Genomic DNA, 57,671 nt, shown 5'->3' with positions numbered 1-57,671 from the left:
GGTCCATGCCTTTTACATGTTCGATCAGCGCCCGGCCATCGCCTTCGGGCAGGGTGGTGTGGGGCGAGTACGGGACCTTGCGCAGCAACGCCAGGTACAGGTCGAGCACCCGGGCCATGGCGCGGTCGTCCAGGGCCAGGCGGCTGGTGGACAGCAGCGCCAGGGCGACGAGGTTGACCGGGTTGATCGCCGCGGCTTCGTTCAGGTGCCGGGCCACGCGCTCGCCCAAGCGGTGGGTGGTCGCGTTGAGCCAGGCCGGTTTGAATTGCGGGCCCAGTTCCTGTTGGCGCCAATCCGGCTGTTCGGCGTCGAGGAATTCCGTCAGCTTGATCGGTTCGCCGAAGTTCACCGCCACCTGGCCGAAGCGTTGCTTGAGGGCGCCGATGACCTTGAAGATGTCGAAGATCGATTCTTTTTTCTTACTGGCCCCGCGCAGTTCGCCCAGGTAGGTGCGGCCTTCCAGTACGCGCTCATAACCGATGTAGACCGGCACGAACACGATGGGCATGCGCGAGGAACGCAGGAAGCTGCGCAGGGTGATGGCGAGCATGCCGGTCTTGGGTTGCAGCATGCGCCCGGTGCGCGAACGCCCGCCCTCGACGAAGTACTCCACCGGAAAGCCTTTGGTGAACAGCGTGTGCAGGTATTCGTTGAACACGGCGGTGTAGAGCGGGTTGCCCTTGAAGGTGCGGCGCATGAAGAACGCCCCGCCACGGCGCAGCAGGCCGCCGATCACTGGCATGTTGAGGTTGATGCCGGCGGCGATGTGCGGCGGCGTCAGGCCGTTGCGAAACAGCAGGTACGACAGCAGCAGGTAGTCGATATGGCTGCGGTGGCACGGCACGTAGATGACTTCGTGGCCTTGGGCGACCTTCTGCACGCCTTCGATGTGGTTGACCTTGATGCCGTCGTAGATCTTGTTCCAGAACCAGCTCAGCACCACTTCCAGGAAACGGATCGCGGTGTAGGTATAGTCCGAGGCGATCTCGTTGCCGTAGCGCAGGGCCTGGGCCTTGGCTTTTTCGGCGGAGATCTTTTCCCGCTCGGCTTGCTCGGCAATCGCCTGCTTGACCAGCGGCTGGTTCAACAGGCCCTTGACCAGGTTGCGTCGGTGGGAGATGTCGGGGCCGATGACCGCTGCTTTCAGATTGCGGAAGTGCACCCGCAGGATCCGCTGGGCCATGCGCACGGTACGCTCGTGGCCCTTGTCGTGTTCGATCAGCTCGCGCAGGTGGATCGGCGCGGAGAACTGCACGCGGGTCTTGCGCCCCAGGATCATGATGCTCAACAGGCGACGCAGGCGCCCGGTGACGGCCCAACTGTCGGCGAACAACAGTTTCCAGGGGCTGGATTCGCTGTCGGGCGACTGCCCCCAGAACACGCTGACCGGGATGATCTGGGCGTCTTCGGCGGCATTGTGGGTCAGGGCGTTGACCAGCCGCGTCAGGGTAGGCGGCGCACCGCGCTTGTCCTGGCGGCCGATCCAGTCCGGCGCTGGCGTCAGGTAGAAAAACGCCGCCGGCTCCAGCAGGTTGCCCACCGAGACCGGCAGCACCGGACGGGGCAGGCCGGCCTTGGTGCATTCGGTGTCGAGCACCGCCAGGTCAGTGAGCGAAGGATCTTGCAGGACGTAGAACACCGGACGACTGCGGTCGAGGTTGAGGGTGAAGGACGACTGGTTGATCGTCTCGGAGCGAACCCAGAGATACAACAGTCGGCGCAGGGTGCCAAACACAAGACGGCGGAACGGGGAGCGGGTCATACGGCTTCTGCATGAGTGAATGGGATGGGGCGGGCGCCAGTGTGCCGGATTCGCCGAAAATCGGCAAAAAAGCACCGAAGTAAAGTCAGTTGAGAGTTTTTGTGTCTGTCATATACTCGGCCAGTGACTGCCATGGCCTCCCTTATGGACGGCTGGACGGCAGCTAACGTTCGTACGGCTTTCCCTCGAAAAGCCGACTTAAAAATAAGAAGTGGGAGTGAGCATCATGGCAGCACGGGAAACCGGCAGTGTGAAGTGGTTCAACGACGCGAAGGGCTACGGCTTCATCCAGCGTGAAGGCGGGGCGGATGTGTTCGTGCATTACCGCGCCATCCGCGGTGAAGGCCACCGTTCACTGAGCGAAGGCCAGCAGGTCGAGTACGCGGTGGTGGAAGGGCAGAAAGGCTTGCAGGCTGAGGATGTGGTGGGGTTGTAACCCCACTCTTGAAGCCATAGTAGATGCCCTGTGGGAGCAAAGCTTGCTCGCGATAGCGCCCGGTCGGCTTGCACCAATGTTGAATGTACTTCAGCCATCGCGAGCAAGCTTTGCTCCCACAGTGCTCCCACCTTTGGAGCTAGGCTGCACCTGAGACTGGCGTCACGCCGTCTTCCAGGTAATCTCTTCTTCCCCATCGGCGCTGATGCGAATCCAGCGATCCGCCGATTCCTCGCCTTCTTCCTCGACCCATGACCCAGGCGCGCAGCGCACTTCGACGTTCAGTGCGGCGAAGGCGGCGCGGGCGCAGGCGATGTCGTCTTCCCACGGGGTCTGGTCACTTTCCAGGTACAGGCTGTTCCATTTGCCCACGGCCTTGGGCAGCCAGGTCACTGGGATATTGCCGGCCTTGCACTTGTAGGTCTGGCCTTTCTGCACCCAGTCGCTGCACGGGCCCAGGGCCTGGCCGAGCCAGGTGGCGATAGCCTTGTGGTCGACGTCGGCGTCTTTGAGGTAAATCTCGATATCGGGTTGGCGCATGGATGTCCTCGCTGCGGTCTTGAAAAATCCATTCGCGGATTTAACGGGGCCCGAGCGGTTGCCCGGGACCGGAATCAAAAGGTTATTGAAGAACGAAATAATCGTAGCGCATCGACACCGTGACCTGGAACGGCTCGGCCTGCTCGATCACGCTGGCCCGGCGTTCGGCACTGGCGCGCCAGCCGTGGGGCGTCATGGCCAGCAGGTTGGCGCGGTCCTGGCCACTGTCGAGGGTCAGCTTGAATTCGAGGGTTTCGCTGTGATCCAGCACCATGCCCGGCGGCACCAGGGCCAGGTGCTTGTCGTCGGTGTATTCGCGCACTTCGTCGTACAGGCGCTCGCGCAATTCCATCAGGTGGCCGGCGGTGGGGCCGACTTTCATCAGGCCGCCGCCGGGGCTGAGCAAGCGCTTGGCCTCCTGCCAGTCCAGCGGACTGAACACGCTGGCCAGGAACTGGCAGCAGCCGTCCGCCAGCGGCACCCGGGCCATGCTGGCGATCAACCAGGTCAGCTGCGGGTTGCGTTTGCAGGCGCGCTTGACCGCCTCGCGGGAAATGTCCAAGGCATAGCCATCGGCCTGGGGCAACGCCTCGGCGATCTGCGCGGTGTAGTAGCCCTCGCCACAGCCAATGTCCAGCCAACGCCCAGGCGCGCGTTCGGCGGCCAGTTCGGCCAGGCGCCGGGCGACCGGGGCATAGTGCCCGGCGTTGAGGAAGTCGCGGCGGGCTTCGACCATCGCCTGGTTGTCGCCGGGGTCGCGGCTGTTCTTGTGCTGCACCGGCAGCAGGTTCAGGTAACCCTGCCGCGCGCGGTCGAAGCGGTGGCCGGCCGGGCACACGACACCGTTGTCCACCGCGTTCAGCGGTTCACTGCAGATCGGGCAGGCGAGCATCAGGCGAGCAACTTGATCAGCGTCTTGTAGTAGATCTCGGTCAGCACATCGAGATCGGCGGCCAGCACGCGTTCGTTGACCTGGTGGATGGTCGCGTTGACCGGCCCCAGTTCCACCACTTGCGTGCCCATGGTGGCGATGAAGCGACCGTCGGACGTGCCGCCGCTGGTGGACGCCTGGGTCTCGCGCCCGGTGACGTCCTTGATGCTCGACGATACGGCGTCGAGCAGCGCACCGGGTTCGGTGAGGAACGGCAGGCCGGACAGCGCCCAGTCGATGTGCCAATCCAGCTGATGCTTGTCGAGGATATCGGCAACGCGCTGTTGCAGGCCTTCGACGGTGGATTCAGTGGAAAAGCGGAAGTTGAACACCGCCACCAGGTCACCGGGGATCACGTTGGTCGCGCCGGTGCCGGAATTGAGGTTGGAGATCTGGAAACTGGTCGGCGGGAAGAAGTCGTTGCCATGGTCCCAATGCTCGTCGGCCAGTTCGGCCAAGGCGGGCGCGGCCAGGTGGATCGGGTTCTTCGCCAGGTGTGGATAAGCCACGTGGCCTTGCTTGCCGCGCACGGTCAACTTCGCGCCGAGGGACCCGCGTCGGCCATTCTTGACCACATCGCCCACCAGCGTGGTGCTCGACGGCTCGCCGACGATGCACCAGTCCAGTCGCTCCTGGCGGGCCTTGAGGCGCTCGATCACAGCTTTGGTGCCGTGGTGGGCCGGGCCTTCTTCGTCGCTGGTGATCAGGAAGGTCAGCGAACCCTTGTGGTCCGGGTAGTCGGCGACGAACCGTTCGGCCGCCACGACCATCGCCGCCAGGCTGCCTTTCATGTCCGCCGCGCCACGGCCGCAGAGCATGCCCTGTTCGTCGATGACCGCATCGAACGGGTCGAGCTGCCAGGCCTGCACCGGACCGGTCGGCACCACGTCGGTGTGCCCGGCGAAGCACAGCACCGGACCGTCATGCTTGCCATGGCTGGCCCAGAAGTTATCCACATCCTCGATGCGCATCGGCTCGAGCGTAAAGCCCGCGTTGCCCAGGCGCTGCATCATCAGTTTCTGGCAATCGGCATCCACCGGCGTCACGGACGGACGGCGGATCAGGTCGCAGGCGAGTTGCAGGGTCGGCGAGAGGTCGGCGTGGGCCGTCATGGAAAACTCCGGAAAGCTGGAAAGGAGATCACAGTCCATGTGGGAGCGGGCTTGCTCGCGAAGGCGTCATCACTGACGCTAAAAGCTTCGCGAGCAAGCCCGCTCCCACAGGTCCTGAGTTCGACCGTTGGATTGTATTCGGTCGAGGCTTACAAAATGGCGGTTATCTTATAGCAAAACGACCACCATGGGCCCCTGGCGCGGGACCGGTGGAACACAAAAACTGTGGGAGATTCTATGTTGCAGGGCAACCCTGCAACATAGGCTTTGGCTGGTACTCGCTCTGATTTTTCATCAAGGCAAATGCCACCCGGCAGAGCTTGCGAGCAAGCACCACCAATGCCTGGGTTTTTGAGAAGCCTCTGACCAGGTACGACTCATAAAACGGTTTCCATCTAGGCGAGCGACATGCCGTCATTGCAGCGATATGAGCTAAGCGGCGTATTTCTGGATCCCCCTTTTTGCTCAGGTACCGGGGACCATTCTTTTTTCCAGAATCATCGACCCGCAGGTCCATCCCTAAAAACGCGATAAATGCATCGCTGTCCGCAAAATCACCTCGCATAAAACTCGTCGCCAACCCAGTTGCGACCAGCTCACCAACGCCTTCGATGGCTTTGCAGCGGTCGATATTCGCCTCAATCCCCGACTCTTTGCTGACTTTTTGTAGCAACTTCTGGATGGCCTGAATCGCCTCTTTGAACGCTTTTTGCTGAGCAATCAGCGCTTTTTTTAACAAGGGTTCGTCGGCCCAGCTCAACATAAGACCAGCGTGATTCTTGACCAGCGTCGCGCGCCGATGAAGCAGGCTTTTTAATGTCGTGTAGGCCTTCGGTGGCGGGTTCCAGAGCCGCAGCTCGTGCTGTTCATTGGTCAAATACCGCGCCAGCAGACGGGCATCACAAGGATCGTTCTTAGCTCTTTGGCCGATGCCGCGACGATAGTTGCTCACCCGGTAAGCATCCACGACATAGACCTGATGACCCATCGCGTGAGCCAGCTCGACGGTATCCAGGTGATAGATATTGGTGGCTTCAACGGCAAGAGCGCTTTGGGCGGGCAACGTTTTTAGCCAGCGCTTGAGGGCTGTTCGATCATTCTTGATAGTGTCGATGGTTTGCAGATCAGAGCGATAAACAACAATTTCGGCCTTGGCTATATCGATACCAACAACCGTCTGCGAGGTAAGGATTGTCATGACGAATCCTCGGAGCTAGGGTTTAGGTGCTTGTTGGGGTCTACCTTTGCGCTGGCTTGTCTCTATCGTCGGTTTACCGATGAATTCCTTATTGGCGCTTTGGGTAGAAAGGGCGGGACGAGAAGTCTCCCACGGTCCGTACTGGCTAGAGTCGGAATCGAGCTTTTAGTCCCGCCCACCCCTTCAAGTCTAAACATACAAGCGAGCCTGCTCGCGATAGCGGTGGATCAGCCGGCATTTATATTGACTGAACTGACGCTATCGCGAGCAGGCTCGCTCCCACAGAGGTTTTGCTTAAATTGCCGAGACAAAGCCCTATAATGCGCGCCGGTTTTTGGGGTAATGGTCATGAGTACAGAAGATCCACGGTTTGCCGGTATCGCCCGCTTGTATGGCATCGAAGGCTTGGAGCGCCTGCGGGCGGCCCATGTAGCGATTGTCGGCGTCGGCGGTGTTGGTTCCTGGGCGGCGGAAGCCATCGCCCGTTGCGGCGTGGGCGAGATCTCGCTGTTCGACCTGGACGATGTCTGCGTGAGCAACGCCAACCGCCAGTTGCACGCCCTGGACAGTACCGTCGGCAAGCCCAAGGTCGAGGTCATGGCCGAGCGGCTGCGTGGGATCAACCCCGACTGCACCGTGCACGCGGTGGCCGACTTTGTCACCCGCGACACCATGGCCGAGTACATCACGCCGAACATCGACTGTGTGATCGACTGCATCGACAGCGTCAACGCCAAGGCTGCGCTGATTGCCTGGTGCAAGCGCCGCAAGATCCAGATCATCACCACCGGCGGCGCGGGCGGGCAGATCGACCCGACGCTGATCCAGGTCTGCGACTTGAACCGTACGTTCAACGATCCGCTGGCCTCCAAGGTGCGCTCCACCTTGCGCCGCGACTACGGTTTCTCCCGCACCGTGACCCGCCACTACAGCGTGCCTTGCGTGTTCTCCACCGAACAACTGCGCTACCCGAAACCGGACGGCAGCATTTGCTTGCAGAAGAGTTTTGTCGGCGACGGTGTCAAGCTCGACTGCGCCGGTGGGTTCGGCGCGGTGATGATGGTCACGGCGACGTTCGGCATGGTCGCGGCGACCAAGGCTGTGGATAAGATCGTGGCGGGCGTGCGGCGGCCGGCGGACAGGGTCAAGCCCGAACAGTGACCGCTCTTGTGGCGAGGGGATTTATCCCCGCTGGGCTGCGAAGCGGCCCCCAAACCAGGCAACTCAGTATGCCAAGAGGATTGAGGTCACAGCTTTAGAGGGGCTGCTTCGCAGCCCAACGGGGATAAATCCCCTCGCCACAATTATTGCGTCAATTCGCGCATCCGCTGTAGCACCGCATTCAAGCCATTGCTACGCGACGGCGACAACTGCCGCGACAATCCCAACTGATTGAACCAGTCCGGCAAGTCCACCTGTTGTAGTTCAGCGGCGGACAAACCGTTGACCCGCGCCAGCAGCAACGCCACCAACCCACGGATCAACCGCGCATCACTGCTGGCACAAAACTGCCAGTGCCCGTCGTGCAACTGACCCACTAACCACACCTGACTTTCACAGCCGTGGACGAGGTTGGCCTCGCACTTGTCCTCGTCGCTCAGAGGCGGCAGGCGCTCGCCCCATTGCATCAGCAGCCGGGCGCGTTGTTCCCAGCCCGAGGCTTCCTGGAAAATCTGCAGCGCTGTGGCGGCCTCGGCGGGCAGGTTCATCGGAGCATCTCCAGGGCCTGGTCCAGGGCCTCGAAGAAACGTTCGAGATCGGCGGAGTCGTTGTACAGCGCCAGCGACACCCGAATCGCCCCGGACAGCTTCAAATGTTTGAATAGCGGCATCGCGCAGTGATGCCCGGCGCGCACGGCGATGCCTTGCTCGGTCAGCAGGTGCGCCAGGTCGGCGTTGTGGATGCCGTCGACCACGAAGCTGACCAGGGCCAGGCGCGGGTTGCCCACCAGGCGAACGCCGTTGCGGGCCAACAGGCCATGGAGCAGGTAGTCATGCAGCGCTGCCTCATGCTCAATGATCGCCTGCGGGTCGAGGTCGGACAGGTAATCCAGGGTCGCCCCCAGGCCGATCACGCTGGCAATCGGTGGCGTGCCCGCTTCGAAACCCAGCGGCGCGGGGCGGAAGCTGGCGCTGTGGTAATCGGCCTGTTGCACCATTTCGCCGCCGAACTGCCAATGGCGCAGGTTGCCGAGGGCTTCGGTACGGCCAAACAGCACGCCCAGGCCGTCGGGGCCGTAGAGCTTGTGGCTGGAAAATACGTAGAAGTCGCAGCCCAGCGCCGCCACGTCGTGGCGGCCATGGACCACACCTTGGGCGCCGTCGATCACCGTCAGTGCGCCCTGGGCCTTGGCCAGTGCCAGCAGGGCCGGCACCGGCTGCCAGGCGCCGAGCACATTGGATAACTGGCTCACCGCCAGCAAGCGCGTACGCGGGCCGATCCGTTCGGCGGCGGCGCCAGGGTCGATCACCCCGTCGGCATCCAGTGGCAGCACCACCAGGGTCAACGAACGGCGCTCGGCCAGTTGCTGCCACGGCAGCAGGTTGGCGTGGTGTTCCAGGGCGCTGATGACGATCTCGTCACCCGGGTTGAATAGATGCTCCAGCCCGTAGGCCAGTAGGTTCAGCGCCGAAGTGGCACCGTGGGTGAAGACCACTTGCCCGCAGTTTCCGGCATTGAGCCATTGCGAAACCTTGAGGCGGCTGTCCTCGAACGCCTGGGTGGCATGGGCGCCCGGCAAATGTTGCGCCCGGTGCACGTTGGCTGCGCCATTGGCGTAGTAATGCGTCAGGGCGTCCAACAGGGCTTGGGGTTTTTGCGTGGTGGCGGCGCTGTCCAGGTAGGTCTGGCCTTGCCGTTGCAGGGCGGCGATGGCCGGGAAATCGGCACGCCAGGGGGATTGGATCAACATGCTTTCGGGCCCTGCTGGAGGTACGCCGGCCCCTGTGAGGGCGGGCTTTTTTTTGTGGGAGCAAAGCTTGCTCGCGATGGCAGCGACACGGTTTACGGTGAGACCGCGTCATCGTTCATCGCGAGCAAGCTTTGCTCCCACAAAAAAAGCTCGCTCCCACAGGTGGGGTGTGAAGCGGCTTAGTTGTGGGCGTGCAGTGCTTCGTTCAGCTCGATGGCCGATTTATGCGTCTTGCATTCCACCGCGCCGGTCTCGGAATTGCGGCGGAACAACAGGTCGGGCTGGCCGGCCAGGTCGCGGGCCTTGACCACTTTGACCAGTTGGTTGTTTTCGTCCAGCAGCTTCACTTTGGTGCCAGCGGTCACGTACAGGCCCGACTCCACGGTGTTGCGGTCGCCCAGCGGGATGCCGATGCCGGCGTTGGCGCCGATCAGGCAGCCTTCGCCGACCTTGATCACGATGTTGCCGCCGCCCGACAGGGTGCCCATGGTCGAGCAACCGCCGCCCAGGTCCGAACCCTTGCCGACGAATACGCCCGCCGAAACACGGCCTTCGATCATGCCCGGGCCTTCGGTGCCGGCGTTGAAGTTGACGAAACCTTCGTGCATCACGGTGGTGCCTTCGCCCACGTAGGCGCCCAGGCGGACCCGCGCGGCATCGGCGATACGCACGCCGGCCGGGACCACGTAGTCGGTCATTTTCGGGAACTTGTCCACCGAGAACACTTCCAGCAACTCGCCACGCAGGCGGGCTTCGAGCTGGTGCTCGGCCAGTTCGCTCAAGTCGATCGCGCCCTGGCTGGTCCAGGCCACGTTCGGCAGCAGAGGGAAGATGCCGGCCAGGTTCAGGCCATGAGGCTTGACCAGGCGATGGGACAGCAGGTGCAGCTTGAGGTAAGCCTCAGGTGTGGAAGACAGTTGGGCGTCTTCGGCCAGCAGCGTGGCGACCAGCGGCTTGTGGCTTTCGGCCAGGCGGGTCAGCAGCGCGGCTTGCGCGGCATCGACGCCCTTGAGGGCTTCTGCCAGTTGCGAGGCCTGGGCGGTGGTGAAAGTGATGGCCTGGTTGCCTTCGCTGTAGCCAAGGATTGGCGCGATGGCTGCGACGATGTCAGCCGACGGGTTGAGCAGCGGCTGTGCGTAGAACACTTCAAGCCAGGCGCCTTGACGGTTTTGAGTGCCGACACCGAAGGCCAGGCTGAACAGGGTAGTGGACATGAAATTACCTCTACAAAATGGACTGGGCAGGCTTACTTGATCTCTGCCGCATAAATATCTGGCTTGAAGCCAATCAGGGTTCGGTCACCGAGGTCAAGCACCGGGCGCTTGATCATCGAGGGTTGGGCGAGCATCAGTTCGATGGCTTTCGGCTGGTCGAGATCGGCTTTGCGTTCGTCGTCGAGTTTGCGAAAGGTCGTACCGGCACGGTTCAACACCACTTGCCAGCCATGCTCGTTGCACCATTGGGTCAGGTGCTCACGGTCGATGCCAGCAGTTTTGTAATCGTGAAAGTCATAGCGCACCGCGTGCTCATCGAGCCAGGTACGCGCTTTTTTCATCGTATCGCAGGCTTTGATGCCGAAAAGCTGTAAGTGCTTGTTTTCCTTGGGCATGAATGCTCCCCCAAAACGTTCCCGGTATCGTCCTGAAAATCAGCGGACGATTATGCCACGTCGTTCCTTTCAGTGCCTTGACTGTCGCGACGGATCGGACAAGGCGGAACCGACAGGAAAGAGGTGACCACACAGCACGGGTAAACCCAGCACTTTTGCGTACAAGAGGCCCGCCCATGGATTCCATCTCTCTGACACTACCCCATCCACTGATGCATCAAACTGAAGAAACACTCCCGCCCCATTCAACGACATCGACCACCAGGACCGCCGCATCCGTCCCGATCGGCCCTGTCTCGGCTGAACAGGACCTGGCAAATCGCACTGGTGCAATCAAGGCCCAGCTCACCCGGGTATTCGAGCCGCACATAAACGGTGCCAATCGCGAGGCCTTCGAAGCATTGATCGACGATCGTTCGCGTACCTTGGCCAATGACGGGGAAACCGCGGAAAGCGTCGATGCCGTGCTGACTAAAGGCTCGCGGCTGGATCGCGCGTCCCATGACACTGTTGGATTCCTTCGTTCGGTTCCCTTCGGCGCGGCGTCCATCGCGCTGGACTTCGTTCCGGCGGTGACCGGCAATGGCTCGATTACCGCGCCGTTGGCGCTGTCGGCAATTGCCGGCCTGGTCAGCAGCGCCACCGACACGGTCGGCAATGGCCTGATCAAGCGCGCCACCAGCGACACCCAGTGGCTGGTGGCTGAAAATGCCGATCTGGAGCCGGTCATGCAGGAAGCCGCTCAGGCGGTGAAGCCGAGCCTGACGACCCAGGCTATCGAAGGCAGCCTGACTTTTCAGACCTTCTCCGCGCGAAACGTGTTGCGCACGGTCATCCAACCCGTCGTGACGAAGACCGTCGATGCGCAAACGGGCAGCAAGGTGGACTCGGTGATAGCTGCCATCGGCTCTCCGCTTTCAGGCATGGCCGCTTATGACCTGCAACATTCCATCGATAAATCCAAACACCGGGTTGGCCCGGAATACTTGCTGGGGCGTCAAGACTGGCACCAGCGTTACAAGGACCTCAAGAATTATGGCGTAGGGAGTGCAGCGATGGGCATTGCGAAGCGGGTCGGCAGCCTGCCGCTGGACGCGATGCGCGATGGCAGCAAATCGCTGCAAGCCTTGGTTACGCCGACAGGCTTGGTCAGTGGTCTCGGAGCGTTGGCCGGCGGTATTACTGCGATCGGCATGGCCCAGACCGCCGCTGTCAACGCCGCCAGGCGCGCCGGGATTTCGCCTGCGGGGGTTGCGGCGGCGGGCAAGGCGACGGTTACAGCCACGATGGCCCCGGTGCTCGCCGCCTGGGTGACCACGGCTGTGATGACCCAACCGTTGGCGGACAAGGCTTCTGCTGCGTTGGACAGGCTTTCCGCCGGTCCCGCGCATCCGGATGAGCTGGATGGAATGTTGCCCTTGGTCGAAAGGTCGACGGCCGAACATATCGGGGAAGACAGCGACAACGAGGGTGACAGCGTCGATTTTGTCTCGGCCCGCTCGACGCTCAGTGCTGCTGAGCGAGCTGTTTAGCGTCGGATAGTCGCCGGTCGCTCCTGCCGCATGGAGGTTAGGAGCGGCCAGGGGGCGGCTTCAATCGACACGCAACTGAGCGTGCTTGGCCCCGTCTGCGTGGCTGGGTCAACCCGAGGATGGACCCAGACTCTTGCCTGCGTTCACTGGTGACGGGGCGATCATGGTTGCCGGTAATAACGAATTCAAGCCAGCTTGATTCTTGAAACAGGGCTGCATGAGATCTGTTGAGCTTCTAAACCAATAAAATCAATGGGTTGTTCTATGGAGGCCGGTTTTATTTCTTTTTTTTCTGAGCAAGCGATCGTGGTCTGTCAGACGCGCCGAAGTTTCCGACAAGTTTTTAAGGTTGTCCGTCGGAAGTGGGGGCTCTAGCCTCTGGGTGTCGCTGCCAATTCAGCGGTCGGACGTGAGAATCCGAACATCTCTAGGAGCACGGGCTTCTGCACAATCAGTGCAGGGCTTCACATACTTCAGCTCTAGGGAGCAAGCAATTCGATGATCAAAGAGCCTAAAAATCCACCAAAACCTGCCTCCACTTTCCCCTATGGCGACTACGCCCCGGAAAAGCTGCAAGAGGCCGCTGACCGTGTGCTGGATCATTACCTCAAACCTGACGACAGCAAGTCAGAAGCCAAGCCCTCAGTACAGTTATTCACTGTGGCTGACGGTATCGACACCGAAGTGTTGCTGGCCAACCTCAGTGAAACCCTGGCTTCGGCCAATGCGATGCTCAATGACCTTGCCTTCGATCAGGACGGCTCGCGGCGACATGTCGCATTGGGAGTCGCCCAGATGATTGAGTTGGGGGTGTTGTTGGCGAACAAGTGCCTGGATCGGGTAGAGCTTCGGACTTGATGTAATAAGTGCCGGCCTCATCGCGAGCAAGCTTTGCTCCCACAGGATCTGGTATCGATCACAGGTTGTGTGAGCCACACAAATCCACTGTGGGAGCAAAGCTTGCTCGCGATAAATCGAAGGCAAACACAAAAATAACTGTGAAGCACTGAACCTGTGGCGAGGGGATAAATCCCCTCGCCACAACAGCCCCGATACAGCCATCAACCCCGACGCTGGATGAACGCGCGGATTCGCTCCGCCGCTTCCACGCATTCAGCCAATGGCGCAACCAGGGCCATGCGCACGCGCCCGGCGCCTGGGTTGACGCCGTCCACGTCGCGGGACAGGTAGGAGCCCGGCACGACCGTCACGTGCTCCTGTTCGAACAGGTCCCGGCAGAACGCCGCATCATCGCCCGCTACGTTCGGCCACAGGTAGAAGCTGCCATCGGGGCGTTGCACGTCGAGCACCGGGCTGAGGATTTCCAGCACGGCGTCGAATTTCTCGCGGTACAGCGCGCGGTTGGCGCGTACGTGCACTTCGTCGTTCCACGCCGCAATGCTCGCCAGTTGGGTCTGAACCGGCATCGCGCAGCCGTGGTAGGTGCGGTACAGCAGGAAGCCCTTGAGGATGTCGGCGTCGCCGGCCACGAAACCGGAGCGCAGGCCGGGCAGGTTGGAGCGTTTGGACAGGCTGTGGAACACCACGCAGCGCTTGAAATCCTTGCGACCGAGTTCGACACAGGCGCTGAGCAGCCCCGGCGGCGGGGTTTGTTCGTCGAAGTACAGTTCGCTGTAGCACTCGTCCGCAGCGATGACGAAGTCATGTTCGTCAGCCAGGGCGATGAGCTTCTTCAGCACGTCCACCGGAATCAATGCACCGGTCGGGTTGCCCGGGGAGCACAGGAACAGGATCTGGCAGCGTTTCCAGATGTCCGGCGATACCGCGTCGAAATCCGGGTTGAAGCCGTTCGCGTCCAGGCACGGCAGGTAGTGCGGCTTGGCCCCGGCCAGGAACGCGGCGCCTTCGTAGATCTGGTAGAACGGGTTCGGGCTGACCACCAGGGCGTCGTCGCCACGGTTGACCACGGTCTGGGTGAAGGCGAACAGGGCTTCACGGGTGCCATTGACCGGCAGCACATGGCGCGCCGGGTCCAGCCAGCCGTTTGGCACGTTGAAGCGGCGCTCGCACCAACCCGTGATGGCCTCACGCAACTCCGGGATGCCGAGGGTGGTCGGGTACACCGCCATCTTTTCCAGATTGCTGGCCAGGGCTTCAGCCACGAAGCTGGGCGAGCGATGCTTGGGTTCGCCGATGGACAGGGCGATCGGGCGTTTGTCCGGGTTGGGCGTGACGCTGCCAAGCAAGGCGCGGAGCTTTTCGAACGGGTAGGGCTGGAGCTGGTTCAGAGCGTTGTTCATCGAGGGCCTCTTTCAATGTGGGAGCGAGCCTGCTCGCGATAGCGGTGTGTCAGGAAACATCAATGCTGGATGTTCCGCCGCCATCGCGAGCAGGCTCGCTCCCACAGGGGAAATGTGTTCGTTCAGATATTGATGCGCATCAGGTTGGTATCAGGTTCCTGGTTGACGCTCAAATGCTGCACGATCGCTTCCTGCAGGCGGCTGCACAGCTGCGGATCGGACAGCGGGTGGTTATGCGCGTCGGTGATGAAGAAGACGTCTTCCACCCGTTCGCCGAGGGTGGCGATCTTGGCGTTTTGCAGCGACAGGTCGAACTCCAGGAAAATATGGCCGATCCGCGCCAGCAGGCCTGGGCGGTCCGGGGCGCTGAGTTCCAGCACGGTGACCTGGCGCTGGGCGTCGTTGTGGATCGTCACCTGGGGCGCGAAGGCGAAATGCTTGAGCTGGCGCGGCACCCGGCGCTGGATGATGGTCGGGTAGTCCGCCGGGTTGCGCAGGGCTTCGGTCAGGCCGTCGCGAATCTTCTTGACCCGCGCCGGGTTGTCGCCAATCGAGTCGCCGTCGGTGTCGAGCACGATGTAGGTGTCGAGGGTGAACTGGCTGCTCGAGGTGATGACCCGGGCGTCATGGATGTTGAGGTTGAGCTGGTCCATCGCCGCCACGGTCACGGCGAAGAAGTCGTGCTGGTCCGGGGCGTAGATGAAGATCTGCGTGCCGCCCTCGAACTCGCGCTGGGTGGTTTCCTTGATCAGCACCAGCGGCCCGGCATCGGCCGGTTGCTGGAGGATCGCGTCGCTGTGCCAGGCCACGTCGCCGGCGGTGTGGCGCAGGAAATAGTCATCGCCCAATTGCGACCAGAGCTGCTCGACATCGTCCGGATCGGTGCCGCCGCGTACCAGGATGTCCAGGGCCGCGCTTTGGGTTTGACGGATTTGTTCTTCGCGGTCCACCGGGTTTTCCAGGCCACGGCGCAACGCCCGCTTGGTCTCGGTGTAGAGCTGGCGCAACAGGCTGGCGCGCCAGGAATTCCACAGGCTCGGGTTGGTGGCGTTGATGTCGGCCACGGTCAGCACGTAGAGGTAATCCAGGCGTGTTTCATCGCCGACGATCTGGGCGAAGTCGTGGATCACCTGCGGGTCGGACAAGTCCTTGCGCTGGGCGGTGGTCGACATCATCAGGTGGTTCTGCACCAGCCAGACGATCAGCCGGCTGTCCCACAGGGGCAGTTGATGGCGCTGGCAGAACGCCTCGGCATCCACCGCACCAATCTCGGAATGATCGCCCTGGCGGCCCTTGCCGATGTCGTGATACAGCCCTGCCATGTAGATCAGTTCGGGCTTGGGCAACTTGGCCATGAGCTTGCTGGCCAGCGGGAATTTCTCCGACACCTGGGTGTATTGCAACTTACGCAGGTGCTTGATCAGGTTCAGGGTGTGGGCATCGACTGTATAGATGTGGAACAGGTCGTGTTGCATTTGCCCGACGATGAAACCGAACTCCGGCAGATAGCGCCCGAGGATCCCATAGCGATTCATGCGCCGCAGGTTGCGGTGCACGCCGATCCGGCATTTGAACAGCTCGATGAACAGGCTGGTGTTGCGGATGTCGTTACGGAAATCTTCATCGATCAGATGACGGTTTTCCCGCAGCAGGCGAATGGTGTCGGCGCGCACCCCCTTGATTTCCGGCTGCTGGGCCATGAGCACGAATATTTCGAGCATGGCGAACGGCGTGCGGCGGAACACATAGTCGTGACGCGCTTCGATGTAGCCGTCGTGCAGTTGGAAACGTGAGTTGATCGGCTGCGGCGGTTCTTCGTCCTCGGGGGCGAGGATGACTTCCTCGAAGTGCTGGATGATCAGTTCGCTGAGCTGGGCAATGCTCATCACCACGCGGTAGTACTGCTGCATGAAGTTTTCGATGGATTGCTTGGCATCCTGCCCTTCGAAACCCAACAGGCTGGCGATGGAGCGCTGGTGGTCGAACAGCAGGCGGTCCTCGGAGCGCCCGGCGAGCATGTGCAGGGCGTAGCGGACCTTCCACAGAAATTCCTGGGAGGAGGCCAGCAAGGCGTTTTCGCTTTCCACCAAAAAGCCTTCGCCGGCCAGGGCGCGCAGGTTCAGCGTCCCGTACTGGCGGCGGGCGACCCAGAGGATGGTCTGGATGTCCCGCAGCCCGCCGGGCGAGCCCTTGACGTTGGGCTCCAGGTTGTATTCGGTGTCGTTGTACTTGTGGTGGCGAGCCTTCTGCTCGGCGTGCTTGGCCAGGAAAAAGTCCTTGCTGGGCCACATGTGCGCCGTGCTGGTGACGTCGAGCATGCGCTGGCGCAGGTGCTCGGGGCCGGCGACGGTGCGGCTTTCCATCAGGTTGGTGATCACCGTCAGGTCGGCGCGGGCCTCGTCGGCGCACTCCTGCACCGAGCGCACGCTCTGGCCGACCTCCAGGCCGATGTCCCACAGCAGCGTCAGGAACCGCTCGATGGAGTCACGGAAAACTTCATGATCGGCGCTGTCCAGCAGGATCAGCAAGTCGATGTCGGAGTAGGGGTGCAGCTCGCCACGTCCATAGCCGCCCACCGCCACCAGGGCGATGTCGGCGTCTTCGCTCCAGTCGAACTGCTCCCAGGCCTTTTGCAGGATGTTATCGACGAACCAGGCGCGGTCCTCGATCAGCCGACGAATGTCCCGGCCATTGCGAAAGCGCTGGTCGAGCACTTCGTGGGCCTGGCGGATCGCCTTCTTGAACGCCGAGATGGGGCTTGCCTTCAGGGCCAGTTCAGCCTGGAACTGGCCGCGGTCGAAGAGTTCGGGATCCACCTGCGGCATTGAATGACTTTCCTTTCTATCTATATCTATAGGCTGGGTTCGGATCAGGCGGAAACGCGAGGGATGGTGTCATCGCTGCGCAGGGTGAAGATTTCGTAGCCGGTCTCGGTGACCAGCAAGGTGTGTTCCCACTGGGCCGACAGCTTGCGATCCTTGGTGATGGCCGTCCAGCCGTCGCCCAGCACCTTGGTGTCGGCGCGGCCCTGGTTGATCATCGGCTCGATGGTGAAGGTCATGCCGGCCTGCAGTTCCATGCCGGTGCCGGCACGGCCGTAGTGCAGGATCTGCGGTTCTTCGTGGAACACCTTGCCGATGCCGTGGCCGCAGAACTCGCGTACCACCGAGAAGCCGTTCTTCTGCGCGTGCTTCTGGATCACTTCGCCGATGTCACCCAGGCGGCAGCCCGGTTTCACCAGTTCGATGGCCATGTACATGCATTCCTGGGTGACCTTGGACAGGCGCTCGGCCCACTCCGGCACGTTGCCGACATGGAACATGCGGCTGGTGTCGCCGTGAAAGCCGTCCTTGATGACGGTAACGTCGATGTTCACGGTGTCGCCATCCTTCAACGGTTTTTCGTTGGGGATGCCGTGGCAGACCACGTGGTTGATCGAAGTGCAGATCGACTTCGGGAAGCCTTTGTAGTTGAGCGGGGCCGGGATGGCTTTCTGCTCGTTGACGATGTAGTCGTGGCAGATGCGGTCCAGCTCTTCGGTGGTCACGCCAGGCTTGACGTAGTCGGCGATCATCTCCAGCACATCGGCGGCGAGTTTGCCGGCGACACGCATTTTGGCGATGTCCTCGGGAGTCTTGAGGGTAACGGTCATACAGGCTCTCTCTGCGCCCGACGGCGCTGTTCAAAACGAAATGGGCGGCGGATGATGCTTCACGTGGCCCTGAAAGAGGCGATTCTAACAGACGATCAGCGCAAATCCGCGTCCACATGCATCGCTTCTCTCTATAAGGGTGTGCATCCACTGCCCATGAAAGGGCTGTGGGAGGGGCTCCTCACCAGGATTTCAGAATCCGTGTTCCGTTTTCGCCCTTGCTGTGGTATAAAATGCGCCGCTTTCCGGGGATGACCCCGCAAGCTTAAATCCACACACGTGTCGACACGATGACCTGGGTGCCTTTGGCTTTTATAGCCGCTGGTTGGTCATTGGGATACGTGGAGGCCAAACCCGACTTATCAAGGAACTATCATGTCCCAAGTCAACATGCGCGATATGCTGAAGGCCGGTGTGCACTTCGGTCACCAGACCCGTTACTGGAACCCGAAAATGGGTAAGTACATTTTCGGCGCGCGTAACAAGATCCACATCATCAACCTTGAAAAAACCCTGCCGATGTTCAACGAAGCACTGACCTTCGTAGAGCGCCTGGCCCAGGGCAAAAACAAGATTCTGTTCGTCGGCACCAAGCGTTCCGCTGGCAAGATCGTTGCTGAAGAAGCAGCACGTTGCGGTTCGCCGTACGTCGATCACCGCTGGTTGGGCGGCATGCTGACCAACTTCAAGACCATTCGCGCTTCCATCAAGCGTCTGCGTGACCTTGAAGTCCAGTCCGAAGACGGTACTTTCGCCAAGCTGACCAAGAAAGAAGCGCTGATGCGCACTCGCGATCTTGAGAAGCTGGACCGCTCCCTGGGCGGTATCAAGGACATGGGCGGTCTGCCTGACGCACTGTTCGTGATCGACGTTGATCACGAGCGCATCGCGATCACCGAAGCCAACAAGCTGGGTATCCCGGTCATCGGCGTTGTCGACACCAACAGCAGCCCGGAAGGCGTTGACTACATCATCCCAGGCAACGATGACGCCATCCGCGCCATCCAGCTGTACATGGGTTCGATGGCTGACGCTGTTATCCGTGGTCGCAACAACGTGAATGGCGGCACCGAAGTCTTCGCTGAAGAAGCTCCGGCAGCAGCCGCTGAGTAATTGACGCCCTGGCGTTGACTCAGTAAGCAAAAAGGGGGCTTGGCCCCCTTTTTGCCACCTCGAAAACCATTTGCCGCCAGCGCAGTGACCTGTTTGTAACCTGCCGCGGCCTATAAGCAGTGGTTTTCCAGGAAGAATTGATCGCCCGTTCGATCGGGTGGAATGGTTGAAAACCTATCCAAGAGGATTTTGAAATGGCAGAGATTACTGCAGCGTTGGTCAAAGAACTGCGCGAGCGTACCGGCGAAGGCATGATGGACTGCAAGAAAGCCTTGACCAAGGCTGGCGGCGACATCGAGAAAGCCATTGATGACATGCGCGCTTCGGGCGCCATCAAGGCTGCCAAGAAAGCTGGCAACATTGCCGCTGAAGGCGCGATCGGCATCAAGGATGACGGTAAAGCTGCCGTTATCATCGAAGTCAACTCGCAGACTGACTTCCTGGCCCTGCAAGACGACTTCAAAGCATTCGTTGCTGCCAGTGTAGAAAAAGCATTCGCCGACAAACTGACCGACGCAGCTCCGCTGATCGCCGCTCAGGAATCGGCTCGTGAAGCCCTGGTTGCCAAAGTAGGCGAAAACGTCAACATCCGTCGTCTGGTTCGCGTCGAAGGTGATGTTGTCGGTTCCTACCTGCACGGCAACAAGATCGGTGTTGTCGTGGCCCTCAAAGGCGGCAGCGTCGAGCTGGCCAAAGACATCGCGATGCACGTCGCTGCCAGCAACCCTGAGTTCCTGCTGCCGTCGGAAGTTTCCGCTGACGCCATCGAGCGTGAAAAAGCTGTGTTCATGCAGCTCAACGAAGACAAGATCAAAGGCAAGCCAGCCGAAATCGTTGAAAAAATGGTTGCTGGTCGTATCACCAAGTTCCTGGCTGAAGCCAGCCTGGTTGAGCAGGCGTTCGTCAAGAACCCTGAAATCAAGGTCGGTGAACTGGCCAAGAAAGGCGGCGCTGAAATCGTTTCCTTCACCTACTTCAAAGTGGGCGAAGGCATCGAGAAGCCAGTAGACAACTTCGCTGAAGAAGTTGCTGCTCAGCTGGCTGCCAGCAAGCAATAAGACAGTTTTTATAGCTGTCGCCCTGAAGAGGCTGCCCGCTTAACGCGCGCAGCCTCTTTTTGGATGGGGATGCCGATTTTTATTGGTTTCCTGTCGGAACTGGCTTACAAAGCCGTGTTCCGATGGCGCTGTGTCAGCGTCAAGCTAGAGTGAACGCAGGCTGAAAACAGCCTGCAAAGAATTTTTTGAACACATACGCCGCAGGAGAGATTCGCAATGGCTCAGCAGGGCAGTGGTTATCAGGCTCGCTATAAACGCATTCTACTCAAGCTTAGCGGCGAGGCCCTGATGGGCTCGGAAGAGTTCGGGATCGATCCGAAAGTGCTGGATCGCATGGCCCTGGAAGTCGGCCAGTTGGTCGGGATCGGCGTTCAGGTCGGCCTGGTCATCGGCGGCGGCAACCTGTTCCGCGGCGCAGCGCTGAGCGCGGCCGGCATGGATCGGGTCACGGGCGACCACATGGGCATGCTGGCCACTGTGATGAACGCCCTGGCTATGCGTGACGCGCTGGAGCGTGCCAATATCTCGGCCATCGTGATGTCGGCCATTTCCATGGTGGGCGTGACCGATCACTACGACCGCCGCAAAGCCATGCGCCACCTCAATGCCAAGGAAGTGGTGATTTTTGCCGCCGGCACCGGTAATCCGTTCTTCACCACGGATTCGGCCGCCTGCCTGCGAGCGATCGAGATCGATGCCGATGTCGTGCTCAAGGCCACTAAGGTCGATGGCGTCTATACCGCTGACCCGTTCAAGGACCCGCATGCCGAGAAGTTCGATCATCTGACCTACGATGAAGTGCTGGATCGCAAGCTGGGTGTAATGGATCTGACGGCTATCTGCCTGTGCCGCGACCACAAGATGCCGCTGCGCGTCTTTAACATGAACAAGCCCGGTGCCCTGCTGAACATCGTCCATGGCGGCGCCGAAGGAACACTGATCGAGGAAGCTCAACAATGATCAACGAAATCAAAAAAGACGCTGAACAGCGCATGCAGAAATCCCTGGAGTCCCTGGCGCACAACTTCGGTCGCATCCGCACCGGCCAGGCGCACCCGAGCATCCTCGAGGGCGTGATGGTGCCGTACTACGGCTCCGACACCCCGATCAAGCAAGTGGCCAACATCACCGTCAAGGACGCGCGTACCCTGCAGGTCGTGGCCTTCGAGCGCAACATGCTGGGCGCAGTCGACAAGGCCATTGGCAGTGCCGGCCTGAACCTGAACCCGACCAACCTGGGTGAGCTGCTGCTGATCTCCATGCCGGCCCTGACCGAGGAAACCCGCAAGGGCTTCACCAAGCAGGCCCGTGATGTGGCTGAAGACGCCCGTGTTGCCGTGCGCAACATCCGTCGTGATGCCAACAGCCAGCTCAAGGACCTGGTCAAGGAAAAGGAAATCAGCGAAGACGAAGAGCGTCGTGCCACTGGCGAGATCGACGACCTGACCAAGAAGTACGTGGCTAAGATCGACGCGGATTTGGCGCAGAAAGAAAAAGACCTGATGGCCGTATAAGGGTCTCGTTTTCATGGAAAAGACCAAGCAGGCCGTGCCGTTCGTGGTGCCGCGCCACGTGGCGATCATCATGGACGGCAATAACCGCTGGGCCAAGAAACGCTTTATGCCTGGCGTCGCCGGGCACAAGGCGGGGGTCGACGCGGTTCGTGCGGTCATCGAGGTGTGCGCCGAGGCAGGGGTCGAGGTGCTGACCCTGTTCGCCTTCTCCAGCGAGAACTGGCAGCGCCCGGCCGATGAAGTCAGTGCCTTGATGGACCTGTTCCTCAAGGCCCTGCGTCGCGAGGCCAAGCGCCTCAACGATAACAAGATCAGCCTGCGGATCATCGGTGATCGCTCGCGCTTTCATCCTGAGTTGCAGGCTGCGATGCGCGAAGTCGAGGCCGCGACCGCGGGCAACGACCGGTTTGTCCTGCAGATCGCCGCCAACTATGGCGGTCAGTGGGACATTGCCCAGGCCGCCCAGCGGCTGGCGCGGGAAGTCCAGGCCGGGCACTTGCGCCCGGAAGACATCACGCCGGAACTGCTGCAGACCTGTCTGGCGACCGGCGACCTGCCGTTGCCAGACCTGTGCATCCGTACCGGTGGCGAGCATCGCATCAGCAACTTCCTGCTCTGGCAGTTGGCTTATGCCGAGTTGTATTTCTCCGACCTGTTCTGGCCGGACTTCAAACACGAAGCCATGCGCACTGCGCTAGCCGATTTCGCTTCCCGTCAGCGTCGCTTTGGTAAAACGAGCGAGCAGATCGAAGCTGGAGCCCGGGTTTAATGCTCAAACAACGAATCATCACTGCCTTGATCCTGTTGCCCATCGCCCTGGGCGGTTTCTTCCTGCTCAAAGGTGCCGGTTTTGCGCTGTTCATCGGGCTGGTCGTGACCTTGGGTGCGTGGGAGTGGGCGCGGCTGGCGGGTTTTCCTGCGCAGTCGGCGCGCGTGGCCTACGCAGCGGCCGTGGCGGCCATGCTGTTCATCATGTACGTGGTACCCGGCCTCGGGCCTTGGGTGTTGGGTGCCGCGGTGCTGTGGTGGGCGACAGCGACCTTCCTGGTCCTGACCTATCCGCGGACTACCCATCATTGGGCCAATGCGGCGACCAAGCTGGTGATCGGCCTGCTGATCCTGCTGCCGGCCTGGCAGGGGCTGATCTGGATCAAGCAAGGCCCGCTGGGCAACTGGCAGATCATGGCTGTGATGGTGTTGGTCTGGGGTGCCGACATCGGTGCCTATTTTTCCGGTAAGGCCTTCGGCAAGCGCAAGCTCGCACCGAAAGTCAGTCCCGGCAAGAGCTGGGAAGGCGTCTATGGTGGCCTGGCCTTGAGCCTGGTGATCACCACTGTGGTCGGTTTCGTGCGGGACTGGACGGTCGCGCAATTGCTGATGGGACTGATTGGCGCCGCCCTGATCGTCTTTGTGTCCGTGGTCGGCGACCTGACCGAAAGCATGTTCAAGCGTCAATCCGGGATCAAGGACAGCAGTAACCTGCTGCCCGGTCACGGTGGTGTGCTGGATCGCATCGACAGTCTTACCGCTGCGATCCCGGTCTTTGCCGTGCTGTTGTGGATGGCGGCATCGTGAGTCGCCCCCAGCAGATCACGGTCCTTGGTGCGACCGGTTCGATCGGCCTGAGTACGCTGGACGTCATCGGCCGGCACCCGGAGCGTTACCAGGTGTTCGCCCTCAGCGGTTTCACGCGCTTGAGTGAATTGCTGGCGCTGTGCGTGCGCCACACGCCACGGTTTGCCGTGGTGCCTGAGGCTGGTCTGGCGCGGGGGGTGCAGGACGATCTGCGCGCAGCCGGTTTGCAAACCCGCGTGCTGGTGGGCGAGGAGGGCCTCTGCCAAGTGGCTTCCGACCCCGAAGTCGACGCCGTGATGGCGGCCATCGTCGGTGCGGCAGGCTTGCGCCCGACGCTGGCGGCGGTGGAGGCCGGCAAGAAGATCCTGCTGGCCAACAAAGAGGCGCTGGTGATGTCCGGCGCGCTGTTCATGCAGGCTGTGCGCAAAAGTGGTTCGGTGTTGCTGCCCATCGACAGCGAGCACAATGCGATTTTTCAATGCATGCCGCAGGATTTTTCCCGTGGCCTCGGCGCGGTAGGGGTCCGGCGGATTTTGCTGACAGCCTCCGGTGGTCCGTTCCGGCAGACACCGCTGGAAGAATTGGTGCATGTTTCACCCGAGCAGGCCTGTGCGCACCCGAACTGGTCCATGGGGCGCAAGATTTCCGTGGATTCGGCCAGCATGATGAACAAGGGGTTGGAACTGATCGAGGCCTGTTGGCTGTTCGATGCCAAGCCTTCCCAGGTCGAGGTGGTGATTCATCCCCAGAGCGTGATTCACTCCCTGGTGGACTACGTCGACGGTTCGGTGCTGGCCCAGTTGGGCAATCCGGACATGCGCACGCCGATCGCCAACGCCCTGGCCTGGCCGGAGCGTATCGACTCAGGTGTTGCCCCGCTGGACCTGTTCGCCATCGCTCGCCTGGATTTCCAGGCGCCCGATGAGCAGCGTTTCCCCTGCCTGCGCCTGGCGCGTCAGGCGGCCGAGGCGGGCAACAGTGCCCCGGCGATGCTTAATGCCGCCAATGAAGTGGCGGTTGCAGCGTTTCTCGATGGACGTGTCCGTTACCTCGAGATCGCGAGTATCATCGAGGAAGTCTTGAATCTCGAGGCCGTGGTTTCGGTCAATGACCTCGATGCGGTATTTACGGCGGATGCCAGGGCTCGTGAGTTGGCGGGCCAATGGCTGCAGCGCCACGGGCGTTGAAGCTGCGATACGTTAGCCAGGGTTGCCCTGGACAGGATTGCGGAGAAAACAGATGAGCGCGCTCTATATGATTGCCGGCACCCTGATAGCCTTGGGGGTGTTGGTCACATTTCACGAATTCGGTCATTTCTGGGTCGCGCGGCGCTGTGGCGTCAAGGTCCTGCGTTTTTCCGTGGGCTTTGGCATGCCCTTGCTGCGCTGGCACGACAAGAAAGGCACCGAGTTCGTCGTGGCGGCCATCCCGCTGGGCGGCTACGTCAAGATGCTCGACGAGCGCGAAGGCGAAGTCCCGGCCGACCAGCTCGATCAATCCTTCAATCGCAAGACCGTCCGTCAGCGTATCGCCATCGTCGCGGCGGGACCGATTGCCAACTTCCTGCTGGCCATGGTGTTTTTCTGGGGCCTGGCCATGCTGGGCAGCGAGCAGGTGCGTCCGGTCATTGGTGGGGTAGAGGCCGGCAGCGTTGCCGCCCGTGCCGGGCTGGGTGCCGGGCAGGAAATCGTTGCCATCGATGGGGAGCCGACGTCCGGCTGGGCGGCGGTCAATCTGCAATTGGTACGGCGCCTGGGTGAGAGCGGTTCGTTGCAACTGATGGTGCGTGAGCAGGGTTCCACGGTGGATTCGCCTCGCGAACTGATCCTGGACAACTGGCTCAAGGGTGCCGATGAGCCGGATCCGATCCGCTCCCTGGGGATCAAGCCATGGCGTCCGGCGTTGCCGCCGATCCTCGCCGAGCTCGATCCGAAAGGCCCGGCCCACGCCGCAGGCCTGAAGACCGGCGACCGCTTGCTGGCGCTCGACGGCCAGCCGGTCAGCGACTGGCAGCAGGTGGTCGATTCGGTTCGTGTACGTCCTGATACTAAAATTGTGCTGCGCGTCGAGCGCGACGGTGCTCCAATCGACGTCCCGGTGACCCTGGCCGCCCGTGGCGAGAGCAAGGCGCCGACCGGTTACCTGGGGGCGGGTGTCAAGGCGGTCGACTGGCCGCCGGAAATGATCCGTGAGGTCAGCTTCGGCCCTGTGGCGGCGATTGGCGAGGGTGCGCGGCGTACCTGGACCATGAGCATCCTGACGCTGGACTCGCTCAAGAAAATGTTGTTCGGCGAGCTCTCGGTAAAAAACTTGAGTGGACCGATAACCATTGCTAAAGTGGCGGGCGCTTCTGCCCAGTCGGGCGTTGCTGATTTCCTGAATTTCCTTGCTTATCTGAGCATTAGCCTGGGGGTTCTGAATTTGTTGCCCATCCCGGTACTGGATGGGGGGCATCTGCTGTTTTATCTGATCGAGTGGGCGCGTGGTCGTCCCTTGTCGGATCGGGTGCAGGGTTGGGGGATACAGATCGGTATCAGCTTGGTGGTCGGGGTCATGTTGCTTGCCCTCGTCAACGATCTGGGTCGTCTGTAACGCTTCGCTGAATTGCGAATCTGCCGCATTTTGCGGCAGTTTGTTTATTGCCAGTTGGAATAAGAAAGGACTTCATGAAACGTCTGCTGCTAACTGCGGTTCTCACCGTATTGATGATCGCCGAAGTTCACGCCGAGTCCTTCACTATCTCTGATATTCGCGTCAATGGCCTCCAGCGGGTCTCCGCGGGTAGCGTCTTTGGTGCCTTGCCGTTGAACGTCGGCGAGCAGGCGGATGATCGGCGCCTGGTGGAATCCACGCGTGCGCTGTTCAAGACCGGCTTCTTTCAAGATATCCAACTGGGCCGTGACGGCAATGTCCTGGTCATCACCGTTGTCGAGCGTCCGTCGGTCGCCAGTATCGAGATCGAGGGCAACAAGGCGATCTCCACTGAAGACCTGATGAAGGGCCTCAAGCAATCCGGTCTGGCCGAAGGCGAGATCTTCCAGCGCGCCACCCTCGAAGGTGTACGTAACGAGCTGCAACGCCAGTACGTTGCCCAGGGCCGCTACTCGGCCACCGTCGACACCGAAGTGGTGCCGCAGCCGCGCAACCGCGTCGGCCTGAAGGTCAATATCAACGAAGGCACCGTGGCGGCCATCCAGCACATCAACGTGGTGGGCAACACGGTTTTCCCTGAAGAAGACCTGGTCGACCTGTTCGAGCTCAAGACCACCAACTGGCTGTCGTTCTTCAAGAACGACGACAAGTACGCCCGTGAAAAACTCTCCGGTGACCTGGAGCGTCTGCGTTCCTACTACCTGGACCGTGGCTACATCAACATGGACATCGCTTCGACCCAGGTGTCCATCACCCCGGACAAGAAGCACGTCTACATTACCGTCAACGTCAACGAAGGCGACAAGTACACCGTTCGTGACGTCAAGCTCAGCGGTGACCTGAAGGTCCCTGAAGACCAGGTCAAGTCGCTGCTGCTGGTGCAGAAGGGCCAGGTGTTCTCGCGCAAGCTGATGACCACCACGTCCGAGCTGATCACCCGTCGCCTGGGTAACGAGGGCTACACCTTCGCCAACGTCAACGGCGTGCCACAGCCGCACGATGAAGACCACACCGTCGACATCACCTTCGCCGTGGACCCGGGCAAGCGTGCCTACGTCAACCGTATCAACTTCCGTGGCAACACCAAGTCCGAAGACGAAGTGCTGCGCCGTGAAATGCGCCAGATGGAAGGTGGCTGGGCGTCGACCTACCTGATCGACCAGTCCAAGACCCGCCTGGAGCGCCTGGGCTTCTTCAAGGAAGTCAACGTCGAGACCCCGGCCGTGCCGGGCGTCGATGACCAGGTCGATGTGAACTACAGCGTCGAAGAGCAGGCTTCCGGCTCGATCACTGCCAGCGTCGGTTTTGCCCAGAGCGCCGGCCTGATCCTCGGTGGCTCGATCACCCAGAACAACTTCCTGGGTACCGGTAACAAGGTCAGCATCGGCTTGACCCGCAGCGAATACCAGACCCGCTACAACTTCGGTTACGTGGACCCCTACTGGACCGCTGATGGTGTGAGCCTGGGCTACAACGCCTTCTATCGCACCACTGACTATGACGAGCTCGATTCCGATGTCTCCAGCTATGCAGTAGACAGCTTGGGTGCCGGCGTCAACGTGGGTTATCCAATCAGCGAGACTTCGCGGCTTACATTCGGTCTCACTGCCCAGCAGGATGAGATCAGCACTGGCCGCTATACCGTTGACGAGATCTTCGATTTTGTCGAGAAGGAAGGCGACAAGTACCTGAACTTCAAGGCCTCTGCCGGTTGGTCCGAGTCGACCTTGAACAAAGGTGTGTTGGCAACCCGTGGTCATTCCCAGAGCCTGGTATTGGAAACGACCACCCCTGGCAGTGACCTCTCGTTCTTCAAGCTCGATTATCGCGGCCAACTGTTCCAGCCGCTGTCTGACAACTACACCATGCGCCTGCACACCGAGCTGGGCTATGGCGATGGTTACGGCTCGACTGATGGCCTGCCGTTCTACGAGAACTACTATGCTGGTGGTTTCAACTCGGTTCGTGGCTTCAAGGACAGTACCCTGGGCCCGCGCAGTACGCCGAGCCGGGGTGCAGCTGTTACAGGCAACCAGGGGACCATCGCGGACCCGGATCAGGATCCGCTGCCATTTGGTGGCAACGTCCTCATCCAGGGCGGCGCCGAACTCCTGTTCCCGATGCCGTTTGTCAAAGATCAGCGCTCCTTGCGTACCTCGGTATTCTGGGATGTGGGTAACGTATTCAACTCCAGTTGCGATGACACCACCAACGCCAACGGCACCCGGTCCAATGCTAAGTGCAACGACATCAGCCTGAGCAACCTGGCCAGCTCCGTGGGTGTGGGCGTGACCTGGGTTACCGCACTGGGCCCCTTGAGCTTCGCATTGGCGATGCCGATCAAGAAGCCGGATGACGCTGAAACCCAAGTGTTCCAATTCTCCCTCGGCCAGACGTTCTAAGCGTTTGACCCAAGATAACGACAATGGATTTTGTAGGAGTACATCGTGCGTAAGTTGACTCAATTGGTTCTCCTGGCGACCGTACTGGTCGCAGGTCCGGCTTTTGCCGACATGAAGATCGCCGTACTGAATTATCAGATGGCCCTGCTGGAATCCGACGCGGCGAAGAAATACGCCGTGGATGCGGAGAAGAAATTCGGCCCGCAACTGACCAAGCTCAAGGGCCTGGAAAGCAGCGCCAAGGGCATTCAGGATCGTCTGGTGGCCGGTGGCGACAAGATGGCCCAGGGCGAACGCGAGCGTCTGGAGCTTGAGTTCAAGCAAAAGGCCCGTGACTTTCAGTTCCAGTCCAAGGAGCTGAACGAAGCCAAAGCTGTTGCCGACCGCGAAATGCTCAAGCAACTCAAGCCGAAACTCGACAGCGCTGTGGAAGAAGTCATCAAGAAAGGTGGTTTTGACCTCGTGTTCGAGCGTGGCGCAGTGATTGATGTCAAGCCTCAATACGACATCACGCGCCAGGTGATCGAGCGCATGAATCAGCTGAAGTAATCCATGACAGCGACTATCAAGCTCGGCCAGTTGGCCGAGTTCCTCGGCGCCACCCTGCGTGGTGACCCGGAGAAGGCAATTACTGGGCTAGCCACTTTGCAAGAGGCTGGCCCAGCTCAGTTGAGCTTTCTGGCAAATCCTCAATACCGCAAGTACCTGGCTGACAGCCGGGCGGCCGCGCTGTTGCTCAAGGCAGCTGATGCCGATGGGTTTGTCGGCGATGCCCTGATCGTGCCCGATCCGTACCTGGCGTATGCCCGCATTTCCCATCTGTTCGATCCCAAGCCGAAATCGGCCGCTGGTATTCATCCCAGCGCAGTGATCGCGGCAGATGCCGTGGTTGATCCCACGGCCAGTGTCGGCCCATTCGTGGTCATCGAAAGCGCGGCCCGAATCGGTGCCGGCGTCACGCTGGGTGCCCATTGCGTCATTGGCGCGCGCAGCGAGATCGGCGAAGGCGGTTGGCTGGCGCCACGGGTCACCCTGTACCACGATGTGCGCATCGGCAAGCGGGTCGTGATTCAGTCCGGCGCAGTGCTGGGCGGCGAAGGGTTCGGGTTTGCCAACGAGAAGGGCATCTGGCAAAAGATCGCCCAGATCGGCGGCGTCACCGTTGGCGACGACGTCGAGATTGGCGTCAACACCGCGATCGACCGCGGCGCCCTGGCCGACACGGTCATCGGCAATGGCGTCAAGCTCGACAACCAGATCCAGATCGCCCACAACGTCCAGGTCGGTGACCACACCGCCATGGCCGCCTGCGTGGGCATCTCCGGCAGCACCAAGATCGGCAAGCACTGCATGCTCGCCGGTGGCGTGGGGCTGGTGGGCCATATCGATATCTGTGACAACGTGTTCCTGACCGGGATGACCATGGTGACCCACTCGATTACCGAGGCAGGTGCCTACTCTTCCGGTACGGCCATGCAGCCGGCAGCCGAATGGCGCAAGAGCGCGGCGCGTATCCGCCAGCTCGACGACATCGCGCGACGCCTCAAGCAGGTGGAAAAGCGTGTAGGGGACGTGACCCCTGGCGGTAATGCTTCATCAGATGGCTGATACCATTTCCATATCAAGTGTGCACAGCCGTTAGGGCATCTTGATTTGCTAGCGGAGTGCGCGTCACTCGTGCGCTTCCAATCTTTACATAGGCTTCCCCCCGAAATGATGGACATCAACGAGATTCGCGAATACCTGCCTCACCGTTACCCGTTCCTGCTGGTGGATCGGGTGGTGGACCTGGACGTTGAAGGCAAGCGCATTCGCGCCTACAAGAATGTCAGCATCAACGAGCCGTTCTTCAATGGTCACTTCCCCGCGCATCCAATCATGCCGGGCGTGCTGATCATCGAGGCAATGGCTCAGGCTGCCGGGATCCTTGGTTTCAAAATGCTCGACGTAAAGCCTGCCGACGGCACGCTCTACTACTTCGTCGGTTCCGACAAGCTGCGCTTCCGCCAGCCGGTCACCCCGGGTGATCAGTTGATCCTCGAAGCCAAGTTCATCAGTTGCAAGCGCCAGATCTGGAAGTTCGAATGCCAGGCTTCGGTCGACGGCAAGCCAGTCTGCTCCGCTGAAATCATCTGTGCGGAACGCAAGCTATGAGTTTGATTGACCCTCGCGCAATCATCGATCCGACGGCCGTCCTGGCCGCCGATGTCGAGGTCGGCCCGTGGTCGATCGTCGGCGCTGGTGTGGAAATCGGCGAGGGTACGGTGATCGGTCCTCACGTAATTCTCAAGGGACCGACCCGGATTGGTCGACACAATCGCATCTACCAGTTTTCTTCGGTAGGCGAGGACACGCCCGATCTCAAGTACAAAGGTGAAGAGACCCGTCTGGTCATCGGCGATCACAACGTGATCCGCGAAGGCGTGACGATTCACCGTGGCACCGTTCAGGATCGCTGCGAAACGACCCTGGGCGACCACAACCTGATCATGGCCTACGCGCACATCGGCCATGACAGCGTGATTGGCAACCATTGCATCCTGGTCAACAACACCGCGCTGGCCGGCCATGTGCACGTGGATGATTGGGCGATCCTGTCCGGGTTCACCCTGGTGCACCAGTATTGCCATATCGGCGCCCACAGCTTCTCTGGCATGGGCACCGCCATCGGCAAGGACGTCCCGGCCTATGTCACGGTGTTCGGCAACCCGGCCGAAGCCCGCAGCATGAACTTCGAAGGCATGCGCCGTCGTGGGTTCAGCGAAGAGGCGATTACGGCGCTGCGTCGCGCCTACAAAGTCGTGTATCGCCAGGGCTTGACGGTCGAGCAGGCACTCGCCGAACTGGCCGAGGCTTCGGCGCAATACCCCGAAGTCGCGATCTTCCGTGACTCCATCCAGTCTTCGACCCGCGGCATCACTCGCTGACCATGGCTAATTTGCGTGTTGCACTGGTGGCGGGGGAGGCTTCCGGTGACATTCTGGGCGCCGGTCTGATGCGCGCGCTCAAGGCGCAGCATCCCGCTGTCGAATTCATTGGTGTTGGCGGGCCGTTGATGGAGGCCGAAGGCCTGACGTCCTATTTCCCGATGGAACGCCTGTCGGTGATGGGCCTGGTGGAAGTGCTCGGGCGCTTGCGCGAGTTGCTGGCCCGGCGCAAAAAGCTGATCCAGACCCTGATCGACGAAAAGCCGGATGTGTTCATCGGCATCGATGCGCCGGATTTCACCCTCAATATCGAACTCAAGCTACGTCAGGCCGGGATCAAGACCGTGCATTACGTCAGCCCGTCGGTCTGGGCCTGGCGGCAGAAGCGGGTGCTGAAGATTCGCGAAGGTTGCGACCTGATGCTGACGCTGCTGCCGTTCGAAGCCCGGTTCTATGAAGAGAAGGGCGTGCCGGTGCGGTTTGTCGGGCACACCCTGGCCGATACCATTCCTCTGGAAGCCGACCGCGATGCGGCCCGCCAGGCGTTAGGCCTGCCCGAGGGACCACTGGTGGCCTTGATGCCCGGCAGCCGGGGCGGCGAAGTGAGTCGCCTGGGCGGTCTGTTTTTCGACGCTGCCGAGCGCCTTCGGGCGCTGCGCCCCGGTGTACGTTTTGTCCTGCCATGTGCCAGTGCGCCGCGTCGCGCCCAGTTGGAAGCGCTGCTGGTTGGCCGCGATTTGCCGGTGACGCTGCTCGACGGTCGTTCCCACGAAGCGTTGGCGGCCTGCGATGCGGTGTTGATTGCCTCCGGCACGGCTACCCTTGAGGCGCTGTTGTATAAGCGCCCGATGGTGGTCGCCTATCGCCTGGCGCCGCTGACGTTCTGGATTCTCAAACGCATGGTCAAGAGCCCCTACGTGTCCTTGCCGAACCTGTTGGCCCAGCGCTTGTTGGTGCCGGAGCTGCTGCAGGATGACGCGACCGCCGAGGCGCTGGCCACCACGTTGTTGCCCTTGATCGATGGCGGCGAGGAACAGACTCGGGGCTTTGATGAAATCCACCGTACCTTGCGTCGTGATGCTTCCAACCAGGCGGCTGACGCGGTACTGACCCTGATTGGCGCAAAACCATGAGCAACTCAAAGCTACAGATGGGCCTGGATTTCAACCTGGTCGCCGAAGTGGAAGAACTGGTGGCGGGTGTCGATGAGGTGGGTCGCGGCCCGTTGTGCGGCGCGGTGGTGACGGCCGCGGTGATTCTCGACCCGAAGCGGCCGATCCTGGGCCTCAACGATTCGAAGAAACTCACGCAAGCCCGTCGCGAAAAGCTCTACGACGAGATCTGCGAGAAAGCCCTGAGCTGGTGCATCGCCCGGGCCGAAGTCGAAGAAATAGATGAACTCAATATCCTGCACGCCACCATGCTTGCCATGCAGCGTGCGGTGCAGGGCCTGCACATCACGCCGAAACTGGCGATGATCGATGGCAATCGCTGCCCGAAACTGTCGATGCGCGCCGAAGCGGTGGTCCAGGGCGACGCCAAGGTGCCGGCCATCGCGGCGGCCTCGATCCTGGCGAAGGTCAGCCGTGACCGGGAAATGGCCGCCTTCGAATTGATTTACCCGGGCTATGGCATCGGCGGCCACAAGGGTTATCCGACCCCCGTTCATCTCGAAGCCCTGGCGCGCCTTGGGCCAACGCCGATCCACAGGCGTTCGTTCGCGCCGGTGCGGCTGGCTTATGAGGCGCGTGGTGGCTTGATCGTGGGTAATCAGGCTACGGTCTCTTGATGCAGGCTTTTGTGGCGAGGGGATTTATCCCCGCTGGGCTGCGAAGCAGCCCCAAAGCCCATCAGGCACCGGGTTGTCAGCTAAAGGGCCGCTTCGCGCCCCAGCGGGGATAAATCCCCTCGCCACAAAGGCAGTATTTGCCAGGCAGAAGACTCATGGCTGATGTTTTACCCAAGGCCCGGTACAATCCGGGCCTTGTTGTTTTCATGACTTAACGCAGGATCACTATGCCGGCTTCATTCGTTCATCTACGCCTGCACACTGAATACTCCCTGGTCGACGGTCTGGTGCGGATCAAGCCCCTGGTCAAGACCCTGGTGGGCATGAACATGCCTGCCGTGGCGGTCACCGACCAGAACAACATGTGTTCGCTGGTCAAGTTCTACAAGGCCGCCATGGGCGCCGGGATCAAGCCGATCTGTGGCGCCGACCTGTGGCTGTCGAACAAGGACCCGGACGCACCGCTGAGCCGTATCAGCCTGTTGGTGATGAACGCCCTGGGTTATCGCAACCTCACCGAGCTGATCTCCCGCGGCTTTATCGACGGCCAGCGCAACGGCTCGATCATCATCGAGCGCGAGTGGGTGGCCGAGGCCAGCGAAGGGCTGATCATGCTGTCGGCGGCCAAGGAAGGTGAAATCGGCCTGGCCCTGCTCAGTGGCAATCCCGAGGAAGCCGAGACCCTGGCCCGTGACTGGATGTCGGTGTTCCCGGATCGCTTCTACATCGAAGTGCAGCGCACCAATCGTCCCAATGATGAAGAACACCTGCATGCCGCCGTAGCCCTGGCCGACAAGATCGGCGCGCCGCTGGTGGCGACCAACGATGTGCGCTTTATCAAGCAGGACGACTTCGAAGCCCACGAAACCCGTGTCTGCATCGGTGAGGGCCGGGCCCTCGACGATCCGCGGCGGTCGAAGAACTACAGCAACCAGCAATACCTCAAGAGCGCCGAGGAAATGGCCGAGTTGTTCAGCGACCTGCCCGAGGCGCTGGAAAACACCGTCGAGATTGCCAAGCGCTGCAACATCGACGTGAAGCTGGGCAAACACTTCCTGCCCAACTTCCCGATTCCCGATGGCATGACCATCGACGAGTATTTCCGCAAAGTGTCCTTCGACGGTCTTGAGGAGCGCCTCAGCGTCCTGCTGCCCAAGGACACCACCGAAGATTACGAAGCCAAGCGCCAGGTCTATGTCGATCGGTTGAATTTCGAGCTGGATATCATCATCCAGATGGGCTTCCCCGGTTACTTCCTGATCGTGATGGACTTCATCCAGTGGGCCAAGAGCAACGGCGTGCCGGTGGGCCCAGGCCGTGGGTCGGGTGCCGGGTCGCTGGTGGCCTATGTGCAGAAGATCACCGACCTCGACCCGCTGGAATATGACCTGCTGTTCGAACGTTTCCTCAACCCGGAACGGGTATCCATGCCCGACTTCGACGTCGACTTCTGCATGGACGGTCGCGACCGGGTGATCGACTACGTGGCCGAGAAATATGGCCGCAACGCTGTGAGCCAGATCATCACCTTCGGTTCCATGGCCGCCAAGGCGGTGGTGCGTGACGTCGCGCGGGTGCAGGGAAAGTCCTACGGTTTGGCGGATCGTCTGTCGAAGATGATTCCGTTCGAAGTCGGCATGACCCTGGAGAAGGCCTACGAGCAGGAAGAAATCCTGCGGGACTTCATCAAGGTCGACGAAGAAGCCGCGGAAATCTGGGAGATGGCCCGCAAGCTCGAAGGCGTGGTGCGTAACGTCGGCAAGCACGCCGGGGGCGTGGTGATCGCACCGACCAAGCTGACTGACTTCTCGCCGATCTATTGCGATGAAGAAGGCGACGGCCTGGTGACCCAGTTCGACAAGGATGACGTCGAGGCGGCGGGCCTGGTGAAGTTCGACTTCCTCGGCCTGCGGACCCTGACCATCATTGACTGGGCGCTGAAAACCATCAACCGTGAGCGGGCCAAGGTCGGCGAAGAGCCGCTGGACATTGCCTTCATCCCGCTGGATGACAAGCCGACCTACAGCCTGCTGCAAAAAGCCGAAACCACGGCGGTGTTCCAGCTTGAATCCCGGGGCATGAAGGAGCTGATCAAAAAGCTCAAGCCCGACTGCCTGGAAGACCTGATCGCACTGGTGGCCCTGTTCCGTCCGGGCCCGTTGCAGTCGGGCATGGTGGATGACTTCATCAACCGTAAGCACGGTCGCGCCGAGCTGGCGTACCCGCACTCGGATTATCAGTACGAAGGCTTGAAACCGGTGCTGGCACCGACCTACGGCATCATCCTGTATCAGGAACAGGTGATGCAGATTGCCCAGGTCATGGCCGGTTATACCCTCGGCGGTGCGGACATGCTGCGCCGGGCCATGGGTAAGAAAAAGCCCGAGGAAATGGCCAAGCAACGCGGCGGTTTCATTGAGGGTTGCGCCACCAACGGCATCGACCCTGACCTGGCCGGTAACATTTTCGACCTGGTGGAAAAGTTCGCCGGCTACGGCTTCAACAAATCCCACTCCGCCGCCTATGGCCTGGTGTCGTACCAGACCGCGTGGCTGAAGGCGCATTACCCGGCGCCGTTCATGGCCGCGGTACTGTCGGCGGATATGCACAACACCGACAAGGTCGTGACCTTGATCGAAGAAGTGCGGACCATGAAGCTGCGCCTCGACGCACCGGACGTGAACGCTTCGGAGTTCAAGTTCACGGTGAACGACGAAGGCCGCATCATTTACGGCCTGGGCGCGATCAAGGGCGTGGGCGAGGGGCCGGTGGAAGCCATCACCGAAGCGCGCCAGGACGGGCCGTTCAAGGACCTGTTCGATTTCTGCGCCCGGGTTGACCTCAAGCGCATCAACAAGCGCACCCTCGACGGTTTGATCCGCAGTGGTGCCCTGGACCGGCTGGGGCCTTACTTCCAGGATGAGCCCAAGGCCTACCAGGCCAACATCGACCGCAACCGCGCGGTGTTGCTGGCGGCGATGGAGGAGGCGATCAAGGCCGCCGAACAGACTGCCCGTACCCATGACAGCGGCCACGCCGACCTGTTTGGCGGGCTGTTCGTCGAAGAAGACGCCGATGTCTATGGCAATCATCGCAAGGCCAAGGAGCTGACCCTCAAGGAGCGCCTCAAGGGTGAGAAAGACACCTTGGGCCTGTACCTCACCGGTCACCCGATCGACGAGTACGAAGGTGAGATCCGCCGCTTCGCCCGTCAGCGCATCATCGACCTCAAGCCGGCGCGCGACACGCAAACCGTCGCTGGCATGATCATCGCCCTGCGGGTGATGAAGAACAAAAAGGGCGACAAGATGGGCTTCATCACCCTCGACGACCGCTCCGGGCGCATCGAGGCCTCATTGTTCGCCGATGCGTTCCACTCGGCGCAGTCGCTGTTGCAGACCGATGCGATGGTGGTGGTGGAAGGCGAGGTCAGCAACGATGATTTTTCCGGTGGCCTGCGGCTGCGGGTCAAGCGGGTAATGAGCATGGAAGATGCCCGTACCAACCTGGCCGAAAGCCTGCGCCTGAAGTTGCAGACCCAGGATCTCAAGGGCGATCAGCTACGCTGGTTGGGTGAATTGTTCAAGCGCCATCGCGGTGCCTGCCCGATCACCATGGAGTACGTACGCCCCGATGCCAAGGCTGTGTTGCAGTTCGGTGAAGGCTGGCGGATCGATCCGGCGGATGCGTTGATTCAAGCCTTGCGTGACCAGTTCGGCAAAGACAACGTCTTCCTCCAATACCGTTGACGGCCAGGGGCCATTCCTGAAACCGGAATACCCCTGATCTCGACCCGAATTTTTAATCTCGACCTGAACGCGCCTCTCCCTTAAGGTAGGCGCGAATAGACAACCGGCCGGCCCAAGCTCTCTTGGACGTCGACCCAAGACGGACGCCTATGAACCCGAATTTTCTAGATTTCGAACAGCCGATCGCCGACCTGCAAGCCAAGATCGAAGAGTTGCGCTTGGTCGGTAATGACAATTCGCTGAATATCGGCGATGAAATCTCTCGTCTGCAAGACAAAAGCCGCACGCTGACCGAAGACATCTTCGGCAAGCTGACCAGCTGGCAGATCGCCCGCCTGGCGCGTCATCCACGTCGTCCCTACACCCTGGACTACATCGACCACATCTTCACCGAGTTCGATGAGCTGCATGGCGACCGTCACTTCTCCGACGACGCCGCGATCGTCGGCGGTGTCGCCCGTCTGGACGACCAGCCGGTGATGGTTATCGGCCATCAGAAAGGCCGCGAAGTGCGCGAGAAAGTGCGCCGCAACTTCGGCATGCCGCGTCCGGAAGGCTACCGCAAGGCCTGCCGCCTGATGGAAATGGCCGAGCGCTTCAAGATGCCGATCCTGACCTTCATCGACACGCCGGGCGCCTACCCGGGCATCGACGCCGAAGAGCGCAACCAGAGCGAAGCGATTGCCTGGAACCTGCGCGTCATGGCGCGTCTGAAAACCCCGATCATCGCCACTGTAATTGGCGAGGGTGGTTCCGGCGGTGCACTGGCTATCGGCGTCTGCGACCAGTTGAACATGCTGCAATATTCCACCTATGCGGTGATCTCGCCGGAAGGCTGCGCCTCGATCCTGTGGAAAACCGCCGAGAAGGCGCCGGATGCTGCTGAGGCCATGGGCATTACCGCCGAGCGTCTCAAAGGCCTGGGCATCGTCGACAAAGTGATCAACGAGCCAGTCGGCGGCGCTCACCGCGACCCGGCTGCAGCGGCGGCACTGATCCGCGCCGAGCTGAGCTCGCAACTGTCGATGCTCAAGAAGTTCGACAACGAAGCGCTGCTGGCTCGTCGCTACGAGCGGTTGATGAGCTACGGCCTCTGATCTGACCAAGCTTCCAGCAGCTGTGGGGGAGCCAATGTGGGAGCGGGCTTGCTCGCGAAAGCGGTTTAACATTCAACCTATGTGTTGACTGATTCACCGCCTTCGCGAGCAAGCCCGCTCCCACATTTGATTTGTGCCAAGGCTGAAACCCATGAACGCAAGCAACGATCTGCCAAGCCGCCTGCTTACCCAGCTCATTCCCTGGCGCAACGCCGCCACCTGGCGCATAGCCTTCTCCGGCGGCCTCGACTCCACCGTCCTGCTGCACCTGCTCGTAACCCTTTCGCAACGCGAACCCTTGCCCGCATTGAGTGCTATCCATGTGCATCACGGCCTCCAGGCGGTGGCCGAGGCGTGGCCGGACCATTGCCGCACCGTCTGCGAGGGTCTTGGGGTGTCGTTGCAAGTGATTAATGTGCAAGTCCGGCCCGGTGCCAGCGTCGAGCGCGCCGCCCGGGAGGCGCGCTATGAAGCCTTTGTGGCGGCAACGCACAGCAATGAAGTACTGCTCACCGCCCAGCATCGCGATGACCAGGCCGAAACCCTGCTGTTTCGCCTGCTAAGGGGCGCGGGGGTGAAGGGCTTGGCGGCGATGCCACGGCAGCGTCCTTTGGGCCAGGGGCATTTGCTGCGACCGTTGCTTGATGTGTCCCGCGCAGAGCTGGAAGCCTATGCGACACAACAGGGCTTGAGCTGGATCGAAGACCCGTCCAACGACGACCATCGGTACGCGCGCAATTACCTGCGCCAGCGAGTTTTTCCAGTGTTGGCCGAGCAATGGCCGCAAGCCTCGGCGACCCTGGCGCGCAGCGCTGCGCACATGGGGGAAGCCCAAGGCTTGCTGGACGATTTGGCGCGGATCGACCTGACCCAGGCCGCGACCGCGGGCGCGTTCGACTGGCTCGGGCTGCAATCCCTGGCGCTGGCGCCTTTGCGGGCGTTGTCGCCGGCCCGTCAGCGCAACGCCTTGAGTCACTGGCTGGCACCGATGACCCTGCTGCCCGACAGCGATCACTGGTCGGGCTGGGACTCGCTGCGCGATGCCGCCGATGATGCACGACCGATCTGGCGACTGGCCGGCGGCGAGCTGCACCGCGCCGCCGGGCGGGTCTGGTGGTTATCCGACCACTGGCTATGTTCGCTGCCAGGCACCGTCGACTGGGCTGATCCGACGGTTGGGCTGAGCTTGCCGGACAACGGTCGGGTGGTGCTCGACGGCACGCCGCCTGCGGGACCGCTTTGCGTACGCTATCGTCAAGGCGGCGAGGTGATGGCGTTAGCGGGTCGTGGTCATCGCGACCTCAAGCGTTTGCTCAATGAAAAGGCCGTGCCGGCGTTCGTTCGCGGCCGATTGCCGCTGCTCTATCAGGGCCAGCAATTGCTGGCGGTGGCCAACCTGGCCGGGCTCGATGCACAGGCTGATGGCAGTTGGCAATTGATCTGGACGCCAGGAAGCCAAGATCTGGGTTTGAGCTGAATGGGGCTTTCCGGTAGACTACGCTCCCTTCTTGATACAACTTCTGTGGATTCGCCTGAATTGCAGGAGTTGCCGATTACCAAGCAGTCTTTGCTGGGCGATTCCAAAAAATGTGTAGCGAGCAACGTACCGGTGATTTCACTTCCGGTCTGTCCCAACGCGGCGGTTTTTTTGAAAGGTGCACTGTGATTAATGCAGGTGATCGGGGGCTTCGGCCTTCCTTCGCTTTCCCCGGCGGCTCGGACCGCTTTAACGCAGACTTCTAGGGTTTTTCATGACGCGCTACATATTCGTCACGGGCGGTGTTGTTTCTTCATTGGGGAAAGGCATTGCCTCGGCTTCATTGGCGGCCATCCTGGAGGCGCGGGGACTTAAGGTCACCATGCTCAAGCTGGACCCGTACATCAACGTTGACCCGGGCACCATGAGCCCGTTCCAGCACGGTGAAGTGTTCGTCACCCACGACGGCGCCGAGACCGACCTGGACCTGGGCCACTACGAGCGGTTCATCCGCACGACCATGACCCAGAACAACAACTTCACCACCGGCCGTGTCTACGAACACGTGCTGCGCAAGGAGCGTCGTGGTGACTACCTGGGCGCGACCATCCAGGTCATCCCGCACATCACCGACGAAATCAAGCGCCGCATCATCAAGGGTGCTGGCGATGCCGACGTGGCGATGGTCGAAATCGGCGGCACCGTGGGCGACATCGAGTCCCAGCCGTTCCTCGAAGCCATCCGCCAGTTGCGTTTCGAAATCGGCGCCAAGCGCGCGATGCTGATGCACCTGACACTGGTGCCGTACATCGCCACGGCCGGCGAAACCAAGACCAAGCCCACCCAGCACTCGGTCAAGGAACTGCGTTCCATCGGCCTGCAGCCGGACGTGCTGATCTGCCGCTCCGATCACCCGATCGACATCTCGTCGCGTCGCAAGATCGCCCAGTTCACCAACGTTGAAGAGCGCGCGGTCATCGGCCTGGAAGACGCCGACACCATCTACAAGATCCCGGGCATCCTGCACTCCCAGGGCCTGGACGACTTCGTCGTCGAGCGCTTCGGCCTGCAATGCGCCAGCGCCGACCTCTCGGAATGGGAAGCCGTGGTCGATGCCAAGCTCAACCCGGAACACGAAGTCACCATCGCCATGGTCGGCAAGTACATGGAGCTGCTGGACGCCTACAAGTCGTTGATCGAGGCGATGAGCCACGCCGGTATCAGCAACCGCACCAAGGTCAACCTGCGCTACATCGATTCCGAAGACATCGAGAACCAGGGCACCGGCCTGCTCGAAGGCGCCGATGCGATCCTCGTGCCGGGCGGTTTCGGCCTGCGGGGCGTGGAAGGCAAGATCACTGCCGTGCAATACGCTCGCGAAAACAAGGTGCCTTACCTGGGTATCTGCCTGGGCATGCAAGTGGCGGTCATCGAGTTCGCCCGTAACGTGCTGGGCTGGAAAGACGCCAACTCCACCGAATTCGATCGTGCCAGCGGCCATCCGGTCGTGGGCCTGATCACCGAGTGGGAAGATGCCACCGGTGCCGTGGAAGTGCGTACCGAAAGCTCGGACCTGGGCGGCACCATGCGTCTCGGCGCCCAGGATTGCCTGCTGGAAGCTGGCTCCAAGGTGCACGATTGCTACGCCAAGGATGTGATCGTCGAGCGTCACCGTCATCGCTACGAAGTGAACAACAACCTGCTGCCGCAGTTGATCGAAGCCGGCCTGAAAATCTCCGGTCGTTCCGGTGACGGCGCGCTGGTCGAAGTGGTCGAGGCTCCGGATCACCCATGGTTCGTCGCCTGCCAGTTCCACCCCGAGTTCACCTCGACGCCACGGGACGGTCATCCATTGTTCAGTGGTTTCGTGAAGGCCGCTTTGGCTCAACACCAGAAAAAGGCATAAGACGATGGCCCAGAAGATCATTCGTGTCGGCGACATCGAGATTGCCAACGACAAGCCCATGGTGCTGTTTGGCGGCATGAACGTGCTGGAAAGCCGCGACATGGCGATGCAGGTCTGCGAGGAGTACGTGAAGGTCACCCAGAAACTGGGTATCCCTTACGTGTTCAAGGCCAGCTTCGACAAGGCCAACCGTTCGTCCGTGACGTCCTACCGTGGCCCGGGCCTGGAAGAAGGCATGCGGATCTTCCAGGACATCAAGCAAGCCTTTGGCGTGCCGATCATCACCGACGTCCACGAGCCGGCCCAGGCCGCGGTCGTCGCCGAGGTCTGCGACATCATCCAGCTGCCGGCCTTCCTGTCGCGCCAGACCGACCTGGTGGTGGCGATGGCCAAGACCGGTGCGGTGATCAACATCAAGAAAGCCCAGTTCCTCGCACCCCAGGAGATGAAACACATCCTGAGCAAGTGCGAAGAAGCCGGTAATGACCAGTTGATCCTCTGCGAGCGCGGTTCGAGCTTCGGCTACAACAACCTGGTAGTGGACATGCTCGGCTTCGGCATCATGAAGCAGTTCGAATACCCGGTGTTCTTCGACGTGACGCACGCCTTGCAGATGCCGGGCGGTCGTTCCGACTCCGCTGGCGGTCGTCGCGCCCAGGTGACCGACCTGGCTAAGGCTGGCATCAGCCAATCCCTGGCTGGCCTGTTCCTTGAAGCCCACCCGGATCCGGACAATGCCAAGTGCGACGGCCCTTGTGCCTTGCGCTTGAACAAGCTGGAACCTTTCCTGTCTCAGCTCAAGGCGTTGGACGAGCTGGTCAAGAGTTTTCCGACGATAGAAACCGCGTAACGCGGTTTTCTCCGGTAAAGTACCGCTCGATTATCGCTCTGGCCCGCTGGCCGCACTGCTCTTGTGGGAGCATGGCTTGCCAGCGATGGCGTCCTTGAGGTCCCCATCGCCGGTAGTTCGTGCTCTTGTGGCGAGGGAGCTTGCTCCCGCTGGAGTGCGAAGCGCTCCCATTCGGTCTGTTTTGGCTGAATCGCCGCTGAGGGTGAGCAAGTTTTCTGCAACGTTCTAGTCAACTTTGGAGTGTTTACAACAATGGCAAAAATCGTCGACATCAAAGGTCGTGAAGTTCTCGACTCCCGTGGCAACCCCACTGTTGAAGCGGACGTGCTTCTCGACAACGGCATCATCGGCAGCGCCTGCGCGCCGTCCGGTGCTTCCACTGGCTCGCGCGAAGCGCTGGAGCTGCGTGATGGCGACAAGAGCCGTTACCTGGGCAAAGGCGTGCTCAAAGCCGTCGCCAACATCAACGGTCCGATCCGCGAGCTGTTGCTGGGCAAGGATCCTGCCGACCAGAAAGCCCTCGATCACGCGATGATCAAGCTCGACGGTACCGAAAACAAAGGCACCCTGGGCGCCAACGCGATCCTCGCCGTGTCCCTGGCCGCTGCCAAGGCCGCTGCCCAGGATCAGGACCTGCCGCTGTACGCTCACATCGCCAACCTCAACGGTACCCCGGGTGTCTACTCGATGCCGGTGCCGATGATGAACATCATCAACGGTGGCGAGCATGCCGATAACAACGTCGACATCCAGGAATTCATGGTGCAGCCGGTCGGCGCCAAGACCTTCTCCGAAGGCCTGCGCATGGGCACCGAGATTTTCCATCACCTCAAGGCTGTGCTCAAAGCCCGTGGCCTGAGCACTGCTGTTGGCGACGAAGGCGGTTTCGCACCGAACCTGGCGTCCAACGAAGACGCGCTGAAAGTGATCTCCGAAGCCGTGGCCAACGCTGGCTACAAGCTGGGCACCGACGTGACCCTGGCCTTGGACTGCGCCGCCAGTGAATTCTACGAAGACGGCAAGTACAACCTGTCTGGCGAAGGGCAGGTGTTCACCGCCGAAGGTTTCGCCGACTACCTCAAGGGCCTGACCGAACGTTATCCGATCATCTCCATCGAAGACGGCCTGGACGAGTCCGACTGGGCTGGCTGGAAAATCCTCACCGACAAGATCGGCGAGAAAACCCAGCTGGTGGGTGACGACCTGTTCGTGACCAACACCAAGATCCTGAAAGAAGGCATCGACAAGAAGATTGCCAACTCGATCCTGATCAAGTTCAACCAGATCGGCACCCTGACCGAAACCCTGGAAGCCATCCAGATGGCCAAGGCTGCCGGCTACACCGCCGTGATCTCCCACCGCTCCGGTGAAACCGAAGACTCGACCATTGCCGACCTGGCCGTGGGCACTGCAGCAGGCCAGATCAAGACCGGTTCGCTGTGCCGTTCCGACCGCGTTTCCAAGTACAACCAACTGCTGCGTATCGAAGAGCAATTGAATGGCAAGGCCAAGTACAACGGTCGCGCCGAGTTTCGCGGTTAAGCGGTAAATGATAAAAAGACAGCGGGTTAGGTCGCAAAAGTCGCCATGGCGGCGGTTTTGCCTCTAATCTGATGCCTTATCAAGCACAAGCCTGGGTTCTCCAGGCTTCGTGCTATCAGACGCTTCAAAGTTTGGCATGGCGGTCTTTTTTCACTGGATACCTGATATTCGATGCGCAGTCCCAATTGGTTGTTTCTTGTCTTGCTCCTGTTGCTGGCCGGCCTGCAGTACCGCCTGTGGGTGGGCAATGGCAGCTTTGCGCAAGTGGCCGACCTGACTCAGCAAATTGCCGACCAACACGCCGAAAACGAGGCGCTGCTGGAGCGTAATCGGGTGATGGACGCCGAAGTGACAGAGCTGAAAAAAGGCATGGAGACCGTTGAAGAGCGGGCTCGACATGAACTGGGCATGGTCAAGGAGGGCGAAACCCTCTACCAGTTGGCCCAATGAGTATTCGTTTGCCGGCCTTCTGGGCCGTGATTCCTGCCGCGGGCGTTGGCGCTCGTATGGCCGCGGACCGTCCCAAGCAATATCTGCAGTTGGGCGGACGCACAATTCTTGAACACAGCCTCGGCTGTTTCCTCGATCACCCCACCGTCAAGGGCGTGGTGGTCAGCCTTGCACACGATGATCCCTACTGGCCGACCCTGGCCTGCGCCGGCGACACACGCATCCAGCGCGTCGACGGTGGCGAACAACGTTCCGATTCAGTGCTCAATGCCTTGCTGCACCTGCACGAGCAGGGCGCCGACGATCACGACTGGGTGCTGGTGCACGACGCCGCCCGACCCAACCTGGCCCGAGCCGACCTGGACACACTGCTCAGCGAGTTGGCGAACGACCCGGTTGGCGGTCTGCTGGCCGTCCCGGCGCGCGACACCCTCAAGCGCGTCGACAAACATGGCCGTGTGCTGGAAACCGTTGATCGCAGCGTGATCTGGCAAGCCTACACGCCACAGATGTTCCGCCTCGGCGCCTTGCATCGGGCCTTGGCCGACAGCCTGGTTGCAGACGCGGTGATCACCGACGAAGCGTCTGCCATGGAATGGGCGGGCCAGGCGCCGCGGCTGATCGAAGGGCGAGCCGATAACCTCAAGGTCACCCGGCCGGAAGATCTGGAGTGGTTGCGCCAGCGCTGGGCGAATCGTCGCTAATCAACTCCGTATCTGTTCCAAGACCGCGTCGCGCCCTTCGCGAGCAAGCCCGCTCCCACAAAAGGTCTATGTTGATCATAAAAGTGTGGCCAGACACAGGGCCCGTGTGGGAGCGGGCTTGCTCGCGAAGGCGATCATGCAGGCACCGGATAAACTCCGGACAGAAACTGGCCTAACCCCGATACTCCGGCCGCTCAGCCAAGCCTTCCTTCAAATAATCCACCAACTTGCGCACCTTCGGCGACAGATGCCGCTGCTGCGGGTACAACGCCCACACTGCCGTATTCGGCGGCTGATGAGCCTCCAGCAGCGAGATCAATGCACCACTGTGCAAATGCTCCAGCACGTAATAATCCGGCAGTTGGCATAACCCCACCCCTTGCAGCGCCGCATCGAGCACCGCTTGCCCGCTGTTGCAGCGCCAGTTTCCCTGCACTCGCTGGGAAAATTCCCGCCCGTTCTGCTCCAGTTGCCAGACGTCGGAGCTGCCGATCAGGCAGTTGTGGCGGCTCAGTTCCGACAAACTGTGGGGCCGCCCGTAGCGTTCCAGGTACGAGGGTGAAGCGCACAGGTACATGCGCCGCGGTGCCAGGCGCGTGGCGACCAGGCGGGAGTCCTGCAAGCGACCCAGGCGAATCGCCAGGTCCAGGCCTTCGTGCACCAGGTCCAGAGGGCGGTTGCTCAGTTCGATGTCTACCCGCAACTGCGGGTACAGCCCCATGAACCGCGTTACCAGGGGCACGATAAACCGTTCGCCATAGGCCACGGCACAGGTCATGCGCAGCATGCCCTTGGGTTCGCTGGTGAGATCGCCCACCGCCCGCAGTGCTTCCTCGCGCCCGTCCTGCAGGCGTTGGCAATGCTGCAAAAACGTCTGGCCGGCCTCGGTCAGGGTGACCCGCCGGGTGCTGCGGTAGAGCAATCGTGTCTGCAAGCGCTCTTCAAGCCGTACGATTTGTCGGCTGATGTGGGAGGAAGAGACCCCGAGACGTTCGGCGGCGGCGGTGAATTGACTGCATTCGGCCACGGCGACGAACTCGTCGATCCCTTCCCAGCGGTTATCGGACATGAAGGATTATCCCTATACAGCAATAATGTTTTGCTTTTGATTGGATTATTCATCGTCCGGCGGAGGATTACACTCCCGGTCTTGTTTTTATTTGCTGGAGAGTCCGGATGATCAAGTCGCGCGCTGCCGTTGCCTTCGAGGCCAAGAAACCCCTGGAAATCGTTGAAGTCGACGTCGCCATGCCCAAGGCGGGCGAAGTGCTGTTGCGCGTGGTGGCTTCCGGTGTCTGCCACACCGACGCCTACACCTTGTCGGGCGCCGACCCGGAAGGGATCTTCCCGTCGATCCTCGGTCACGAAGGCGGCGCTATTGTCGAAGCCATCGGCGAAGGCGTGACCTCGGTGGCGGTGGGTGACCATGTGATCCCGCTGTACACACCAGAGTGCGGCCAGTGCAAATTCTGTAAGTCGGGCAAGACCAACCTCTGCCAGGCGATTCGCGCCACCCAGGGCAAAGGCCTGATGCCGGACGGCACTTCGCGCTTTTCCTACAAGGGCGAGACGATTTTCCACTACATGGGCACCTCGACGTTCTCCGAGTACACCGTGCTGCCGGAAATCTCCGTCGCGAAGATTCCAAAAGAAGCGCCGCTGGAAAAAGTCTGCCTGCTGGGTTGTGGCGTCACCACCGGCATCGGCGCGGTACTCAACACCGCCAAGGTCAAGCCGGGTGACACCGTGGCGATCTTCGGCCTGGGCGGCATCGGCCTGTCGGCGGTGATTGGTGCCGTGAAGGCCAAGGCCGCGCGCATCATTGCCATCGACATCAACCCGGCCAAGTTCGAAATCGCCAAGCAACTGGGTGCCACCGATTGCGTCAACCCGAAAGACTTCGACCGTCCGATCCAGGAAGTCATCGTAGATATGACTGATGGCGGCGTGGACTTTTCCTTCGAGTGCATCGGCAATGTCCAGTTGATGCGTGCCGCGCTGGAGTGCTGCCACAAAGGCTGGGGCGAGTCGGTGATCATCGGCGTGGCCGGCGCCGGCCAGGAAATCGCCACCCGTCCCTTCCAGTTGGTGACCGGGCGCGTCTGGCGTGGTTCGGCCTTTGGTGGCGTGCGCGGTCGCAGCGAGTTGCCAAGCTATGTGGCAATGGCCGAGACGGGCGAGATCCCGCTGGATACTTTCATCACCCACACCATGGGCCTGGAAGATATCAACAAGGCGTTCGACCTGATGCATGAAGGCAAGAGCATCCGCACCGTTATCCATTTCTGAGGTCGGTCATGAGTCTGGAAAACATCTCCTGCCAGAAAAGCTTCGGCGGCTGGCACAAACGTTACCGGCACCGTTCCGACGTGCTCGGTTGTGACATGGTGTTTGCCGTGTACCTGCCGCCGCAGGCCGAGCAGGGCGGCAAGTTGCCCGTGCTGTATTGGTTGTCCGGGCTGACCTGCACCGACGAGAACTTCATGCAAAAGGCCGGTGCCCAGCGCATGGCCGCCGAGCTGGGCCTGATCATCGTCGCGCCGGACACCAGCCCTCGTGGCGCCGACGTGCCGGGCGATCCGGACAATGCCTGGGACTTCGGCCTGGGTGCAGGGTTTTATCTGAACGCCACGCAGGATCCATGGGCGCGGCACTATCGGATGCATGACTACGTGGTGCAGGAATTGCCGGCACTCGTCGAAGCGCATTTCCCAGCCTCGGACAAACGCGGCATCAGTGGTCACTCCATGGGCGGCCACGGTGCGCTGGTCTGCGCCTTGCGCAACCCGGGGCGTTACCGTTCGGTGTCGGCTTTTTCGCCGATCAACAATCCGATGGATTGCCCATGGGGCCAGAAGGCTTTCTCCCGTTACCTGGGGGAAGACCGCTCGAAATGGCGGGAATGGGATGCCTGTGCATTGATTGCCGAGGCACAGGAGAAGCTGCCACTGCTGGTGGACCAGGGCGATCGCGATGATTTCCTGGCCAACCAGCTCAAGCCCGAAGCCTTGCAACAGGCGGCCAAGGCTGCCGACCATCCGCTGGAGCTACGCCTGCAACCGGGCTACGACCACAGCTACTTCTTCATCGCCAGCTTCATTGACGACCACTTGCAGCATCATGCGCGCGCTCTAAACGCCTAATGCAGGTAGAATCACGCCCTGACAAAAATCGGGGCGTTTTTTTATGCGTATTGGCCACGGCTACGATGTTCACCGTTTCGCTGAAGGCGACTTCATTACTCTGGGCGGCGTGCGAATCGCACATGGCTTCGGGCTGCTCGCGCATTCTGACGGTGATGTCCTGCTGCACGCCTTGAGCGATGCATTGCTCGGCGCGGCTGCCCTGGGTGACATCGGCAAGCACTTTCCCGACACCGACCCGCAATTCAAGGGCGCCGACAGCCGTGTGCTGCTGCGTCATGTTGTCTCGCTGATCCATGCCAAAGGCTGGAAGGTCGGCAACGTCGATAACACCATCGTTGCCCAAGCCCCCAAGATGGCGCCGCACATCGAAGCGATGCGCCAATTGATTGCCGAGGATCTTCAAGTTGAGTTGGACCAAGTGAACGTAAAAGCCACCACCACCGAGAAGCTGGGCTTCGTCGGTCGCGAAGAAGGCATTGCCGTCCACTCCGTCGCCTTGTTGCTGCGCCCATGACGGAACTGGAACTGTTAGGGCCACGTGCCTACGGTGAGCCGCTGGGCAGTGCGGTACTCAAGGCCACCGCTGAAGATTTCCAGGTCGATGAAGTACTCGATATCCCGTTGACCGGCGATGGCGAGCACCTGTGGATCTGGGTTGAAAAACGTGGCTTGAACACCGAAGAGGCCGCCCGGCGAATCGCCAAGGCGGCTGGCGTGCCGTTGCGCACCGTCAGCTACGCCGGGCTCAAGGACCGTCAGGCCCTGACCCGCCAGTGGTTCAGCGTCCAATTGCCGGGCAAGGCCGATCCGGACCTGTCGGCGGCAGAGAACGACACGCTGAAGATCCTCAAGACTGCGCGCCATCGGCGCAAGCTGCAGCGCGGCGCGCATTCGGCCAATGGCTTCACCCTGCGCCTGACCCAGTTCAAGGGCGACACGGCAGCGATCGATGCGCGTCTGCAACAGATTGTCCGCCAAGGCATCCCCAACTATTTTGGCGCCCAGCGCTTCGGCCATGACGGCGGCAATGTTGTCGATGCCCGGGGCTGGGCGGCGCGCAAGGCGTTGCCGGAACAGCGCAATGTGCGCTCGCGGTTGTTGTCCACCGCCCGCAGCTTTCTGTTCAACCGGGTGCTGGCGGCGCGGGTCGCCGACGGTACCTGGCAGCAAGCCCAGGTGGGCGATTTGCTTGCCTTCACCGACAGCCGCAGTTTTTTCCCGGCCGGCGAGGCTGAGTGCAGCGACCCGCGCCTGGCCATTCTTGACTTGCACCCGACCGGGCCGCAGTGGGGCGAGGGACCTTCGCCTGCCACCGGCGCGACGTTCGAGCTGGAACAAGCTATCGCCGCGGGCGAGGCCGATTTGCGGGACTGGTTGATAAACGCGGGAATGAGTCACGAACGTCGCATCCTGCGACTGCCCATTGGCGGGCTGTCGTGGCATTATCCCGAGTCTGACATTCTGCAACTGGAATTCGTCCTGCCGGCCGGATGTTTCGCCACTGTCTTGGTGCGCGAACTCGTCGATCTGGTGCCGGTGGGGCAGACGGACAGCCCATGCGTATTCTGATTTCTAACGACGACGGGGTGACTGCACCCGGTCTTGCCGCGCTTTATGCTGCGCTGGCGGATTTTGCCGAGTGCGTGGTCATCGCCCCGGACCAGGACAAAAGCGGCGCCAGCAGCTCGCTGACGCTCGACCGTCCGTTGCACCCCTGCTATCTGGATAACGGTTTCATCAGCCTCAACGGCACTCCGACCGATTGCGTGCACCTGGGCCTCAACGGCTTGCTGGAGCGAGAGCCGGACATGGTGGTGTCGGGTATCAACCTGGGCGCCAACCTGGGGGACGACGTGCTTTATTCCGGTACGGTTGCCGCTGCCCTGGAAGGTCGCTTCCTGGACAAGCCATCGTTTGCCTTTTCGTTCGTTTCACGGCAGGTCGACAACTTGCCGACCGCCGCCTACTTCGCCCGAAAACTGGTCGAAGCCCATGGCGAGCTGAACTTGCCGCCACGCACGGTACTGAACGTGAATATCCCCAACTTGCCGCTCGATCACATCCGTGGCATCCAGCTCACTCGCCTGGGCCATCGTGCCCGCGCCGCCAAGCCGATGCACGTCGTCGACCCGCGCGGCAAGGCCGGTTACTGGATCGCGGCCGCCGGTGATGCCGAGGACGGTGGGCCGGGCACTGATTTCCATGCGGTGATGCAAGGTTATGTCTCGATCACGCCGTTGCAGTTGGACCGTACCTTCAACGACGCCTTTCGAAATCTCGATGGCTGGCTGGAGGGGCTGCGCTGATGGCTCGTGAGCAAGACGATATGCTGCGCCGCGGAATCGGCATGACCTCCCAGCGCACCCGTGAACGACTGATCCAAAGGCTCTACGAAGAAGGCCTGTCCAACGCCCAGGTGTTGGAGGTGATTCGCCGCACGCCGCGCCATCTGTTCGTCGATGAAGCCCTGGCCCATCGCGCCTATGAAGACACGGCGTTGCCGATCGGCCACAACCAGACCATTTCCCAGCCGTACATGGTGGCCCGCATGAGCGAGCTGCTGCTGGAGGCGGGGCCGCTGGACAAGGTGATGGAGATCGGTACCGGTTCGGGTTACCAGACGGCGGTGTTGTCGCAGCTGGTCGAGCGGGTGTTTTCCGTGGAGCGGATCAAGGTGCTGCAGGATCGTGCCAAGGAACGCCTGGTTGAGCTGAACCTGCGCAACGTGGTGTTTCGCTGGGGCGATGGTTGGGAAGGTTGGCCAGCCCTGGCGCCGTACAACGGCATCATTGTGACCGCAGTGGCCACCGATGTGCCCCAGGCCTTGCTGGATCAGCTTGCCCCCGGTGGACGACTGGTCATTCCGGTGGGCGCCGGCGACGTCCAGCAACTGATGCTGATCGTGCGCGAAGAACACGGTTTTTCGCGACATGTCCTGGGGGCGGTGCGGTTCGTGCCATTACTCAATGGGCCGTTGGCCTGAGCATTTATATACAGACGCTGAATTCCGTGGCCCGGCCTGTGTCTTACAGCGGCACCGATTTGCTGAACAGAGTCCAACGGCGTCGAGCAAACGTGTGCGACGACACATTGCGCTTCATTAATAGAGGCGCAGTCGTTGCCAGCTATATTTGTATGAGGTCTGCCTGGACAGGCAGTTTCCAATTTTTCAGCCACCACAAAGGGAGCGGCGGGTGAGTCTCACAGTCATTGCGCAGCGTATGGGTATCACGAGCTTTCAGCGCCTGGTGACTGGCCTTGTCTTGAGTACTTTGCTGGTCGGGTGTTCCAGTACGCCGTCGGGTAATGTTCGGGTTGTCGATCGCAACAACAGCGCAACACCTCAACGTCCTACAGTAACGACGGGTCAATATGCAGTCCGTCGCGGCGATACCCTGTTTTCCATCGCTTTTCGCTACGGCTGGGACTACAAAGCCCTCGCAGCGCGCAACAACATTCCTGCGCCTTATACGATTCACCCCGGTCAGACGATTCGCTTCGATGGCCGTAGCGGTTCAACGCCTACCGCAGTGGTGACGCAGTCGGGTTCGACGGCTTCGTCGTCGAGTAAAACCACGGTCATTCGCCGGCCGGCGGGGGCTGGCACGGCGACAGTACCGTCCGTCGCGAGCAAATCGCCCCCTGCTCCGATGCCTCCGGCAGGCCCCGCCCCGACAGGCTGGGGATGGCCTTCTAATGGCGTTCTCATTGGAAAATTCTCTTCAAACGGTAGTTTGAATAAAGGAATTGATATCGCCGGGGATTTGGGACAGCCTGTTTTAGCCGCGTCTGATGGCACGGTTGTGTACGCCGGGAGTGGTTTAAGGGGCTACGGCGAACTCGTGATCATCAAACACAGCGATACCTACGTCAGTGCCTACGGTCACAACCGCAGGCTGTTGGTTCGGGAGGGGCAGCAGGTCAAAGTCGGACAGACAATTGCCGAAATGGGATCAACGGGAACAGACCGGGTGAAACTGCATTTTGAGATTCGCCGGCAAGGTAAACCAGTCGATCCGCTGCAATTCCTGCCTCGGCGTTGATTTGATTGTCAGCCTGTTCCGTCACGTAGAGGGAACAGGCTCCAGCGTTGCCAAGGATAAAGGCGTCGCTTGAGCTTGAGGTCGAACTCACCAAAGGACTATAACAATGGCTCTCAGTAAAGAAGTGCCGGAGTTTGACATCGACGATGAGGTTCTCCTTATGGAGACCGGCATCGCTATGGATTCGATGTCGAATGATGAAGGGGCGACTCCACCTTCCGTTCGTGCCAAATCCAAACACTCCGCTTCACTTAAACAACATAAGTACATCGACTACACCCGGGCGCTGGACGCCACTCAGCTGTACCTCAACGAAATCGGTTTCTCGCCACTGCTCTCCCCCGAGGAAGAAGTTCATTTTGCGCGGCTGTCGCAAAGTGGCGACCCGGCCGGCCGAAAACGCATGATTGAAAGCAACCTGCGCCTGGTGGTGAAAATCGCCCGACGCTACGTCAATCGCGGGCTTTCGCTGCTGGACCTGATTGAAGAGGGCAACCTGGGCCTGATTCGCGCCGTCGAGAAATTCGACCCCGAGCGCGGCTTCCGTTTCTCGACCTACGCCACCTGGTGGATCCGCCAGACCATCGAACGGGCGATCATGAACCAGACCCGGACCATCCGGTTACCGATTCATGTGGTCAAGGAGCTGAACGTCTACCTGCGGGCCGCCCGTGAGTTGACCCAGAAACTCGACCATGAACCTTCACCCGAAGAAATCGCCAACCTGCTGGAAAAACCGGTAGGAGAGGTCAAGCGCATGCTTGGACTCAACGAGCGTGTCTCTTCGGTAGACGTCTCGCTGGGGCCGGACTCGGATAAGACCCTGCTGGATACCCTGACCGACGATCGTCCGACCGATCCGTGCGAGTTGCTCCAGGACGATGACTTGTCCCAGAGCATTGACCAGTGGCTTTCGGAACTTACGGACAAGCAACGAGAAGTGGTGATTCGCCGCTTCGGCTTGCGCGGTCATGAAAGCAGCACGCTTGAAGATGTAGGCCTGGAGATTGGTTTGACCCGTGAGCGGGTGAGGCAGATCCAGGTTGAAGGTCTCAAGCGCCTGCGAGAGATCCTGGAGAAGAACGGCTTGTCGAGCGAGTCGTTGTTTCAATAATACCAAGGCAAGTGCAGCAGAAACGCCCTGACTGGTTGTGATGCTGTTTACTTGGAAAAAACGGTGCTTCTTTCAGAAATGGGAAGTGCCGTTTTTTTTTGGTTTGGGTTTGGGTTTGGGTGTATATCCGTTGCTGCGGTTACGGCCACTAATGGTTCCGCTCTTACAGCGGGTCACTTTTGGAAGAGCGCCAAAAGTAACCAAAAACGCTCTGCCCCACCACTCGGCACCTCGCCTAGGCTCGGTGTGCCCTCACTCCGGCATTGCTCCGTGGGCCGCCGCGAAGGGCCATCCATGGCCCAGCGCGGCTACCTCGGCATCCATGCCGAGGTGCCCACTGCGCAATGCCTGCGTTCGGCCATCGTGGTTTAACGGGGCGCCCAGATCAAAAGCCGGGGCGAGGCGGCCTTATAGCCGACCTGGTTCCTAGTGGGACCGCGTTCCCCCTGTGGGAGCGAGCTTGCTCGCGATGACGGTGGTTCAGTCACATGGATGTTGGGTTTGCTGGCTTCATCGCGAGCAAGCTTTGCTCCCACAGATCTGATGGGTGTACGACCGGGAGAGCCAGGTCGGCTATCAGGCCGCCTCGGGGATGACGTTGATCTCGGCGCCCCGTTAACCACGCTGGCCGAACGCAGGCATTGTGGAGTGGGCATCCCGGCATGGATGCCGGGATAGCCGCGCTGGGCCATGGATGGCCCTTCGCGGCGGGCCCACGGAGCAATGCCGGAGTGAGGGCACACCGAGCCTAGGCGAGGTGCCAAGTGGTGGGGCAGAAGCGCTTTGGTTACTTTCGACTGGGCCGGCTTCCGGGCTTTTCGAAAGTGACCCGCCGTAAGGGCGGAACCCTAAGTGGCCGTAACCGCAGCAACGGATATACACACCACCTCTGAAACCCCGCTCGTAAAACTATAGATCAACATCATTACGACTAATTCGGAGCTTTTGCGTTTGAGAAGAGGCGTTTGCCCAGACCTGCTCCATTTGTAGGTTCAGCGTGTAAGCCTTTGCCTAGTGTTACGTAAGCGATCAGTTCCTCATCGTCGGGACAGACTGCTATAAACACCGTGATCTTTTTGTATTCATCTGATTTATAACGAAAATTTGTTGATGAACGTAGCGTTACAGAGCAAGCCGCCTGTATCAGCTGCGTTGCACTCGCCTGGGAAAATACTAATATCAGTCCTGTGTCGACGGATAGACACACCCGTCAAGGATGATGGGAAGGAAGGACATCGCAGGACGCGATTCATCAGGATGATGAAAAGGATTAAAGGGATTAGGGAAAAAATGTGGGCGGGTCAAACCGCCCCTTTTTTTGCCCGCGATTTCTTGATCCGAAAAAGCAAAAAGGCCCGCAAGGGGCCTTTTCGACGAACGCAGGGGTGATCAGCGTTCGAGGTCTACGATCTTGCCTTCCTTGCCATCCCACTCTTCAGCGTCCGGCAGCGCATCTTTCTTCTCGGTAATGTTCGGCCAGATGTCCGCCAGTTCAGCGTTCAGCACGATGAAGTTCTCCATGCCAGCCGGCACTTCGTCTTCCGAGAAAATGGCAGTCGCCGGGCATTCCGGCTCACACAGGGCGCAGTCGATGCACTCATCCGGGTGAATGACCAGGAAGTTCGGGCCTTCGTAGAAGCAGTCCACCGGACAGACTTCTACGCAATCGGTGTACTTGCACTTGATGCAGTTGTCGGTGACGACGAAGGTCATTTCTAATTCTCTCCTCAGGCGGCGGCAGCGGAACCCCTTCACGGTGGGCTCGCCAGGTTCGGGAGCGATAGTCTGCAGGCTAGGCTAATGGCCCGCAGCATCCCAAACCGCGCGAGATTCTAACAGCTTGAAAGCCTGTGCGTTAGATCCGTGTCTTCAATGTATAGAGTAAATCCAGCGCCCGACGTGGCGTCAGGTCGTCCAGATCGAGCTTGGCCAGTTCATCAAGCACCGGGTGGGGCAAGCTGGCGAACAGGTCGCTTTGCTGCGGCGCGGCCGGTTTGCCTTTGGTCGGGCGCGGTGCTTCGTGAGGCAGGCTGGTGGTTTCCAGGCGGCTCAGGTGCTCGCGGGCACGGGTAATGACTTCACTTGGCACACCTGCCAGTTGCGCCACCGCCAGGCCGTAGCTCTGGCTGGCCGGGCCGGGCAGCACGTGGTGCAGGAAAACGATGCGCTCATTGTGCTCGGTGGCGTTGAGGTGAACGTTGGCCACCAACGGCTGGTTTTCCGGCAACACGGTGAGTTCGAAATAATGGGTGGCAAACAGCGTGTAGGCCCGCAGGTGCGCGAGGCGCTCGGCCGCTGCCCAGGCCAGGGACAGGCCGTCGAAGGTGCTGGTGCCGCGACCGACCTCGTCCATCAGCACCAGGCTGCGTTCGGTGGCGTTGTGCAGGATGTTCGCGGTTTCGCTCATTTCCACCATGAAGGTCGAACGCCCACCGGCCAGGTCATCGCTGGAGCCGATCCGCGTGAAAATGCGGTCTACCAGGGACAATTCGCAACTGGCCGCCGGGACGAAGCTGCCGATGTGGGCCAGCAGCACGATCAACGCGGTCTGGCGCATGTAGGTGGATTTACCGCCCATGTTCGGGCCGGTGATCACCAGCATGCGGGTGTTGTCGTCCAGGCTCAGGTCGTTGGCCACGAACGGAGTGGTCAGTACTTGCTCGACCACCGGGTGACGACCCTGGCTGATGCGCATGCACGGCTCACTGACGAAGCGCGGGCAGTTGAGGTCCAGGTTCAGCGCGCGTTCGGCCAGGTTGCTCAGCACGTCCAGTTCCGCCAGGGCACCGGCAGTGTCCTGTAACGGTGGCAATTGGCTGATCAGGTCCTCGAGCAACGCTTCATAGAGCATCTTTTCCCGGGCCAGGGCGCGGCTCTTGGCCGACAGCGCCTTGTCTTCGAACGCCTTGAGTTCCGGGGTGATGAACCGCTCGGCGCCCTTGAGGGTCTGGCGGCGAATGTAGTCGGCCGGGGCTTGCTCGGCCTGCTTGCTCGGCAGCTCAATGAAGTAGCCGTGGATGCGGTTGTAGCCGACCTTGAGGTTGGCCAGGCCCGTACGGGCTTTTTCCCGGGCTTCGAGGTCGATCAGGAACTGGCCGGCGTTCTCGCTCAGCGATTGCAGCTCGTCGAGTTCGGCGTCGTAGCCGGTTTTCAGCACGCCACCGTCACGGATCACCGCCGGTGGGTTATCGATAATGGCTTTTTCCAGCAACGCGGCCAGCTCCGGGTAGGTGCTGGTGGTGCGCGCCAGTTGCTGCAGGTGCGGCGCTTCGAGGTCGGTCATCGCCACTTGCAGCTCGGGCAACGCGCCAAGGGCATCGCGCAGACGCGCCAAGTCGCGGGGACGGGCATTGCGCAGGCCGATACGGGCGAGGATCCGCTCGATGTCACCGATTTCCTTGAGTTGCGGTTGCAACTGCTCGAAGCGATAACGATCCAGCAGGCAGGTAATGGAGGATTGACGCGCCAGCAGCACGGTCAGGTCCCGCAGCGGACGATTCAACCAGCGGGTCAGCAATCGGCTGCCCATGGCGGTCTGGCAGCGATCGACCACCGATTGCAAGGTGTTGTCGCGCCCGCCGGCCAGGTTGGTGTCCAGTTCCAGGTTGCGTCGGCTCGCGCCGTCCAGCACCACCGTGTCATCCAGGCGTTCGTGACGCAGGCTGCGCAAGTGGGGCAGGGCGGTACGCTGGGTTTCCTTGGCGTAGGCCAGCAGGCAACCGGCCGCGCCGATGGCCAGGGTCAGGTTCTCGCAACCGAAGCCCTTGAGGTCCTGGGTGGAAAACTGCTGGCAGAGACTTTTCAGCGCCGAGTCACGCTCAAAATCCCACGGCGCCCGACGCCGCACGCCACGGCGTTTTTCTGCCGGCAGGTCTTTGGGCCAGTCATCTGGGATCAACAGTTCCACCGGGTTGACCCGCTCCAGCTCCGCCAGCAGGTTTTCCCAGCCCTTGATTTCCAGCACCGAGAAGTTGCCGCTGGTGATGTCCAGCACCGCCAGGCCGAACAGGCGTTCATCGCCCAGCACGGCGGCGATCAGGTTGTCCCGGCGTTCATCCAGCAAGGCTTCGTCACTGATCGTGCCCGGGGTGATGATCCGCACGACTTGGCGTTCCACCGGGCCTTTGCTGGTGGCCGGGTCGCCGACTTGTTCGCAGATCACCACGGATTCGCCGAGCTTGACCAGCTTCGCCAGGTAACCTTCTGCCGCGTGGTAAGGAATCCCACACATCGGAATGGCCATGCCTGCCGATTGCCCACGTGCCGTCAGGGTGATGTCCAACAGCTTGGCGGCTTTCTTCGCGTCCTCGTAGAAGATCTCGTAGAAGTCGCCCATGCGGTAGAACATCAGCTGATCGGGGTGTTGGTTCTTCAGGCGCCAGTATTGCTGCATCATTGGCGTGTGGCTGGAGAGGTCGTTCACGGCTGTATTCATGGGTGTCAGGCAAGCTCGTTGAAAGGTGTGGGGCAAAAGGAGGGGCATTGGCCCGGCTTTTCCGCGATGGGCGCAAGGTTAACATGGGTGGTCGGGGGGGACCCAGGCGTGAGTGGTTTTTGGGGTGGGGTGTATATCCGTTATTTAGGTAATGGCTGCTGACGGTTCCGCTCTTACAGCGGCT

Annotated in this window: 50 protein-coding genes (1 of these 50 running past the window's edge); 35 read left to right on the top strand and 15 right to left on the bottom strand. The window is 60.9% G+C overall.

Annotated elements, in window-relative coordinates:
- On the bottom strand, positions 1–1,762 hold the 5' portion of the coding sequence (plsB, locus tag CFII68_RS19760) for a glycerol-3-phosphate 1-O-acyltransferase PlsB (protein ID WP_018603759.1). 737 nt of this gene lie to the left of the window's left edge; 1,762 of the gene's 2,499 nt are visible here — the first part of the coding sequence; it begins with the start codon at positions 1,760–1,762; its stop codon lies off the left edge, out of view.
- Positions 1,763–1,988: 226 nt separating this feature from the next.
- Here plsB and CFII68_RS19765 point away from each other — a divergent pair, with 226 nt between their 5' ends.
- Positions 1,989–2,198 carry a cold-shock protein gene (locus CFII68_RS19765; RefSeq protein WP_018603757.1) on the top strand — a complete coding sequence of 70 codons (210 nt, stop codon included), beginning with the start codon at positions 1,989–1,991 and terminating at the stop codon, positions 2,196–2,198.
- A 162-nt stretch (positions 2,199–2,360) separates the two neighbouring features.
- Here CFII68_RS19765 and CFII68_RS19770 read toward each other — a convergent pair whose 3' ends face one another.
- The 4 genes from CFII68_RS19770 to CFII68_RS19785 form a co-directional block, all read right to left on the bottom strand.
- The gene (locus CFII68_RS19770; protein ID WP_018603755.1) at positions 2,361–2,738 is read right to left on the bottom strand and encodes a hypothetical protein; all 378 of its coding nucleotides are present in this window, start codon (positions 2,736–2,738) and stop codon (positions 2,361–2,363) included.
- Between the two features lie 82 nt (positions 2,739–2,820).
- Positions 2,821–3,630: a putative RNA methyltransferase gene (locus CFII68_RS19775; protein ID WP_014336779.1), complete on the bottom strand. Its 810-nt coding sequence runs from the start codon at positions 3,628–3,630 to the stop codon at positions 2,821–2,823.
- On the bottom strand, positions 3,630–4,781 hold the full coding sequence (dapE, locus tag CFII68_RS19780) for a succinyl-diaminopimelate desuccinylase (RefSeq protein ID WP_018603753.1): 1,152 nt from the start codon (positions 4,779–4,781) through the stop codon (positions 3,630–3,632). The genes CFII68_RS19775 and dapE overlap by 1 nt, the downstream gene beginning before the upstream one ends.
- 235 nt (positions 4,782–5,016) lie before the next feature.
- The gene (locus CFII68_RS19785; protein ID WP_018603751.1) at positions 5,017–5,979 is read right to left on the bottom strand and encodes an IS110 family transposase; all 963 of its coding nucleotides are present in this window, start codon (positions 5,977–5,979) and stop codon (positions 5,017–5,019) included.
- A 348-nt stretch (positions 5,980–6,327) separates the two neighbouring features.
- On the opposite strand from CFII68_RS19785, the gene tcdA reads away from it, so the two are divergent.
- Positions 6,328–7,140: a tRNA cyclic N6-threonylcarbamoyladenosine(37) synthase TcdA gene (gene tcdA, locus CFII68_RS19790; protein WP_018603749.1), complete on the top strand. Its 813-nt coding sequence runs from the start codon at positions 6,328–6,330 to the stop codon at positions 7,138–7,140.
- Between the two features lie 143 nt (positions 7,141–7,283).
- Here tcdA and CFII68_RS19795 read toward each other — a convergent pair whose 3' ends face one another.
- From CFII68_RS19795 to CFII68_RS19810, 4 genes are all read right to left on the bottom strand, one after another.
- Complete coding sequence (locus CFII68_RS19795) at positions 7,284–7,688, bottom strand: SufE family protein (protein ID WP_018603747.1); 405 nt, start codon at positions 7,686–7,688, stop codon at positions 7,284–7,286.
- Entirely contained in the window at positions 7,685–8,890 is a 1,206-nt protein-coding gene (locus tag CFII68_RS19800; protein WP_018603745.1) for an aminotransferase class V-fold PLP-dependent enzyme, read from the bottom strand. Before CFII68_RS19800 ends, CFII68_RS19795 begins: the two co-directional genes overlap by 4 nt.
- A gap of 179 nt (positions 8,891–9,069) precedes the next feature.
- Positions 9,070–10,104 carry a 2,3,4,5-tetrahydropyridine-2,6-dicarboxylate N-succinyltransferase gene (gene dapD / locus CFII68_RS19805; protein ID WP_003198211.1) on the bottom strand — a complete coding sequence of 345 codons (1,035 nt, stop codon included), beginning with the start codon at positions 10,102–10,104 and terminating at the stop codon, positions 9,070–9,072.
- Positions 10,105–10,136: 32 nt separating this feature from the next.
- On the bottom strand, positions 10,137–10,499 hold the full coding sequence (locus CFII68_RS19810; RefSeq protein ID WP_014336784.1) for an ArsC family reductase: 363 nt from the start codon (positions 10,497–10,499) through the stop codon (positions 10,137–10,139).
- A 176-nt stretch (positions 10,500–10,675) separates the two neighbouring features.
- Here CFII68_RS19810 and CFII68_RS19815 point away from each other — a divergent pair, with 176 nt between their 5' ends.
- A complete protein-coding gene (locus CFII68_RS19815; RefSeq protein ID WP_018603739.1) occupies positions 10,676–12,031 on the top strand; it encodes a hypothetical protein in 1,356 nt (451 codons plus the stop codon).
- 498 nt (positions 12,032–12,529) lie between these two features.
- Positions 12,530–12,889, top strand: a complete 360-nt coding sequence (locus tag CFII68_RS19820) for a DUF6124 family protein (RefSeq protein WP_018603737.1) — start codon at positions 12,530–12,532, stop codon at positions 12,887–12,889.
- Between the two features lie 203 nt (positions 12,890–13,092).
- On the opposite strand, the gene dapC is transcribed toward CFII68_RS19820, so the two are convergent.
- The 3 genes from dapC to map all read right to left on the bottom strand — a co-directional run bounded on the left by dapC (position 13,093) and on the right by map (position 17,944).
- On the bottom strand, positions 13,093–14,292 hold the full coding sequence (dapC, locus tag CFII68_RS19825; protein WP_018603735.1) for a succinyldiaminopimelate transaminase: 1,200 nt from the start codon (positions 14,290–14,292) through the stop codon (positions 13,093–13,095).
- Between the two features lie 122 nt (positions 14,293–14,414).
- A complete protein-coding gene (locus CFII68_RS19830) occupies positions 14,415–17,117 on the bottom strand; it encodes a [protein-PII] uridylyltransferase (RefSeq protein ID WP_018603734.1) in 2,703 nt (900 codons plus the stop codon).
- Between the two features lie 44 nt (positions 17,118–17,161).
- A complete protein-coding gene (map, locus tag CFII68_RS19835; RefSeq protein WP_018603733.1) occupies positions 17,162–17,944 on the bottom strand; it encodes a type I methionyl aminopeptidase in 783 nt (260 codons plus the stop codon).
- 375 nt (positions 17,945–18,319) lie between these two features.
- Here map and rpsB point away from each other — a divergent pair, with 375 nt between their 5' ends.
- The 23 genes from rpsB to ispD all read left to right on the top strand — a co-directional run bounded on the left by rpsB (position 18,320) and on the right by ispD (position 44,749).
- A complete protein-coding gene (rpsB, locus tag CFII68_RS19840; RefSeq protein ID WP_003198231.1) occupies positions 18,320–19,057 on the top strand; it encodes a 30S ribosomal protein S2 in 738 nt (245 codons plus the stop codon).
- 194 nt (positions 19,058–19,251) lie between these two features.
- The gene (gene tsf, locus CFII68_RS19845; protein WP_018603730.1) at positions 19,252–20,115 is read left to right on the top strand and encodes a translation elongation factor Ts; all 864 of its coding nucleotides are present in this window, start codon (positions 19,252–19,254) and stop codon (positions 20,113–20,115) included.
- 216 nt (positions 20,116–20,331) lie between these two features.
- Positions 20,332–21,075, top strand: a complete 744-nt coding sequence (gene pyrH, locus CFII68_RS19850; RefSeq protein WP_003184915.1) for a UMP kinase — start codon at positions 20,332–20,334, stop codon at positions 21,073–21,075.
- Positions 21,072–21,629, top strand: a complete 558-nt coding sequence (frr, locus tag CFII68_RS19855) for a ribosome recycling factor (protein WP_003198238.1) — start codon at positions 21,072–21,074, stop codon at positions 21,627–21,629. The genes pyrH and frr overlap by 4 nt, the downstream gene beginning before the upstream one ends.
- Before the next feature lie 13 nt (positions 21,630–21,642).
- Positions 21,643–22,398: a polyprenyl diphosphate synthase gene (gene uppS, locus CFII68_RS19860; RefSeq protein WP_018603722.1), complete on the top strand. Its 756-nt coding sequence runs from the start codon at positions 21,643–21,645 to the stop codon at positions 22,396–22,398.
- Entirely contained in the window at positions 22,398–23,204 is an 807-nt protein-coding gene (locus CFII68_RS19865; protein WP_018603719.1) for a phosphatidate cytidylyltransferase, read from the top strand. The genes uppS and CFII68_RS19865 overlap by 1 nt, the downstream gene beginning before the upstream one ends.
- Positions 23,201–24,391, top strand: a complete 1,191-nt coding sequence (gene ispC / locus CFII68_RS19870; protein WP_018603717.1) for a 1-deoxy-D-xylulose-5-phosphate reductoisomerase — start codon at positions 23,201–23,203, stop codon at positions 24,389–24,391. Before CFII68_RS19865 ends, ispC begins: the two co-directional genes overlap by 4 nt.
- A 52-nt stretch (positions 24,392–24,443) precedes the next feature.
- Positions 24,444–25,796 carry an RIP metalloprotease RseP gene (gene rseP / locus CFII68_RS19875; protein ID WP_018603715.1) on the top strand — a complete coding sequence of 451 codons (1,353 nt, stop codon included), beginning with the start codon at positions 24,444–24,446 and terminating at the stop codon, positions 25,794–25,796.
- Between the two features lie 74 nt (positions 25,797–25,870).
- The gene (gene bamA, locus CFII68_RS19880; RefSeq protein ID WP_018603712.1) at positions 25,871–28,258 is read left to right on the top strand and encodes an outer membrane protein assembly factor BamA; all 2,388 of its coding nucleotides are present in this window, start codon (positions 25,871–25,873) and stop codon (positions 28,256–28,258) included.
- 45 nt (positions 28,259–28,303) lie between these two features.
- Positions 28,304–28,807: an OmpH family outer membrane protein gene (locus CFII68_RS19885; RefSeq protein ID WP_003184901.1), complete on the top strand. Its 504-nt coding sequence runs from the start codon at positions 28,304–28,306 to the stop codon at positions 28,805–28,807.
- Positions 28,808–28,810: 3 nt separating this feature from the next.
- Positions 28,811–29,866, top strand: a complete 1,056-nt coding sequence (lpxD, locus tag CFII68_RS19890) for a UDP-3-O-(3-hydroxymyristoyl)glucosamine N-acyltransferase (protein ID WP_018603710.1) — start codon at positions 28,811–28,813, stop codon at positions 29,864–29,866.
- Positions 29,867–29,971: 105 nt separating this feature from the next.
- Complete coding sequence (gene fabZ / locus CFII68_RS19895; protein ID WP_003184897.1) at positions 29,972–30,412, top strand: 3-hydroxyacyl-ACP dehydratase FabZ; 441 nt, start codon at positions 29,972–29,974, stop codon at positions 30,410–30,412.
- The gene (lpxA, locus tag CFII68_RS19900; RefSeq protein WP_018603708.1) at positions 30,409–31,185 is read left to right on the top strand and encodes an acyl-ACP--UDP-N-acetylglucosamine O-acyltransferase; all 777 of its coding nucleotides are present in this window, start codon (positions 30,409–30,411) and stop codon (positions 31,183–31,185) included. Before fabZ ends, lpxA begins: the two co-directional genes overlap by 4 nt.
- A 2-nt stretch (positions 31,186–31,187) precedes the next feature.
- Complete coding sequence (gene lpxB, locus CFII68_RS19905) at positions 31,188–32,318, top strand: lipid-A-disaccharide synthase (RefSeq protein WP_018603706.1); 1,131 nt, start codon at positions 31,188–31,190, stop codon at positions 32,316–32,318.
- Positions 32,315–32,974, top strand: coding sequence for a ribonuclease HII (rnhB, locus tag CFII68_RS19910; protein WP_033062504.1), 660 nt, complete (start codon positions 32,315–32,317; stop codon positions 32,972–32,974). The genes lpxB and rnhB overlap by 4 nt, the downstream gene beginning before the upstream one ends.
- 227 nt (positions 32,975–33,201) lie before the next feature.
- Positions 33,202–36,723: a DNA polymerase III subunit alpha gene (gene dnaE / locus CFII68_RS19915; protein WP_018603702.1), complete on the top strand. Its 3,522-nt coding sequence runs from the start codon at positions 33,202–33,204 to the stop codon at positions 36,721–36,723.
- Positions 36,724–36,872: 149 nt separating this feature from the next.
- Positions 36,873–37,820, top strand: coding sequence for an acetyl-CoA carboxylase carboxyltransferase subunit alpha (locus CFII68_RS19920; RefSeq protein ID WP_003198261.1), 948 nt, complete (start codon positions 36,873–36,875; stop codon positions 37,818–37,820).
- A 151-nt stretch (positions 37,821–37,971) separates the two neighbouring features.
- On the top strand, positions 37,972–39,297 hold the full coding sequence (tilS, locus tag CFII68_RS19925) for a tRNA lysidine(34) synthetase TilS (protein ID WP_018603700.1): 1,326 nt from the start codon (positions 37,972–37,974) through the stop codon (positions 39,295–39,297).
- 274 nt (positions 39,298–39,571) lie between these two features.
- Complete coding sequence (locus CFII68_RS19930; RefSeq protein WP_018603697.1) at positions 39,572–41,203, top strand: CTP synthase; 1,632 nt, start codon at positions 39,572–39,574, stop codon at positions 41,201–41,203.
- 4 nt (positions 41,204–41,207) lie between these two features.
- Entirely contained in the window at positions 41,208–42,053 is an 846-nt protein-coding gene (gene kdsA, locus CFII68_RS19935) for a 3-deoxy-8-phosphooctulonate synthase (RefSeq protein WP_003198268.1), read from the top strand.
- A gap of 252 nt (positions 42,054–42,305) precedes the next feature.
- The gene (eno, locus tag CFII68_RS19940) at positions 42,306–43,595 is read left to right on the top strand and encodes a phosphopyruvate hydratase (protein ID WP_018603694.1); all 1,290 of its coding nucleotides are present in this window, start codon (positions 42,306–42,308) and stop codon (positions 43,593–43,595) included.
- A gap of 171 nt (positions 43,596–43,766) precedes the next feature.
- Positions 43,767–44,045, top strand: coding sequence for a cell division protein FtsB (gene ftsB, locus CFII68_RS19945; RefSeq protein WP_018603692.1), 279 nt, complete (start codon positions 43,767–43,769; stop codon positions 44,043–44,045).
- The gene (ispD, locus tag CFII68_RS19950) at positions 44,042–44,749 is read left to right on the top strand and encodes a 2-C-methyl-D-erythritol 4-phosphate cytidylyltransferase (RefSeq protein ID WP_018603690.1); all 708 of its coding nucleotides are present in this window, start codon (positions 44,042–44,044) and stop codon (positions 44,747–44,749) included. The genes ftsB and ispD overlap by 4 nt, the downstream gene beginning before the upstream one ends.
- A 172-nt stretch (positions 44,750–44,921) precedes the next feature.
- Here ispD and CFII68_RS19955 read toward each other — a convergent pair whose 3' ends face one another.
- A complete protein-coding gene (locus CFII68_RS19955) occupies positions 44,922–45,818 on the bottom strand; it encodes a LysR substrate-binding domain-containing protein (RefSeq protein WP_018603688.1) in 897 nt (298 codons plus the stop codon).
- Positions 45,819–45,925: 107 nt separating this feature from the next.
- Here CFII68_RS19955 and CFII68_RS19960 point away from each other — a divergent pair, with 107 nt between their 5' ends.
- The 8 genes from CFII68_RS19960 (at position 45,926) to rpoS (ending at position 53,052) form a co-directional block, all read left to right on the top strand.
- Complete coding sequence (locus CFII68_RS19960) at positions 45,926–47,038, top strand: S-(hydroxymethyl)glutathione dehydrogenase/class III alcohol dehydrogenase (protein WP_018603686.1); 1,113 nt, start codon at positions 45,926–45,928, stop codon at positions 47,036–47,038.
- An 8-nt stretch (positions 47,039–47,046) separates the two neighbouring features.
- Complete coding sequence (gene fghA, locus CFII68_RS19965) at positions 47,047–47,892, top strand: S-formylglutathione hydrolase (RefSeq protein WP_018603685.1); 846 nt, start codon at positions 47,047–47,049, stop codon at positions 47,890–47,892.
- Positions 47,893–47,935: 43 nt separating this feature from the next.
- On the top strand, positions 47,936–48,409 hold the full coding sequence (ispF, locus tag CFII68_RS19970) for a 2-C-methyl-D-erythritol 2,4-cyclodiphosphate synthase (RefSeq protein WP_003184863.1): 474 nt from the start codon (positions 47,936–47,938) through the stop codon (positions 48,407–48,409).
- The gene (truD, locus tag CFII68_RS19975; RefSeq protein ID WP_018603679.1) at positions 48,406–49,464 is read left to right on the top strand and encodes a tRNA pseudouridine(13) synthase TruD; all 1,059 of its coding nucleotides are present in this window, start codon (positions 48,406–48,408) and stop codon (positions 49,462–49,464) included. Before ispF ends, truD begins: the two co-directional genes overlap by 4 nt.
- Entirely contained in the window at positions 49,452–50,201 is a 750-nt protein-coding gene (gene surE, locus CFII68_RS19980; RefSeq protein WP_018603677.1) for a 5'/3'-nucleotidase SurE, read from the top strand. Before truD ends, surE begins: the two co-directional genes overlap by 13 nt.
- A gap of 41 nt (positions 50,202–50,242) precedes the next feature.
- The gene (locus CFII68_RS19985) at positions 50,243–50,878 is read left to right on the top strand and encodes a protein-L-isoaspartate(D-aspartate) O-methyltransferase (RefSeq protein ID WP_177325036.1); all 636 of its coding nucleotides are present in this window, start codon (positions 50,243–50,245) and stop codon (positions 50,876–50,878) included.
- A gap of 211 nt (positions 50,879–51,089) precedes the next feature.
- Complete coding sequence (locus CFII68_RS0125845) at positions 51,090–51,938, top strand: peptidoglycan DD-metalloendopeptidase family protein (protein ID WP_033062503.1); 849 nt, start codon at positions 51,090–51,092, stop codon at positions 51,936–51,938.
- A 106-nt stretch (positions 51,939–52,044) separates the two neighbouring features.
- A complete protein-coding gene (rpoS, locus tag CFII68_RS19990; RefSeq protein WP_003198289.1) occupies positions 52,045–53,052 on the top strand; it encodes an RNA polymerase sigma factor RpoS in 1,008 nt (335 codons plus the stop codon).
- A gap of 1,389 nt (positions 53,053–54,441) precedes the next feature.
- On the opposite strand, the gene fdxA is transcribed toward rpoS, so the two are convergent.
- Both fdxA and mutS read right to left on the bottom strand, forming a co-directional pair.
- Positions 54,442–54,765, bottom strand: coding sequence for a ferredoxin FdxA (gene fdxA / locus CFII68_RS19995; RefSeq protein WP_018603631.1), 324 nt, complete (start codon positions 54,763–54,765; stop codon positions 54,442–54,444).
- A 142-nt stretch (positions 54,766–54,907) separates the two neighbouring features.
- Positions 54,908–57,475, bottom strand: a complete 2,568-nt coding sequence (gene mutS / locus CFII68_RS20000) for a DNA mismatch repair protein MutS (protein WP_177325035.1) — start codon at positions 57,473–57,475, stop codon at positions 54,908–54,910.
- Between the last annotated feature and the right edge of the window lie 196 nt (positions 57,476–57,671).

The sequence above is a fragment of the Pseudomonas sp. CFII68 genome (genome assembly GCF_000416195.1).
Lineage (GTDB): Bacteria > Pseudomonadota > Gammaproteobacteria > Pseudomonadales > Pseudomonadaceae > Aquipseudomonas > Aquipseudomonas kilonensis.
This window is presented reverse-complemented; position numbering and strand designations above follow the sequence as displayed.

Coding starts and splice junctions, on each gene's coding strand:
- CFII68_RS19765 (WP_018603757.1), top strand. CDS start 1,989: ATGGCAGCACGGGAAACCGGCAGTGTGAAGTGGTTCAACGACGCGAAG.
- CFII68_RS19770 (WP_018603755.1), bottom strand. CDS start 2,738: ATGCGCCAACCCGATATCGAGATTTACCTCAAAGACGCCGACGTCGAC.
- CFII68_RS19775 (WP_014336779.1), bottom strand. CDS start 3,630: ATGCTCGCCTGCCCGATCTGCAGTGAACCGCTGAACGCGGTGGACAAC.
- dapE (WP_018603753.1), bottom strand. CDS start 4,781: ATGACGGCCCACGCCGACCTCTCGCCGACCCTGCAACTCGCCTGCGAC.
- CFII68_RS19785 (WP_018603751.1), bottom strand. CDS start 5,979: ATGACAATCCTTACCTCGCAGACGGTTGTTGGTATCGATATAGCCAAG.
- tcdA (WP_018603749.1), top strand. CDS start 6,328: ATGAGTACAGAAGATCCACGGTTTGCCGGTATCGCCCGCTTGTATGGC.
- CFII68_RS19795 (WP_018603747.1), bottom strand. CDS start 7,688: ATGAACCTGCCCGCCGAGGCCGCCACAGCGCTGCAGATTTTCCAGGAA.
- CFII68_RS19800 (WP_018603745.1), bottom strand. CDS start 8,890: ATGTTGATCCAATCCCCCTGGCGTGCCGATTTCCCGGCCATCGCCGCC.
- dapD (WP_003198211.1), bottom strand. CDS start 10,104: ATGTCCACTACCCTGTTCAGCCTGGCCTTCGGTGTCGGCACTCAAAAC.
- CFII68_RS19810 (WP_014336784.1), bottom strand. CDS start 10,499: ATGCCCAAGGAAAACAAGCACTTACAGCTTTTCGGCATCAAAGCCTGC.
- CFII68_RS19815 (WP_018603739.1), top strand. CDS start 10,676: ATGGATTCCATCTCTCTGACACTACCCCATCCACTGATGCATCAAACT.
- CFII68_RS19820 (WP_018603737.1), top strand. CDS start 12,530: ATGATCAAAGAGCCTAAAAATCCACCAAAACCTGCCTCCACTTTCCCC.
- dapC (WP_018603735.1), bottom strand. CDS start 14,292: ATGAACAACGCTCTGAACCAGCTCCAGCCCTACCCGTTCGAAAAGCTC.
- CFII68_RS19830 (WP_018603734.1), bottom strand. CDS start 17,117: ATGCCGCAGGTGGATCCCGAACTCTTCGACCGCGGCCAGTTCCAGGCT.
- map (WP_018603733.1), bottom strand. CDS start 17,944: ATGACCGTTACCCTCAAGACTCCCGAGGACATCGCCAAAATGCGTGTC.
- rpsB (WP_003198231.1), top strand. CDS start 18,320: ATGTCCCAAGTCAACATGCGCGATATGCTGAAGGCCGGTGTGCACTTC.
- tsf (WP_018603730.1), top strand. CDS start 19,252: ATGGCAGAGATTACTGCAGCGTTGGTCAAAGAACTGCGCGAGCGTACC.
- pyrH (WP_003184915.1), top strand. CDS start 20,332: ATGGCTCAGCAGGGCAGTGGTTATCAGGCTCGCTATAAACGCATTCTA.
- frr (WP_003198238.1), top strand. CDS start 21,072: ATGATCAACGAAATCAAAAAAGACGCTGAACAGCGCATGCAGAAATCC.
- uppS (WP_018603722.1), top strand. CDS start 21,643: ATGGAAAAGACCAAGCAGGCCGTGCCGTTCGTGGTGCCGCGCCACGTG.
- CFII68_RS19865 (WP_018603719.1), top strand. CDS start 22,398: ATGCTCAAACAACGAATCATCACTGCCTTGATCCTGTTGCCCATCGCC.
- rseP (WP_018603715.1), top strand. CDS start 24,444: ATGAGCGCGCTCTATATGATTGCCGGCACCCTGATAGCCTTGGGGGTG.
- bamA (WP_018603712.1), top strand. CDS start 25,871: ATGAAACGTCTGCTGCTAACTGCGGTTCTCACCGTATTGATGATCGCC.
- lpxD (WP_018603710.1), top strand. CDS start 28,811: ATGACAGCGACTATCAAGCTCGGCCAGTTGGCCGAGTTCCTCGGCGCC.
- fabZ (WP_003184897.1), top strand. CDS start 29,972: ATGATGGACATCAACGAGATTCGCGAATACCTGCCTCACCGTTACCCG.
- lpxA (WP_018603708.1), top strand. CDS start 30,409: ATGAGTTTGATTGACCCTCGCGCAATCATCGATCCGACGGCCGTCCTG.
- lpxB (WP_018603706.1), top strand. CDS start 31,188: ATGGCTAATTTGCGTGTTGCACTGGTGGCGGGGGAGGCTTCCGGTGAC.
- rnhB (WP_033062504.1), top strand. CDS start 32,315: ATGAGCAACTCAAAGCTACAGATGGGCCTGGATTTCAACCTGGTCGCC.
- dnaE (WP_018603702.1), top strand. CDS start 33,202: ATGCCGGCTTCATTCGTTCATCTACGCCTGCACACTGAATACTCCCTG.
- CFII68_RS19920 (WP_003198261.1), top strand. CDS start 36,873: ATGAACCCGAATTTTCTAGATTTCGAACAGCCGATCGCCGACCTGCAA.
- tilS (WP_018603700.1), top strand. CDS start 37,972: ATGAACGCAAGCAACGATCTGCCAAGCCGCCTGCTTACCCAGCTCATT.
- CFII68_RS19930 (WP_018603697.1), top strand. CDS start 39,572: ATGACGCGCTACATATTCGTCACGGGCGGTGTTGTTTCTTCATTGGGG.
- kdsA (WP_003198268.1), top strand. CDS start 41,208: ATGGCCCAGAAGATCATTCGTGTCGGCGACATCGAGATTGCCAACGAC.
- eno (WP_018603694.1), top strand. CDS start 42,306: ATGGCAAAAATCGTCGACATCAAAGGTCGTGAAGTTCTCGACTCCCGT.
- ftsB (WP_018603692.1), top strand. CDS start 43,767: ATGCGCAGTCCCAATTGGTTGTTTCTTGTCTTGCTCCTGTTGCTGGCC.
- ispD (WP_018603690.1), top strand. CDS start 44,042: ATGAGTATTCGTTTGCCGGCCTTCTGGGCCGTGATTCCTGCCGCGGGC.
- CFII68_RS19955 (WP_018603688.1), bottom strand. CDS start 45,818: ATGTCCGATAACCGCTGGGAAGGGATCGACGAGTTCGTCGCCGTGGCC.
- CFII68_RS19960 (WP_018603686.1), top strand. CDS start 45,926: ATGATCAAGTCGCGCGCTGCCGTTGCCTTCGAGGCCAAGAAACCCCTG.
- fghA (WP_018603685.1), top strand. CDS start 47,047: ATGAGTCTGGAAAACATCTCCTGCCAGAAAAGCTTCGGCGGCTGGCAC.
- ispF (WP_003184863.1), top strand. CDS start 47,936: ATGCGTATTGGCCACGGCTACGATGTTCACCGTTTCGCTGAAGGCGAC.
- truD (WP_018603679.1), top strand. CDS start 48,406: ATGACGGAACTGGAACTGTTAGGGCCACGTGCCTACGGTGAGCCGCTG.
- surE (WP_018603677.1), top strand. CDS start 49,452: ATGCGTATTCTGATTTCTAACGACGACGGGGTGACTGCACCCGGTCTT.
- CFII68_RS19985 (WP_177325036.1), top strand. CDS start 50,243: ATGACCTCCCAGCGCACCCGTGAACGACTGATCCAAAGGCTCTACGAA.
- rpoS (WP_003198289.1), top strand. CDS start 52,045: ATGGCTCTCAGTAAAGAAGTGCCGGAGTTTGACATCGACGATGAGGTT.
- fdxA (WP_018603631.1), bottom strand. CDS start 54,765: ATGACCTTCGTCGTCACCGACAACTGCATCAAGTGCAAGTACACCGAT.